This is a genomic window from Caballeronia sp. ATUFL_F1_KS4A (assembly GCF_023630905.1).
Lineage (GTDB): Bacteria > Pseudomonadota > Gammaproteobacteria > Burkholderiales > Burkholderiaceae > Caballeronia > Caballeronia zhejiangensis.
Genome location: NZ_JALQEB010000043.1, coordinates 1 through 51,476, shown reverse-complemented (window position 1 = coordinate 51,476; position 51,476 = coordinate 1). Strand labels below are relative to the sequence as shown.

The window sequence follows — 51,476 nt, the reverse complement described above, 5'->3', positions numbered from 1 at the left end:
TTCGTCACGAGCGGCGTGCGCCTCGGCTCGCCCGCGATGACCACGCGCGGCTTCGGCACGAAGGAAGCGGAGATCGTCGGCAACCTGATCGCCGATGTGCTCGAAAGCCCGGAAGACGCGGGCAACCTCGAACGCGTTCGTCAGCAGGTCGCGGAATTGACGAAGCGCTTCCCCGTGTACGGCTGATCTGAACCGGTTATAGGCGTGATCGGCGGGCTTCGCTGTCTTCGTGCAGCGAAGCCCGCTTTCGCTTGACATCGACGTCTAGTTTATTGGACACTCCGTCCACTATGCTAGATACCGCCGAGCCTTCCGCTGAAGCCGACATCAACCAGCGCATCGCGGATCGCGTCCGCGAGTTGCGTGCCGCGCGCGGCTACACGCTGGACGCGCTCGCGGCGCGCTGCGGCGTGAGCCGCTCGATGATCTCGATGATCGAGCGCGGCGCGGCCAGCCCGACCGCCGTCGTGCTCGACAAGCTCGCGGCGGGCCTGGGCGTATCGCTCGCGAGCCTTTTCGGCGGGGAAGCGGAAGGCGCGCCCGCGCAACCGCTCGCGCGGCGCCGCCAGCAATTGAAATGGCGCGATCCCGAATCCGGCTATACGCGCCGCAATCTATCGCCTGCGGGCTGGCCGTCGCCGTTTCAGCTCGTCGAAGTGGACTTTCCGCCGGGCGCGCGCGTCGCGTATGAAACCGGCGGACGCGAATCGAACATGCACCAGCAAGTCTGGGTGATGAGCGGACGCATCGACATCGTGATCGGCGACGAGCTTCACGCGCTTCAGCAAGGCGACTGCCTCGCGATGCGCCTCGACCGCCCGCTCATCTTCAGCAACCCGGCTTCGAAAGCGGCGCGCTACATTCTCGCCATCGGCGACGCGTCCGCGACCTGATTCATCTTCAGCCCTGAACGGATATCGAATGAACACCACCGATCCGCACGACGACGTGCGCCTCATCGATTGCAACGAGGCCGAACACGCGTCGGCCATCCTCGAGATACTGAACGAAGCCATCGTCAACTCGACCGCGCTGTACGACTACGTGCCGCGCCCAGCCGAAGCCATGTCGATGTGGTTCGCCGCGAAACGCGCGGGCGGGTTTCCGGTTGTCGGCGCCGTCGATGCGTCGGGCAAGCTCATGGGCTTTGCGAGCTGGGGCACGTTCCGCGCGTTTCCCGCCTACAAGTACACCGTGGAGCACAGCGTCTATGTGCATCGCGATTGCCGTGGCCTCGGGCTCGGCGAGCGGCTGCTGCGCGAACTGATCCGGCGCGCGCGCGAAGCACAAGTGCATGTGCTCGTCGGCTGCGTCGATGCGACGAATGCGGGCAGCATCCGCCTGCATACGCGGCTCGGCTTCACGCATTCGGGAACGATCACCGAAGCCGGGTTCAAATTCGGCCGCTGGCTGGATGCGGCGTTCTATCAGCTCAAGCTCGAAACGCCCGTCGCGCCGGTCGACGGCTGACGCATAACATCAAGTAATGGAACGCGGAAAATAAAGCGCGTTGACGGTGTTTATGGGCGATCCAATACTTCGCTCATCGCCAACGCACTCTTTTTCGCGCCATGAATTCAGTCGACAGATTTTTTGCTCCCGCGGTCGATCTCGACGATCGCCTCGCCGATGTCGTCACCTGGGAACATGGCGGCAAGCTATGGCCGAGCGGCGAGCAACAGACGCTGACGTGCTGCCGCGTCGTCGACGAAACGCACGATATCAAGAGCTTCGAATTCCGCACCGCCGACGGCCTGCCCGTGCGGTTCGAACCGGGCCAGTTCATGACGGTGTCGGCGAAGGTGCAAGGGCAATCGGTCGAGCGTTGCTACACGATCTCCTCCGCACCGACGCGCCCGTTTTTGCTCTCGATAACGGTGAAGCGCGTGCCGGGCGGAACGATGTCCAACTGGCTGCACGACAACATGAAGCCCGGCAGCGAACTGCGTGCATACGGTCCTTCCGGCGCTTTCACGCCGAGCGTCGCGCCCGCGAGGAAATCGCTGTTTCTGTCGGCGGGATCGGGCGTCACGCCGCTCATGTCGATGACGCGCGCGAGCATCGACCTTGGGCTGGATCGCGACATCGTGTTCATCCACAGCGCGCGTACGCCTGCGGATATCGTGTTCCGCGATGAACTCGCGCGATTCGCGAAGCTCTCGCCGCGCCTGCGCGTGTTCTTCGTGTGCGAAGGCATCGGCGACGAGACGCAGTGGCAAGGTCCGATCGGCCGTCTCAGCCTGCAATTGCTGTCGCAATGGGCGCCCGACTATCTGGAGCGCGAGGTCTTCACGTGCGGCCCGGCCGGCTACATGAGCGCGGTGCGGACGTTGCTTCGCGAAGGCGGTCACGATCCGGCGCGCTATCACCAGGAAAGCTTCGATATCGGTGCGGGCGTCGCGCCCGCGCCTTCGCCGAACGAAGCCGGCGTTGCGCAGGAAACCTTCACCGTGAAGCTGTCGCGCTCGTCGAAATCGTTCACGATGAACGCATCGCAAACGGTGCTGTCGGCGGCGAAGAAGGCGGGCGTCGCGGTGGCGTCATCGTGCAGTCAGGGCATATGCGGGACGTGCAAGACCAAGGTGCTCGAAGGCACCGTCGACATGAATCACAACGGCGGCATTCGCGAAAGGGAAGTCCAGAAGGGATTTCGCCTGTTGTGCTGCAGCCGTCCGACTTCGGACCTCGTACTGGAACTGTGAGGAGACGCGCACATGGCGGTCGAAGACCCGGTGCGGACGATGCGCGATGTCAGAACCTATCGGCTCGCGCGCGTGCTTGCGCAATTGAAGCGACACGAATGTCCCGCGATCCTGCTGTACGACCCCGTCAATATCCGCTATGCGACGGACACGTCCAACATGCAGATATGGACCGCGCGCAATCCGTCGCGCTACATCATGGTGTTCGCGGATGGCCGCATCGTCGCGTGGGAGTTTCATAGCTGCGAGCACGTTTGGGACGGCATCGAGTTGAACGTCGAAATGCGCGGCGCGGTGAGCTGGATTTATTTCAGCGCGGGCCACGAAGCGGAAAGCCGCGCCGAAGTGTGGGCGAACGAAATCGTCGATGTGTTTCGCGCGCACGCGCGCGGCGACAGCCGGCTCGCGGTCGACCGGCTCGATCCGATCGGCTCGGCGCTGCTCGTCAATCGCGGCCTTACCTTGCTCGACGGTCAGGCGATGATGGAAGACGCCCGCGCGATCAAGTCGGCGGGCGAACTCGTGCTGATCGGCGAATCGCTGCGCGCGTGCGAGGCCGGTATCGAACGGATGCGTCGCGAGCTTCGGCCCGGCATGACCGAGCAGGAGCTATGGGCGCATCTTCACTTCGAGAACATCCGTCACGGCGGCGAATGGATCGAGACGCGACTGCTCGCGTCCGGCGAGCGCACCAATCCGTGGATGCGCGAATGTTCGTCGCGCGTGCTGCAAAACGGCGAACTGCTTGCCTTCGATACCGACATGGTCGGCCCGCACGGCTACTGCTCCGACATTTCGCGCACCTGGACGGTGGGCGACACGCGTCCATCCGACGAGCAACGCAAGCTGTACGAACTGGCTTATTCTCAGGTGCATTTCAACATGGACCTGCTGCGTCCGGGCATGACCTATCGCGAGTTCTCCGAGAAGGCGTGGAAGATTCCCGCGCCGTACGTGAAGAACCGGTATAGCTGCATCGCGCATGGCATCGGCATGGTCGATGAAGCGCCGGCCATCGCCCATCAGGTCGATTGGGACAGCGCGGGCTATGACGGCGTCTTCGAAACGGGGATGACGCTGTGCATCGAAAGCTATATCGGCGCGGAAGGCGGATGTCAGGGCGTGAAACTGGAGGAACAAGTGGTGCTTACGGAGCACGGCTGCGTGCCGCTCACGGCATGCAGCTTCGAGACCGACTGGTTGTGACGGAGAGCGCTTCATGAATCGTCGTGCGCAGAACGTGGCGGCTTACATCGCCATCGCGGAGAAGCTGTTTCAATCGGAGAAGCTGCCGGAAGCGGGACGTCGCGTCGCGGCGCGCGTGTTCGAGCGATTGCGGACGCCATCCGACGATGGCGCGCGGCATCGCACGCGCTATCCCGCATGCGAATGGCTCGACGCGACGCTCGCGCCTTTCATCGACGATGACACCGGCTTCGGCACCGCCGCGCGCGCGATCAAGGCGCTCGAACCCGATCTCGGCTGGTCGCGCCGATCATCGGGCGTGAACGGTAGCGACGGCTATATCGATGCACACGTGCACGGCATGATCTGCGGTCCCGGCGGCGCGGAGAGCCGTTATGACGTGCAACTGGGCTTTTCGCTGATGCTGCCGCATACGCGTTATCCGGATCACAGTCATCCGCCCGAGGAAGCTTATGTGCTGTTCACGCCGGGCGAGTTTCGGCAGAACGGCGGAGAATGGCGCGATCCGGGCATCGGCGGCGGGATTCATAACGTGCGGAATAATCCGCACGCGATGCGGTCGGGTGATGTGCCGTTTTTCGCGATCTGGTGTCTGTTGACGAGGGAGGGGGATTAGGCGGCTTTCGAAGCCCCGCCCAGCGGGGCTTCGCTCACCTCACTTCCCCGGCGTCAACACAACCCTGAACCGCGCCTTGCCGCTCATCATCCGTTCATACGCCTCGCCCGCGCGCGACAGCGGATATTCCTCGATCATCGGCTTCACGCCCGACAGCGCGCTGAACGCGAGCGTTTCCTGCGAGTCCGCCGCCGTGCCCGACGGCCAGCCCTGCACCGAGTTGCGCCCCATGATGAACTGCGTGATCGGCACCTCGACCGGCTCTTCCGATATCCCGACCATGATGAGCTTGCCGTTCAGCCCCAGCCCGCCGATGGTCGCGCTCATCGCCTTGCCGCTCGTCGCCGTCGCGAGTATCACGCGCGCGCCGCCGAGCGCCTTGAGCGCGTCGGCCACGTTCTGCGATTCGCTGTCGATGTAATGATGCGCGCCGAGTTGCTTCGCGAGCGGCGCCTTGTCCTGTCCGCGCGCGATGGCCACCGTCTGGAAGCCCATCTTGCGCGCGAACTGCACGCCCAGATGACCGAGCCCGCCGATGCCGAGCACCGCGACGACATCGCCCGCGCGCGCGCCGCTGTTGCGCAGCGCATTGAACGTGGTGATGCCCGCGCAAAGAAGCGGCGCGGCATCGACGTCGGAGAGATCGTCGGGCATACGCGCGAGCGCTTCCTGCGGCGCCACCATGTATTCCGCGTAGCCGCCGTCATAGCTGATGCCCGGCACCAGCGCGCGCTGGCAAAGCACGAAGTCGCCGTGCCGGCAATGCTCGCAATGGCCGCAATGCCCGCCGTGCCAGCCCACGCCGACGCGCTGACCCTTTTCCCATCCTTCGACGTCCGCGCCGAGCTTCTCGATCACGCCTGCGATCTCGTGTCCCGGCACGCGCGGAAACTGCAGACCCGGCCAGAGTCCTTCGACGGTCAGCGAATCGCTGTGGCAGATCCCGCACGCCTGCACCTTGATGAGCACGTGTCCGGCGGGCGGTTCCGGCACATCGCGCTCGACAACTTCCAGCGGACCATTCGCTTTCGTTACCTGCACTGCCTGCATCGTTGGCATCGCTTGCTCCTTGTCATGGAGAAACACGCGCGGCGCACCTCGCGCGCCGCAATCGGATGAGACGGCCCGGTCAATTGCACTCCCGAGCGCATCGTCGAGCAACGTCGGAGATTGCGATTGTGACAGGGTTCCGCCAGATGCATCGGCCGCGCGTCCATGCGCGCGCTGACCGCGATGCGCCGCCTTTACGCCGAACGCAGCGGACGGAAGCCCGCGCGAACTTCATCCGTGAAGGCTTGCGGCTGCTCCCATGCCGCGAAATGCCCGCCTTTCGCCAGACGGTTATAGTGGATCAGCTTCGGATACGCCTTCTCCGTCCAGCTTTGCGGCGCGGCATAGATCTCGTCCGGAAACACGCTCACCGCCACCGGAATCGCAACATGCTTCGGCGCGAAGAAGTTGAGCTTGTTTTCCCAGTACAGCCGCGCCGATGAAACGCCCGTGTTCGTCAGCCAATAAAGCGTGATGTTGTCGAGGATGTCGTCGCGCGTGAGACCCTCCGCCTGTCCGTCGAACACACGCGCGATAAGCGCCTGGCTCGCCGCGTCGTGATCGATCATCCATGCCGCGAGACCGATCGGCGAATCCTCGATGCCATACAGCGTCTGCGGCCGATTCGCCATTTCCTGCGCGTAGCCGAGGCCGTGTTTGTAGAAGTAATCGAGTTGATCGGACGCGTGCTTTTCATCGCCGGCCAAACCCGCGGGCGCGGGATTGCCGTACTTCAGCGCGTTGGCGATATCGTCCGGCACCGTCGCCGGCATGTTCGTGTGCATGCCGATCAGTTCCGGCGGCGCGATAAGCGCCATCTGCTCGGTCACCGCGTTGCCCCAGTCGCCGCCCTGCGCGACATAGCGCGTGTAGCCGAGCCGCTGCATCAGCGCGATCCATGCGCGCGCGATGCGCTGCGGGTCCCAGCCGGTCGTCGTCGGCTTGCCGGAAAATCCGTAGCCGGGCAGCGACGGAATCACGACATCGAACGCATCCGATGCATTGCCGCCATGCGCGGTCGGATTCGTCAGCGGATCGATGATCTTCAGTTGCTCGATGATCGAGCCGGGCCAGCCGTGCGTGACGATCATCGGCAACGCGTTCGCATGTTTCGAGCGAACGTGGATGAAGTGGATGTCGAGTCCGTCGATCTCGGTGACGAAGTTCGGCACCGCGTTGATCCGCGCTTCGACCTTGCGCCAGTCGTAAGCGGTCGACCAATGGCGCGCGAGTTGCTGCATCGTCGCGAGTTGCACGCCTTGCGAGGCATCGGCGACGGTTTCGCGTTCGGGCCAGCGCGTCGACTGCACGCGCCGCTTCAGATCGGCGAGTTGCGCATCCGTTGCGTGGACGCGAAGCGGGCGAATCGCGGTCTTGTCGCCGCTCTTCACTTGCACGATGTCCGCCGTGCTCTGGATCGAATCGGCGAATGCGACGCGGCTCAATGCGCTCGCCGCGATGCTCGCCGCCGCGACGCCGATGAAATGACGGCGCGAAGCCGTCCGGAGAGGAAGATCGTTCGACATGACAAGCTCCTGAATGCGTGTGCGAGGAGGAGCGATGTGTGCCGCAACGAATCAGAATCACTGAACCGCACTTGCAGGCCGCCGTTCGGCAAGCCTGGGATCGTCACCGCCTCGATGCGCCGCGAAGGGGTTTTCGCAGCAGGTGACGCGATTATGTGCATGTGCACACTCGACGTAAATGCAGCCGGGGTTACAACAGAATTGTCGGGCGGGAAAGAGTCCCGCCCGACATCGCTTATGAATCACCGCGCCACATTCGACGCCACACGCGCACCGTTCTGTCTGCGCCGATAACTCGTATCGCGCGATGCAAGCCAGTAATAAACCGGCGACGTCAGCAGCAATCCGACGATCCACGACAGATCCGCGCCGTCGAGATACTTGGGCACCGCGCCCGCATACATCGGCGTGTTCATGAACGGAATCTGCACGACGATACCGATCGCATAAGCGATCAACGCCTGCGGATTGAATCGTCCATAGATGCCGCCGTCTACCTGAAAGATCGACTGGATGTCGTACTTGCCTTTGTGGATCACATAGAAGTCGATGAGATTGATCGCGGTCCACGGCACCAGTACGACGAGCAGCGCAAGCACGAGATCGACGAGATTCGCGACGAAGTTCGTCGATGCGCCGATCGCGCCATAGCAGCACGCGACGAGAATCACGACCGACAACACGGCGCGCGCTTTCGCCGTCGGAATCCAGCGATACGCGAACGTCTGCAATGACGTGATCACCGCGAGCACCGCGCCATACAGGTTCAACGCGTTGTGGCTGATGACGCTCAACAGGAACAACACGAGCATCGGCAGGCCGAGCGGTCCGGTGGCGAGCTTCACGGCATCCATCGCGTCGGCGCCGGGCGGCACCGCGAGCACCGCGACCGCGCCGAACACGAAGGCGAGCGTCGAACCGATCGTGCAGCCGAGATACGTCGCCCAGAACGTCGACGAGACGCGCACGGTCGCCGGCAAATAGCGCGAATAGTCGGACACGTAAGGCGCGAACGCGATCTGCCACAGCGCGGAAAGCGATACGGTCGCGAGCCAGCCGGCGAAGTTGAAGCCGCCGCGCGTGAGGAAATCGTCCGTCGAGACATGCGTGAGGATGTAGCCGAAGCCCACGCAAATGCCGATGCCGAGGACCCACGTCCCGATGCGGTTCAGGATATGAATGAACTTGTATCCGATGATGCCGATCAGTCCCGATCCCAGCGCGCCGATCACGATGCCCACGGGCACCGACACCGACGTCTCGATGCCATGCAGCGACTTCCCCGCGAGCACGATGTTCGACGCGAAGAAGCCCACGTACATCACGCCCGCGATGACGGTCACGAGCAACGCGCCCCACGATCCGAACTGCGCGCGGCTCTGGATCATCTGCGGAATGCCCATTTGCGGCCCTTGCGCGGAATGCAACGCCATCAGCACGCCGCCGACCGCCTGTCCGACGACGATCGCAACGATGCCCCACAGCAGGTTCAGATGAAAGATCTGCACGCCGAGCGCGCCCGTCACGATCGGCAAGGGCGCGATATTGCCGCCGAACCATAGCGTGAACAGGTCGCGCACTTTGCCGTGACGATCCTCGGGCGGCACATAGCCGATGGTGTGCTTCTCGATCAACGGAGAAGCGTTGCGTGATGCACTAGTCAAAGTTGTCTCCAGTTTGTGCGCGGCAAAGCGATGCCCTGACGCGCATCGCGCCCGTATCGCCTGCGGCGTGTGAGAAATCAGGCTGTGGTCGAAAGATGATCGGCGAGGCGTATCAGCATCGCGTCGCAATCGTGGAGTTGTTCGAGGGTTACGTACTCATCGGGCTTGTGTCCCTGATCCATGCTGCCGGGACCGCATACGACAGTCGGAATGCCTGCCTGATCGAAGAGTCCGCCTTCCGTGCCGAACGCCACCGTGCCGAATTCCGACGATCCGCTCAAGAGCGCGACGAGACGCGCCGCTTCGCTTTCGGGCGATGTCGCGAGTCCGGGATACGCGGATAGCGCTTCGAGGCGAACGTCCGTCTCGGGTTCAATGGCGCGCATCTTCGGCAGCAGTTCGGCTTGTGCGTACGCCTGCAAATCCTTGGCGACCGTGCTCGCTTCGAAGCCGGGAAGCGCGCGCACTTCGAAGTCGAATTCGCATTCGGCCGGCACGATGTTGAGCGCACGACCGCCCTTGATGACGCCCGTCTGCACGGTCGAATACGGCGGATCGAAGCGCTCGTCGTGATGCTCGGGCTGCGCCAGCCGTTCGCCGAGTTCTTCAAGCCGATTGATGAGGCGCGCTGCATATTGAATCGCGTTCACGCCATACGGCGCATAGGCGGAATGACAAGGCGCGCCTTTCACCTGACAACGCATCGCGAGCTTGCCCTTGTGACCGAGCACCGGCTTCAACGATGTCGGCTCGCCGATCAGACACAGAACGGGCTTGTGCGCGCGCTTCGCCAGTTGCGCGAGCATCGGCCGCACGCCGAGGCATCCGACTTCCTCGTCGTATGAAAACGCCAGATGCACGGGCAATCTCAGTCCGCGCTCGATCAACATCGGCACGGCGGCCAGCACCGACGCGAGAAAGCCCTTCATGTCGGCTGTGCCGCGGCCATAGAGCCGTCCATCTTTTTCCGTGAGACGGAATGGATCGACGGTCCACGGCTGGCCATCGACCGGCACGACATCCGTATGCCCCGAGAGCACGATGCCGCCGCGATCGCGCGGTCCGATCGTCGCGAACAGATTCGCCTTCGTGCGCTCCGCGTTGTAGAACAGCTCGCTTTCGATGTCGAACTGCGCGAGGTAATCGCGAACGAACTCGATCAGCGCGAGATTCGAATCGCGGCTGACGGTCGCGAAACTAATCAGCTTGTCGAGCAGATCGCGGCTCGTCGTGTCACTCATCGCCCGGCACTCCGTAGCTCGGCGCAGCGGTCGGGTTCAATGCGCGCGTCACGTAGTCCTGCATCTGCGGCTCGTACGCATGCCACAGGTCATCGAGCTTGCCGATGGGATCGTCATCGGCCCAGTCGACGCGCAGATCGACGAGCGGCCAGCTTTGCTCGCCCGCGATCTTCAGCGCCGCCGAATGCACCGGCCCCGCTTCGCCGCCCGCCGCGATCGCCGCATGCATCGCGGCAAGCAGACGATCCGCAAGCTGGCCCGATGCGTTCTCGAATGCGGGAATCATCGCTTCGATGACATGCACGCCCGCGAGCATGTTGCCCGCCGCGACGCATTGCCTGCCCGCGACCGCGTGATACGTGCCGAGCGCTTGCTTGCCGCTGAAGAACGCGGTGTGGCCTTGCGCATCGACGACCGTCACCTGCCGATACTCGCTCCATTCGTTCGCGCTCAACGCGCGTTCGAGTGCGGCGTTCGCATCGAGCTTGGCGCTTTCGATGTAATCGAGAATTTGCGGACCGAGCGCGGGCAGCGTGACGTTCTGCGTCGCGACGACGCCCACGCCCGCGCGCACCCACGGACAGCGCGCGCCCACCGCGATGCTCGACGAACTGATCGCGATGCCGAGCTGCCCGGTCTCTTCACATCGTCCGACGATCGAGAATGTCATGCGCGCTCCTGGGGCGGCGTCCATCCATCGGGGATGACGGCGATCACGTCGATCTCCATCAGCCATTCGGGTTGTCCGAGCGCGACGACGGTAAGGCCCGTCGAAATCGGAAACACGCCCTTCAGCCATTTGCCGACTTCGCGATACACCGGCTCGCGAAAGCGCACATCGGTGAGATAAGTCGTCGTCTTGACGATATGCGAGAGATCGCTGCCCGCTTCTTCGAGCAACTGCTTCACGTTCTTCATCGCCTGCTCGGCCTGCGCGCGCGGATCGCCGAGACCGACGAGATTGCCGTCGAAGTCCGTGCCGATCTGACCGCGCACATAAACGGTATTGCCCGCGCGAACGGCCTGGCAGAGATCGTTATCGAGGGTCTGATTCGGGTACGTATCCTTCGTGTTGAACATGCGGATACGGGTATGCGTAGGTTGGCTCATCGAATGCACCTTGATTCCGGATAGTTTCTGATCAGTTGACGCCCATCTCGCTGACCTTGTGGACGCGCGATGCATCGGTCACGCCTTCTTCGCGCTTCGTCTCGACAGCACGTTGCGGCGCGTCGTAATAAGCGAGGTATTTGCGCTGCGTGACGATGTGATCGGCGATATGTTTCGCGTCGTGCCACACGCCCCAGATGAACGCGGAGCCGCGCCGCGAAAGCCACGGCAAGCCGAGAAAATAGATGCCCGGTTCTTTGGCGACGCCACGTTGATGTTTCGGCTTGCCTTTGTCATCGAATGCATCGACTTGCAGCCAGTTGAAATCGACGGCATAACCGGTCGCCCAGATGATCGACGTAACACCCGCTTGCGCGAGATCGAGTTCGAGAAGCGGATGCGTCATGCATTCCGGGTCGGCGGGAATATGGCGCGCTTCGGGCTCCTCGGGCAGATCGAGCCCGTTGCGTTGCGCATAGGCATCGGCGGCATCGAGCAATGACAAATAGTTCTCGTCGCCGCGACGGATGTTATCCGCGAGATCGGCTTCGAAGCTCACGCGCGTATCGTCGAACGATTTCGTCAGACCGACGAGCGTGATGCCCTGATGCGCGAGGCGCCTGAAGTCCACCGTATGGCCGCCGCGCGCGCCGCTCACGGCAATGGTCACATGCTCGCGGCCCGGCTTCATCACTTCCGCGTCCCATTCGCCGAGCACGCCGAGCCACCAGCAGAAATCGCGTCCGCGATATCCGCGCGGCGGACGATCGTGCGCGCCGACCGACAGATACACGCGCCGGCCCGCGCGCTGCAATTCATCGGCGATCTGCACGCCCGACGATCCCGCGCCCACGACGAGCACGCCGCCTTCGGGCAGTTGCTGCGGATTGCGATAGTCGGCGGAATGGATCTGCGTGAGCTTTGCGGACGACGGCGCGATCGGCGGAATCACGGGGCGCTGAAACGGACCCGTCGCGACGACCACGCGATTCGCTTCGATGGTTCCGTCGGATGTATCGACGGTAAAGCCCGGCCGCCCCACATTGCGCACGACCTTCTTCACTTCGACGCCGGTGCGAATGGGCGCATCGAATTTCTTCGCGTACTCGACGAAGTATTCCGCGACCTGATCTTTCGATGCGAAACCATTGGGGTCGAAATCCGCGAACTCGAGATTAGGGAAACGATCGTGCCATGCGGGACCATTGGCGACGAGCGAATCCCACCTGCCCGTGCGCCAGCGTTCGGCGATGCGATCGCGTTCGAGCACGAGATGCGGCACGCCGAGCTTGCTCAGGTGTTCGCTCATCGCGACGCCAGCCTGGCCCGCGCCGACCACGAGCGTGTCGATAGACGTTGTTTCCACTGTCATGGCTATGTCCTTCTGAAAGGCCGTTGTATCCGTGATGTCTTCGTGAAAATCTACGCGTCCCGACCGAATCCGAAAAATATATTTAAAAAATGCACGGCATCGGATTTGGCTATGCAATGAATTTTGAGCACTTCACAATGCGGCTCATCGAAGCTCCATTTCCGGAATGTCATCGATGGAAAGCCATCCCTTGCGCTATTCGCTGCGGCAATTGCGCTACTTCGTGGTCGCTGCCGAAGCCTTGTCCTTCACCGCCGCCGCGAAAAAACTGCATATTTCGCAGCCGTCGATATCGACCGCCCTCGCCGATCTCGAAGCATCGTTCGGCGTGCAGCTATTCATTCGCCATCATGCGAGCGGTCTGTCGCTCACGCAGGCCGGCCGCGATCTGCTCGGGCAAGCGCGCAATCTGCTGAAGATCGCGGAAGAACTGCAAATGGCCGCGAAAGAAATGGATGGCGGCATGACCGGCTCCATCGCGCTCGGCTGTCTCGTGTCGCTCGCACCGCCGTTGATGCCGGGACTCATCAGCCGCTTCACGGCGGGGCACGCGGGCATTTCGTTTCGCACGGTCGAAGCGCATCAGGACGGCTTGTTGCGCGGCCTGCATGACGGTTCGCTCGATATCGCCCTCACCTATAGTCTGGACTTGACCGAAGACATCGCGTTCACGCCGCTGCTTTCGTTGCCGCCTTATGCGATCTTGCCGAAGACGCATCGGCTTGCGCGAGCGCGCAAGGTATCGCTCGCCGATTTGCAATCGGAGCCTTACGTGATGCTCGATCTGCCGCATAGCCGCGAGTATTTCGCCGCGCTCTTCGATGCGGTCGGCAGCCGTCCCGTGCCCGCGTTCCGGTCATCGCAACCGGAAGTCGTGCGCGGCATGGTGGCGAACGGCCTCGGCTATAGCATCCTCAACTTTCCGCTGAAGTCGAATCGCACGGTGGATGGCGAGGACTTCGTGATTAAGCGCTTCAAGGACAACGTCAACGCGACTACGTTAGGCATCGCGCAATCGCGCACGATGCGTCCGCGGCAAGTGGTGCATCGCTTCTCGTCGTTCTGCGAGAACTATATTAGGCGACTGCATATCGATACGTGAAGTTATCGGCGCTGCATAGATAAAAGCTTTGCTTTGTATCCGAAAACAATATTTTGGCTGGCAATTTGGCTTGATAGATTGATGTCCATGTCGAGCGCAATGCGGTCAAAGCCCGCGCCAGCGCGCTCTCACGAGTCGAGACAAGGAGGGCTTCATGATCGCAGTGGACACGCTCATCGACCAGTTACGGTCGAATTGCGAACGACCATTCAGCGATGCGCACGCCATGCCGCCTGGCGTCTATACATCGCCCGACTTCCTGTCACTCGAAGAGCGCGAGATCTTCGCGCATGAATGGCAATGCGTCGGCCGCGCGAGCGCGTTGAAGGAACCCGGCGATTACCTGACGGCGCAGATCGGCGCGCAGCCGATCGTCGTATTGCGCGACGAGCAGATGCAGCTCAAGGCGATGTCGAATGTGTGCCTGCATCGCATGTCGGTGCTGCTCGAAGGGCGCGGCAACAAGCGGCGCATCGTGTGCCCCTATCACGCGTGGAGTTATGGACTCGACGGCGAATTGAAGGGCGCGCCGCTCATGGACCGGCAAGAAGGCTTCTGCAAGGAAAGTTATAGGCTGCCCGCCGTGCGCTGCGAGGAATGGCAAGGCTGGATCTATGTGACGCTCGATGAAAGCGCGCCGCCCGTCGCAACGCAGCTAGCCGAACTGAGCGAATTGATCGGCGCGTATGGCATGACGGACTACATCGAAACTTTCTATGAAGAGCATGTGTGGGATACCAACTGGAAGATCCTCGCCGAAAACTTCATGGAAAGTTATCACTTGCCAATGCTGCATCGCGCGACCGTAGGGCCGCATTCGAAGCTCGAAGAGATGGAATGTCCACCGGGTTATCCCGCGTTCAACTATCACTGGATCACGAAGGAAGCGAGCTTGCCCATTGGCAATGCTCATCCGGATAACCCGCGTTTAACGGGTCATTGGCGCAAGACGACCGCACTGCTCGCGATCTATCCGACGCATCTCGTCACGCTTACGCCCGGCTATTTCTGGTATCTCGTGTTGCAGCCGCGCGGCGTCGGGCAAGTGCATATCCGCTTCGGCGGCGGTCTCGCGCCTGAATTCATCGCCGACGCGGAAGCGAACGCGCATATGTCGACATTGAAGAAGCTGCTCGACGAAGTGAACGCGGAAGACAGGCGCGGCGTGGAAGCGGTGTTTCGCGGCGTGCATGCGCCGCTCGCGAAGCCCGGAAATCTGAGCCACCTTGAACGGCCCAATTTCGACTTTGCGCGCTATATCGCGACGAAGCTCGCACAGCACTGAAAGACAGGACACGAACACGATGTCAGCCCCTTCCTTCATCTCCTTCTCCGGCGTGAGCAAATCGTATGACGGCGCCCATTACGTCGTGGAGGATTTGAACCTCGACGTGCGCAAGGGAGAATTTCTTTCGCTGCTCGGTCCGTCCGGCTCGGGTAAAACGACGACGCTGATGATGCTCGCGGGCTTCGAAACGCCGACGCAAGGCGAGATTCGTCTCGATGGCAGGCGTCTCGACGACAAGCCGCCGCATCAGCGCGACATCGGCATGGTCTTTCAGAACTACGCGCTCTTTCCGCATCTGACGATCGCGGAGAACGTCGCCTTTCCGCTTTCCGTGCGACGCGTGAGCCGCGCCGAGCAGAAGACGCGCGTGAAGCGCGCGCTGGAGATGATCGAGTTGCCCCATCTCGCGAACCGGCGACCCTCACAGCTTTCCGGCGGGCAGCAGCAGCGCGTCGCGCTCGCACGCGCGCTCGTGTTCGAACCGAGCGTCGTGCTGATGGACGAGCCGCTCGGCGCACTCGACAAGCGCCTGCGCGAAACGATGCAATACGAAATCATGCGGCTGCACCGCGAGCTTTCGCTGACGATCGTCTACGTGACGCACGATCAGGCCGAAGCGCTGACGATGTCGGACCGGGTCGCCGTCTTTTCCGATGGCCGCATCCAGCAGGCCGCGACGCCGAGCGAGCTTTACGAGAACGCGCAGAACGCGTTCGTTGCGAACTTCGTCGGCGAGAACAACGGTCTCACGGGGCGCGTCGCCAGTGCGAACGGCGAATGGGCGACGCTGGCGCTATCGGACGGCAGCGTCATTCGCGGACGCTGCGAGCACGGCCTGCGCGCCGGCGATGAAGCGATGCTCGCGCTGCGCCCCGAACGCGCGCACATTCCCGGCACGGAAGACGCGCACGCGGACGAGCACAGCAACGTCGTGCGCGCACGCGTCGAGGAACTCGTGTACTGCGGCGATCATCATCGCGTGCATCTGAAGCTCGGCTCGCGCGATTCCATCGTCGTCAAAGTGCCCAATACCCAGCGTCACGCATTGCCCTGCGCAGGCAGCACGATCGATATCGCGTGGCGTCACGACGACTGCAAGATTCTCGCGATGATGGCGCCAAAAAACGCGCCCGCGATTGCCCCGAGCACACCGCCCTCACCTTCTCTCATCCCGACCGCACCCGCAGGAGCCAACTGACATGCGCAATCACATCAAAGCACAATGCGCCGCACTCGCAGTATTTGCGTTTGCAACTATCTCGACACAGGCGGCGGAGACACTCTCCGTCGTGACGTTCGGCGGCGCGTTCGAAGCCGCCGCCAAGAAAGCCTGGTTCGAACCGTTCACGCAGGCAACGGGCGTGAACTTCTCGACCGAGTCGTATGACGGCGGCCTCGCCAAGCTCTCCGCGATGGAGCAGGCGAAGAACACGACGTGGGATCTCATCGATCTGGAAACCAACGACGCGATCACCGCATGCGATGAAGGCCTGCTGCAGAAGTTCGACAAGAAGATGCTCGGCAAGACGAGCGACTTCATCCCCGGCTCGATCAGCGATTGCGCGGTTGCGAGCATGGTGTGGTCCACGGTCTATGCCTACGACGCGAGCAAGCTGAAGACCGCGCCGACCACTGTCAACGACTTCTTCGATTTGCAGAAATACCCCGGCAAGCGCGGCCTGCGCAAGTCGCCGAAGGTGTCGATGGAATGGGCGCTGATCGCCGATGGCGTCGACCCGAAAGATGTCTACAAGGTGCTCGGCACGCCCGCCGGCGTCGATCGCGCGTTCAAGAAGCTCGACACGATCAAGAAGAACATCGTGTGGTGGGAGTCGGGCGCGCAGGCGCCGCAACTGCTCGCCGATGGCGCGGTCGTGATGGTGCAGGCCTACAACGGCCGCATCGACGACGCCGCGAAGAAGGACAACAAGCCGTTCAAGGCCGTGTGGGACGCGCAAGTCTACGACTTCGAGTGGTGGGCTATTCCGACGGGCGCGAAGCACGCCGATACCGCGGCGAAGTTCATCGTGTCGCAAGCGCAGCCGAAGGCATCGGCGGATCTCTCGAAGTACATCGCGTATGCGCCGCCGCGTAAGGATGCGGTCGCGCTCGTCGACAAGCAGCGACTCGCCGACATGCCGACCGCGCCGGATAACTTCAAGCGCGCGGTGCAGATCAACGCGAACTTTTGGGCCGACAACGCAGATCAGATCAACAAGCGCTTCCAGGTCTGGCTCACGCAATAACGCTGTTCATGGATGAGAGTAACGACATGCCTGCATCGATTCACGCGCACGCCGCCGGTTCTCCGACGAGAGCCGATGGCCGCGCCTCGTATCAAAGAGCGCGCCGCCGCGCATCGGTGCAGGCGTTGTTGCTTGCCTTGCCGCTGATCGTGTTTTTGCTGTCGACGTTCATCGCGCCAATCGCGATGCTGCTTGCGCGCAGTGTCGAGAACAAGGAGGTGCCGGACAGCATGCCGGCGCTCACTCGTGCTCTCGATGCCTGGGACGGCCGCGGCGTGCCCGATGAACATCTGTTCGCGCTGCTCGCCTCGGGCCTGAAGGATGCGCAACAGAACGGGCAACTCGGCACCGTCGCGCGCAGGCTCAACTTCGCGCAGCCCGAGTTTCGCAGCTTGCTGATGCGGACCGCGCGCAGCGTGCGCGAGGAGACGCCGCCCGCGTGGAAGCCGGTTTTGATCGACATGGATGAACGTTGGAATTCGCCGGAGATCTGGCGTCTGTTGAAACGCGCGGCCACGTCGCCGACGCCGGACTATCTGCTTGCCGCCGTCGATGCGCAAGTGACGCCGCAAGGCAACGTCGCGTTCGTGGCGGATAACTCGTCGGTGTATCGACAGGCGTTTCTGCGCACGATATCGATCAGCGCGTCCGTCACGCTGCTGTGCCTCGTGCTGGGTTATCCGGTCGCATGGCTGCTCGCGAATCTGCCGACGCAAAGCAGCAACCGCCTGATGCTTTTCGTGATCGTGCCGTTCTGGACGTCGCTGCTCGTACGCACGACTGCGTGGTATGTGTTGCTGCAGCCGGGCGGTGTCATCAATGGCCTCTTGATGGGACTCGGTCTCGCGACGCATCCGCTGCCGCTCATCTTCAATCGCACGGGCGTGTTGATCGGCATGACGCATGTGTTGCTGCCGTACATGATTCTGGCGATCTTCTCGGTGATGAAAGGCGTGTCGCCGGTCTATCTGCGCGCGGCGCAATCGCTCGGCGCGCATCCGTTCACCGCGTTCGTGCGCGTGTACATACCGCAGACGTTGCCGGGTGTCGGCGCGGGATGCTTTCTCGTTTTCGTGCTCGCGCTCGGCTACTACATCACGCCAGCGCTGCTCGGCGGCGCAGGCGATGAAATGATCAGTCAGCTCATCGCGCTGCAGACGAATACGCAGCTCAATTGGGGGCTTGCGGGCGCGCTCTCGGCGTACCTCGTGATCTTCACCGCGATCTTCTATTTCCTGTTCAACCGCATCGTCGGCATCGACCGGTTGCGCTTCGGTTAAGGGGCCATTCTTCCATGACGGAATCACGCAACCGGGTGCTGACCGAACGCATCGCTTCCCGATGGGTGCGCGTGCATACCGCGCTCGTGCTGTTCTTTCTCGTCGCGCCGATTCTGGCGATCATCCCTTTGTCGTTCAATTCGGGATCCTACTTTTCTTATCCGTTGCAGGGGTTTTCGTTGCGCTGGTATGAGCAGGCGCTCACGAGTCCCGACTGGCAGCGCTCGCTTTTGAACAGCATCGGCATTGGTGCGGCGTCGACGTTGATCGCGACGTGTCTCGGCACGCTTGCAGCGCTCGGCCTTTCGCGTTCGCAGTTTCCGCTGCGCTCGGTCATCATGCCGATCATCATTTCGCCGATGATCGTGCCGATTGTCGTTGTCGCGGCCGGCTTCTATCTGATCTTTGCGCCGCTCGGGCTCGTCAACTCTTATCCCGGTGTGATCTTCGCGCATGCGGCGCTTGGCACGCCCTTTGTCGTGATTACCGTGACGGCGTCGTTGTTGTCCTTCGATCAAAGTCTCTTGCGTGCGGCGTCGGGGCTCGGGGCGACGCCGTGGATCGCCTTCCGGCGCGTGACCTTGCCGCTCATTACGCCGGCTGTGGCTACCGGCAGCGTGTTCGCGTTTGCTACTTCGTTCGATGAAGTTATCGTCATTCTCTTTATCGGCGGGCCGGATCAGCGAACCGTGCCGCGGCAGATGTGGAGCGGTATTCGCGATTCCATCGATCCTTCCATTCTTGCTGTTGCTACGATGCTGATCGTGTTTGCTGTTCTGCTCTTTGCCAGCATCAATTGGTTGCGGGGGCGGGCTAGTCGGGCTCTTGTTTGAAGTTTGAATCGCCCTCTGTTCGCCGTGCTTTCGCTTTCGCCGGATCCCGCTTTCGCGTCGGTCTATTGGCACTGCCCCTGTGCGGGGCGGCACTCACTTTCTTTGCTGCTGCAAAGAAAGTAAGCAAAGAAAGCAGCTACTGATGCCCGCGGTCACACGCAATTTGGGTAGTTCTCTCGTCCTAGGCGGCACTCGCCTAAAGAGTGCCCTCATAGGCCCCATCGGGCTAGGCTCGCGCACGGTCTGCCACATCGCACCACATAACAAACGGGTTCAGCACCATATAGCTCCGGCCCGCTTCGCGGCCGACCGGTCAATCGGGTCCGCGCGTGCTTCTCTACTAACGTCTCCATCTCACTGCAATCGCCGCCCCCTTGGTTTCCCTTGCATACCCGGCGGCAGCGCGTAGCGCTGTGCCGAAGCTCTTTCGTGCTGAACCAGTGTCCTTGGAAAACTAGCTCGTCAGACCGTGCGCGATCCAAGCCGCGTTATTGTGATGAGGGCACTCTTTAGGCGAGTGCCATCCGCGACGAGAGAATTACCCAACGCGCGTGTGACCGCGGGCCTGAAAAGCTGCTTTCTTTGGTTGCTTTCTTTGCACAGGACCAGAGTAAGCACTAAAGCGCTAACTCTGGTCGACGGCAAAGAAGGTGACTGCCGCCCCGCACAGGGGCAGTGCCAATAGATCACTAAGAAAGCGGGATCCAGCGACAGAACCAAAAACAGCTTAAGCCAACGCCTCGGCCGCACGCCGCGGCAACATCCGATCAAACTCGCGCTTAACGATGCCATAGCACTCACAAGCCCGCTCCTCGAGTCCCGCACGATCGAGAATCTTGATACACCCACGGCTATGATGAATCAGCCCCGCATCGTGCAGCTTGCCAGCCGCCTCCGTCACACCTTCACGGCGCACGCCGAGCATATCGGCGATCATCTGCTGCGTCACACGCAGTTGATCCGACGGCGTGCGATCCGTCTGAATCAGCAACCAACGGCACAGTTGCTTCGACAGCGAGTGATGACGATTACACGCGGCCGTCTGCGCCACTTGCGTCAGCAGGGCTTGCATGTACAGCAACATCACGCGGCGCAGAAAGTCGGAACGGCCGAAGTGCTCACGCAACGCACCCGCGCTCATGCGATACGCAAAGCCCGCACATTGCACCTGCACGCGCGTCGGCATCGTGTCGCCGCCCGTCAGCACCGGAACCCCCGACATTCCCTCACGTCCCACCGCCGCGACTTCAACGGAACCGCCGTCTTCCATCGTATGCAGCAGCGAAATGATCGCCGTAGTCGGGAAATACACGTGGTGAATGCGCTGCCCGGAATCGCACAACAACTGCTCCGTGCGCAACTGGACCAGCTCGAGATGCGGTGCGATAGCCTGCCATTCCTGCGCCGGAAGCGCGCCCAACAGATGATTGCCGTGCAGATCGGATTGAAGTGTCAACATTTTTCTTAGTCTCGTGCGTTTGCGCTTCGCGCTTTTGATTTCTTCTGGCTCGCAACAGGATTCGCGCATGCATCTGATGGCATACATCGAACCTGTTGCGTCCAGCCCCGTAGTACGAACCCGCTGCTTCTTCTTGTTTTATACCGCAGCGATGTTCGTGCGTGGTCATACATTAGCGAGAGGTGTGCCAGCGAACGCCAATCCTTATACCAACAGGACTTTGCGCGATTCCCCACGCAAAGCGCGGAGAACGTGCGCTCAAGTACGAAGAAAATTGATTCACCCGTGAAAAGCGACCTTCAGACGGATCGCGGGAGATGGCGGCAGAACGCCAAACGTTTTCGTCTGGCGAATGTCTTGTCAGAGCAGGCTCCGCCGATGCGCTCATCTAGCGAAACGAAGCCAATCGGAGGCTCGAAAGCCTTGTCGTAGCAGAAACAGCCCGCACGCGAAAAATGTTGCAAAGGTGGTTAACGGCGATGCGCGTCGTTTTTAAAGCCCCGATGCCGAGTCGCGCGAAAGCCTTATGCGACGCGCGTCCGCGGGATTCTCAAAGGCTTGGCACAGGATGCGGACGTGAACCGTCGCGGTTTCGCGGCGCGGCGAAAAATGTTGCATCGCCTAAACCTCGGTGAATTTCGAATTCGGCAGCCGCTTCAAACCTTTGGCGCATGAATGTGACTCATGCCACGTTGAACAACCTTCGTTTGTGCGCAAGCATCGCTACCGGCACCATGCGTGACATACCCACTTCTATCCGCATGGAGCGAAAAGATGAGCGACGTCATGGAGACCCCCGCAAAGACCGCCGATCAGGCCATCGATCTCAAGGGCCGCGTATCGATCTATCAGCCGGAGCAGCAAGGCTTGATCTTCCCCGAGCTGCCCACGTTCGCGAGCCACGCGGAACATCGTCGGTACCTGAAGGAGCGCCTCGTCGCCGCGTGCCGCGCCTTCGCGCTGCAGGGCTTCGATTACGGGTTCGCGGGCCATCTCACCGTGCGCGATCCGGAGCATCCGTCGCTTTACTGGACCAATCCGATGGCCGTCCACTTCGCGCAAGTGAAGATGTCTAATCTGATCTGCGCGGATCATCAGGGCAACGTGGTCGAAGGCGATTACGCGGTCAATCGCGCGGGCTTCGTGCTGCACGCGGCCGTGCATGAGCAGCATCAGGACATCGTCGCGATGTGCCACGCGCATACCGTCTACGGCACCGCCTTCGCGGCGCTCGGCAAGCCGCTCATTCCGATGTCGCAGGACGCGTGCGCGTTCTTCGAAGACCACGTCGTGATCGGCGATGAAGCCGGCAAGGTCGCCGTCGAAGTGAAGGGCGGCAACAAGGTCGCGAATGCGTTCAAGGGCGTGAAGGCCGCGATCCATCAGAATCATGGCCTACTCACGGCAAGCCGTCACAGCATCGATTCGGCGGCGTTCTGGTTCATCGCGCTCGAGCGTTGCTGCCAGCAACAACTGATGATCGAAGCGACCGGCATCACGCCGAAGCTCGTGCCCGAAGACCGCGCGCGCTATAGCCGGGAGCATGTGGGCAGCGACTACATCGGCTGGCTGCACTTCCAGACGATCTGGAACGATCTCGTCGCCACGCAGCCCGACATGTTCGACTGATTCCATTATGTTGCAGCCCCTCGCCTTCGGAGAAAGGCGAGGCGATTCCCCATGACTACGTCGAGACAAGCGTTCCCGGCGTCGCCTGGGTATCAGCGCGCGGACACATCTGAAGATGCCGACCGATCTAGATCAATCGCATCGTCACAGCCGCCAAGACAAGGTAACGTCCGAGCTTCGCAACCGTGACCAACGCGACGAATGGCAGAAGAGGCTCACGCATCACCCCAGCCAGGAGAGTAAGAGGATCACCAATGACGGGCGCCCAACTAAGCAAGAGCGACCATTTCCCTAAACGTTGATACATGCGCTGCGCGCGGTCCAATTTCTCGTCTGACACTGGAAACCAGCGGCGGCTCTTGAAGCGCTCGATGTATCGCCCCAAAACCCAATTGACCAGTGAACCCAACACGTTGCCGATCGTCGCGACCAGTATCAACGTTGCAGTTGAATAGCTTTTACTCAGCAGCAAGCCCACAAGCACAGCCTCCGATTGAAGAGGCAGAAGGGTGGCTGCGCCGAATGCGGCAAGAAACAATCCTCCGTATGCCGACAGCGTCAGCATGTCTTGAAGGGCATGCCAGCGCCTCGAATCGCTATTGCCATGGGTCTGTCCGAACTAGCTATTGATCGGCGAATAAATAGATGAAGCGAAAGATCGCTAACGTTGCCAACGCGAGCAGAAGTTGGTTCGCGATTCTATCGTATCGGTTTTGGAACTCTGACAATCGCGGTTTATCCCTGAAACGCTCTCGCGACTGTCTTGCCTCCACATGCGGTTGCATTCGGTCCTGATGCCGAAACGGCTCGTGAATCGCTGATTGTTCCTGCTGGCTCGAAACAGGCGATGCGATGTGAGTCGCATCGCCTTTTTTGTATGATGGCGGACCATCCCTCGCAACCGTCCAAAGGACCATCATCATGACCGCCGCAACGCAATTCGATCAGGTTTCCGTCATCAAACGCGCCAATGTCTACTTCGACGGCAAGTGCGTGTCGCACACGGTTCTCTTCGCCGATGGCACCAGGAAAACGCTCGGCGTGATCCTGCCGGGCACGCTCAACTTCGGCACCGACGCGCCCGAACTCATGGAGGTGCAGGCAGGCCAGTGCCGTATTCGGCTCGACGGCAGCGATGAGTGGAAGACGTATAAGGCGGGCGAATCGTTCTCGGTGCCGGGCAAAAGCCGATTCGATATCGACGTGACGGAAACGCTGGATTACGTTTGTAGTTATCTTTGATTGGCGTGAAGGGGAAATGCGGTGTCGGGTAGGGATTCCGCACCTCATGATTCTTAGAGTGGATTTCGGCAAGACGAACTCCGTCTAACTTTTATGTCTGTCCACGTTTCGTGTACACTGACCAAAATTGGACGCCCAACCCGCCGATGCCATCCACCGACCAACTCGCCGAAGCCGCCGCAGCCGCCTTCACGGAGGCGACCGGCTTCGCCGCACGCAGCGTCAAACCACCCGCGCGCGGCGGCTACGACGCCGCCATCGAATTCCGCGTCGGCGGCGCGCGCTTCAAGCGCCCTGTCATCGTGCGGGAAAACATCGACCGGTTCAGCGCGTTATCCGCGTTCAGCGCCTCGGTCGCGCAGAACGGCGGCGCGAAACCCGCGCTCGTTACCGCGCATCTCTCCCCCGACATGATCCGCGCCTGCCGCGATCTGAACGTCGATGCCCTCGATCTCGCCGGCAACGCGAGCGTCATCGAAGGCGATGGCGTCGTCGTGATCGTGTCGGGCCGTCCGCGCGTCGCGCACGGCAAGGCGCGCCGCTCGAAAACCTGGACGAAGTCGACGTTGCGCGTCACGGCCGCCCTGCTCATCACGCCCGCGCTGCTGCAACGGGGCTATCGCGATATCGCGCAACACGCGGGCGTGAGCCACGGCACGGTGCAAAACGCGGTGCGGGCGCTCATCGATCATCGCGATGTATTCGAGCGGCCCGACGGCGCCGGCCTGCAAATCGCCGACAAGGAACGGCTCATCGACGAATGGGTGACGCTGTATCCGCGGCAATTGCGCGAATCGCTGCTGATCGGGCGTTATCGCGCGGAGTCGAACGACTGGTGGCGCGACGTGCCCGGCCTGCCGGGTCAATGCCAGTTCGGCGGCGAGCCGGCCGCAGCGATACTCACGGAATACCTGAAGCCCGCGACCGTCACCGCGTATTGCGCCGACGCCGCGCCGCGCGAATGGATCAAGGCGGCGCGGTTGCGGCCCGATCCCGCCGGAAACGTCGAATTCCTGCGCGCGCCCGTGGCGCTCGCGCCGGTCGATGGTCTTCCGCCGAACGTCGTCGCGCCGCTCATCGTCTATGCGGATCTCGTCGCGAGCGGCGACCCGCGCAATCTCGAAACCGCCAGGATGCTGCGTGAACGCTATCTTGCCGCTTGAACTGCTGCCGCATCGCCCGCTCGCCGGCGTCTTTTCCGCGATGCTGCGCGAAGTCGTCGCCGCGTCGCACGCGACGAACATCGCGTGGTTCGTCGGCGGCGCGAGCGCGCGCGACATCCTGCTCACGCACGTCCACGACATCGAGGCGACGCGCGCCACCGCCGACGTCGATATCGGCATCTCGATTCAAAGCTGGACCGGCCACGACGCGCTGCGGCAAGCGCTCGTCGCGTCGGGGCATTTCACCGCGCCGAAAGGCTCGGCGCATCGGCTGAATTTCAACGCGCCGCAGACTGGCGAGCGCACGTGGCTCGATATCGTGCCCTTCGGCGGCGTGCAGGACGCGCACGGCGAAATCGCGTGGCCGCCGGATGGTTCGGTGCGGATGAACGTCGCGGGTTTTCGCCAGGCGCTCGATGCGGCGCTCGCCGTGCGCGTCACGCGCGATCTCGTCGTGCCGGTCGCTTCGCTGCCCGCGCAGGCGATGCTGAAGATCGTCGCGTGGCAAGACCGGCACGCCGCCGACCGCAAGGACGCGATCGACCTGCTCTTTCTGATGGCGCGTTACGCCCAAGCCGGCAACCTCGATCGTCTTTATGCCGATGCCTTCGATCTCGTCGAGCGCCACGGACACGATCCGGATATCGCGGGCGCGGCGCTTCTCGGCCGCGACACGGCCGCGCTCGTCGATGAAAACCTCCGCGCGCAGATTCTCGCGATCCTGCGCCCCGGCGATCCCGCGCCGCCGATCCTCACGCACATGCTCGGCTCGCGCATGCCAGTCTTCGAAGCGGATACGTCGGAACGCGTCGCCGCATTGTTCGACGCATTCCGCAGCGCGTTCTAGCCGTTGCGAAACAGATAGCTGTACGCGTTGAGCGCGGGCACCCCGCCGAGATGCGCGTAGAGCACTTTCGAGCCTTCGGGGAATTCGCCGTTGCGCACCATCTGGATCATGCCGTCCATCGATTTGCCTTCGTAGACGGGATCGGTCAGCACGCCTTCGAGCCGCGCGCACAGACGGATCGCCTCGAGCGTGCCTTCGTTCGGCAGGCCGTATTCGGGGCCGCCGAAGCGCGTATCGAGAATCACGTCGTCGCGCGTGATGTCCTGGCCGAGATCGACGAGTTCCGCTGTGTGCTTCGCGATCCGCAGAATCTGCTCGTGCGTCTGCTCCGGTTTCGCCGATGCATCGATGCCGATCACGCGCCGCGCGCGCCCATCCGCCGCGAAGCCGACCACCATGCCCGCCTGCGTGCTGCCCGTCACCGAGCACACGACGATGTAGTCGAACTTGAAGCCCAGCTCCGCTTCCTGCGCGCGCACTTCCTCCGCGAAGCCGACGAAACCGAGGCCGCCCAGCGGATGCTCCGAGCAACCCGCCGGCACAGGGAACGGCTTGCCGCCCGCCGCGCGCACGCTTTCCATCGCGTCCTGCCAGCTTTTGCGGATGCCGATATCGAAGCCATCGGCGACGAGGCGCACGTCCGCGCCCATCATCCGCGACATCTGGATATTGCCAACGCGGTCATAGACGGCATCGGAGTAATTGACCCAGTTTTCCTGCACGAGCACGCACTTCATGCCGAGATGCGCCGCGACCGCCGCGACCTGGCGCGTCTGGTTCGACTGCACGCCGCCGATGGAAACCAGCGTGTCGCAGCCTTCGGCGATCGCCTCGGGAATCAGATATTCGAGCTTGCGCGTCTTGTTGCCGCCAAACGCGAGGCCGCTGTTGCAGTCCTCGCGCTTCGCGTACAACTCGACCTTGCCGCCGAGATGCGCGGACAGGCGCTTGAGCGGCTGAATGGGCGTCGGTCCGAACGTGAGCGGATAGCGGGGAAAACGTTGCAGATTCATGTCGGCATCCTCGTGATGGTGGGACTGCATGACAGAATCGTAGAGATTCTCGTGACGGATCGGGTTGCGAAAAAATGCCGTTCGGCCTAACGTTTTTGGACGCGAGACGCTGTTCGCTAACTTTTATTTCGTACAAGAGCCCATTGAAGCAATGAAAAAAACCGCATCCGCTCCAAACCCGCATCCGGCAAGCGTCCAGACCGATCGCGTCGATCGCGCGATCCTGCGTCAGTTGCAGCGCGATGCGTCGATCTCGAACGTCGCGCTCGCGGAGAAGGTCAATCTGAGTCCGCCCGCGTGTCTGCGGCGCGTCGAGCGGCTGCGCGAAGCGGGGCTGATCCGCGCGACCGTCGCGCTGCTCGATCCGAAAGCGCTCGATGCCGGCATGCTCGTCTTGATCGGCGTGATCCTCGACCGCTCGACGCCCGATTCCTTCGACGCCTTCGAGAAAGCCGCGCAGAAAGTGCCCGGCTGCATGGAATGCCACGTCGTGACCGGCGAATTCGACTTCTTCATGCTGATCCGCACGCGCGACAGCGAAAGCTTCAACCGGCTCCACGCCGAAAAGCTGCTCTATCTGCCGGGCGTGCGGCAGATCCGCACGTTCGTCGTGTTGCGTGAGGTGCTTTCGACGACGGCGTTTCCAATCGGCGAATCGGCGGGAACGCGGGCGGTGTAGCGTCGGCGACACTTTTGCGAAAGACCTGCTGAAAAATTACGCTACGATTCAGGGTTTTCCATGTCCGGGCATCCCGTTTCGTTGTGACCGCGTCTGATTTCAAAGCCTGGGCCAAGGCGATTCTGGCTCGCCTCGCGTCGCGGCTGCGTCCGCATCTGCGTGCGCGTTCGCTGCTCCTTCTGCCGGCGCTCTTTCTTATCTATGTGCTGGTGCTGATTCCGTTCACGCCCGGTATCCGCGATATCCGCCGTGCAAAAGTCGATCAGCCCGCGCAGATCTATTCCGCCGACGGCAAGCTCCTCGCCGAATTCAAGCCGACGCATCGCGAATGGGTGAGTCTCAAACAGATTTCGCCGCAGGTGATCGACGCGCTCATCTCGACCGAAGACCGGCGGTTCTATCAGCATCACGGCATCGACTTCCGGCGCACGGCGGGCGCGGCGCGGCGCACGTTCTCGGGCGACCGGCAAGGCGGCTCGACGCTCACGCAGCAGCTCGCGCGCAATCTGTATCCCGAGGAAATCGGCCGCTCGCAGACGCTCACGCGCAAGCTGAAGGAAGCGATCACGGCGTTCAAGATCGAAGCGCTCTATTCGAAGGACGAGATTCTCGAAACGTATCTGAACACGGTGCCGTTCCTGTACAACGCGTACGGCATCGAAATGGCCGCGCGCACTTACTTCGACAAATCCGCCGGCCAGCTCGACGTGCTCGAAAGCGCGACGCTCATCGGCATGTTGAAGGGCAACAGTTACTACAACCCGGTGATCAATCCGGAGCGCGCGCTCGACCGGCGCAACATCGTCCTCGGGCAGATGGTCAAGTTCGGCCACTTGCCGGCGACCAAACTCGACGCGCTGAAGAAACGTCCGCTGCGCATCGACTTCGAGCGGCAGACGGAAGAGCCCGGCCGCGCGCCGCACTTCGCGCAGCAGTTGCGCAAATGGCTGATCGGCTGGGCCGACGACAACGACTACAACATCTATTCCGATGGCCTCGTCGTGCGCACGACCATCGATTCGCGTCTGCAGGCGATGGCGACGAACGCGCTCGCGCTGCAGGGCAACCAGTTGCAATCGATCGCCAACGCGGCGTGGGGCGGCCGCGCCGGTTGCGCGAACGCGAACGCCGATCTCGGGCACGCGTTCATCCGCGAGACGGACGCATACCGCGCGCTGCGCACGGGCGGCGCGAACGACGCCGACGCCATCAAGAAACTCGGCTCGGACCGCGCCTTCATGCAGGCGCTGTGCGAGGACAAGACGCGCGTGCAGGCCGCGTTCGTCGCGCTCGATCCGCGCAATGGGCAGATCAAGGCGTGGGTCGGCAGCCGCGATTTCACGCAGGATCCGTTCGATCACGTCGCGCAGGCGCGCCGCCAGCCCGGCTCGACCTTCAAGCCTTTCGTCTACGGCGCGGCGTTCGAGCGCGGCGCGAAGCCGGCCGATACGATCGTCGATCAGACCGTCGAAATCCCGATTCGCGGCGACGAAATCTGGCGCCCGACCGACGACTCGCCGCCGTCGGGCCGTCCCGTGAGCCTGCGCGACGGCATCGCGTATTCGAAGAACCGCATCACCGCGCAGTTGATGGAACAAGTCGGTCCGGGACGCGTCGCGCGGCTCGCGCGTGACATGGGCGTGCGCGACAGTCATCTCGACGTGGTGCTGTCGCTCGCGCTTGGCACGAGCCCGGTGACGCTGAGGGAAATGGTGTCGGCGTACGGCACGATCGCGAACGACGGCAGTTATATGGAGCCGCTGCTCGTCACGCGCATCGAGAACAAGGACGGCGAAGTCCTCGCGCAGTTCGAGAGCACGCCCGAGCGCGCGCTGTCCGTCGATGCGACGCGCAAGCTCGTCGATGTGATGCGCGACGTCATCAACCGCGGCACCGGCACGACGATCCGCACGCGCTTCGGCATTCGCGCAGATGTCGCGGGCAAGACCGGCACTACGCAGGACAACGCCGACGGCTGGTTCATCCTGATGCATCCGCAACTCGTCGCGGGCGCGTGGGTCGGCTTCAACGACAGCCGCGTCACGCTGCGCAGCGATTACTGGGGCCAAGGCGCGCACAGCGCGTTGCCGATCGTCGGCGACTTCATGCAGCGTTCGCTGCGTTCGCATCTGATCGATGCCCGCGCGCGCTTCGATACGCAGGAAGCGCCGGGCATGTGGCAAACGATGCTCACGAACGCAAAAACCTGGTTCGACGAGACGTTCTCGAAAGCGCCGAAGCCGGGCAAGCCGAAAACCGCGCAGACGGCGGCGCAGCATCCGGTGCGTCCGAAGCGGCCGCCTTCGGAGCCCGCCGCCGAAGTGACCGAAGAGCCGCCGCAACCGCCAGTGTTTACGACGATGCCGCCGATCCTGCCCACGCCCGGCGAAACTGCAAGCTCTCCGGCGCCCGCTTCCGACGTGCAACCGTAAACGCTTACGCCGCCCGCGAACAAAGGCGGGGGCTTGCGTAGACAGTTAGTTGCGAGCTAGCGACGAAAGACTTGCCTATCGGCCGAAATGAGCGCGCGCGCACAGAGCACGCGCACAAATGGTGCTCCGATTCACCAAGGCGAAACAAACGCATTCAAAGATTTCGCCGCGCACCCCGGCGCGCTGTGGCCACATGCGCCCGCCAAAAGTCTCGCGCACTGCGAGACGTCTATCTCATTCCAGGCTGGTTTCGGAGAACAAGTTGAACAAGCGATTTCCTCGCCTCAAGCGAGCCCTCGTGGCCACCGCGCTCGCCTTGCCGCTTACGTCGTCGAGTTTTGCGCAGAACGTCAGCGCTACCCTGCCGTGGACCGGCACCTGGAGCACCGCGCCGATGATCGTCGGCGGCGGCGGCTTCAATAATCAGACGATCCGGCAGATCGTGCACACGAGCATCGGCGGGACGGCCGCCGGCGTCCAGTTTTCCAATCAGTACGGCAGCGAGCCGCTCGTGATCGGCGACGTGCGCGTCGCGTTGCGCGCCGACGGCAAACGCACCGTGCCGGGCAGCGACAGGGCCGTCACCTTCAACGGTCAGCCCTTCGTGACGATTCCGCCCGGCAAGACGGAGATGAGCGATCCGATCGCGATCGCGGTGCCGGCGATGTCGGACATCGTCGTCAGCGCCTATCTCCCGCAGCAGACGCCATCGGAAACCACCGGCCACGCCGAAGGCCTGCAGGACGTGTACGTCGCGCCCGGCGATGTCAGCGCCGACACCGAATTCGCGGGCGGCGTGGTCAACGCGCTCGGCGCGCAGTCGTATTACTTCCTCACCGACGTCGTCGTGCAGAACGCCAGTGCGACGGGCGCGGTGGTCGCGTTCGGCGCGTCGATCACGGACGGCATCGATTCGCCGCCGAACACGAACGGCCGCTGGCCCAACCTGCTCGCCGCGCGTCTGCAGCAGGCGGGCATGACGGTGGGCGTGCTGAATCAGGGTATCGCCGGCAACGATTTCTTCACGAACGACGCGGGCGATGCCGGCCTCACGCGCTTCCAGCGCGACGTGCTCGACAAGTACAACGTCAAGTGGGTCATCATTTCCGACGATGCCGTCAACAACCTGATCGGCGGATCGCCGCCGACGGCCGCGCGCCTGAACAGCGCGTTCGCGCAACTGACGCAGAGCGCGCACGCGGCGGGCGTCAAGGCGATCTGCTCGACGCTCACGCCGTTCGAGGGCGTGTCGCCGTGGACGGCCGACATCGAAGCGACGCGGCAAGCGGTGAACGCGTTCGTCGCGACGCCCGACAGCGGCTGCGACGCCGTGCTCGATCAGGCCGCCGCGCTCGGCGATCCGGCCAATCCGCCTGTCATGCTCGGTGCGTACGACAGCGGCGACCATCTGCATCCGAATCAGGCGGGGCTGCAGGCGATCGCCAATTCCGTCAATCTCAACTGGCTCAAGTAGGCGGCGCGGAAAAGCAAAAAACGCCATGCGGAAAATTCATCCGCATGGCGTTTTTCATTTCATCGCCGATTACGACTTGACGATCGTCGGGTTCTGCACGTTGATGCGCGGACCCGCGTTGTCCCACTGCTCGACGATCAGCGGGTACTTCCACTTCGGATTCGTGCTGCTGATCTGACCGTTGACGATGTAGCCGTCGAGCGACAGACCCTGAACCGCGAACGAACCGCCGGGGCTGGTCGTGTCGACGTGGTTGTTGATCGCGATCGTGACCGTCTTGCTGATCGGACCCGGCAGCGAGCCGAACCACACGTTGATGCCGCCGCCCTTGCAGTTCGCCGTCGTCGGGCTGTTGATCGTGATGCTCTTGAACACGGCCGAGTTGTCGTTCGGTTCGAAGTCGAGACCGCAAGCCGGCGCCGTGCCGGTGATGTTCTGCCAAATCGGGCTGTTGAACGTGATCGTGTCGCCCGAGATGATCGACACACCCTGACGGCGGCAGCCGTCGGCCTTGTGGTTGTCGACGACGAGGTTGTACGTCGGCGTGTTCTTCTTGCTCTGGCTGTCGTTGATGTAGATGCCGTCGCCCCACGTGTTGATCGTGGTCGGCGCGATCAGGTGCACGTTCTGTGCGCCGATGATCGAGAAGCCCATGCCGTGCTCGCCGCCCGAAGCCGAGTTCAGCTCCTTGCTGCCGTCGAGGTACGCGTTTTCGACGATGACGTTGCTCACGTCTTCGATGAGCATCATCTGGTAGATGTCGGCGTTGTGCGGGAGCAGCTTGATCGAAGCGCCCGACGCAAAGCGAATGTGCGTGTTCGTGCGCAGCTTGAGACCCGTCGTGTCGATGCGGACCTGGCCCGAGATCAGGAGAATCTGACCGACGGAACCGTCGATGGCGGCTTGCAGCGCGGCGCGGTCGTTGGTCGAGCCGTCGGCCTTCACGCCGAACGACGATGCGTTGATGGTGCCCGCGGTGTTCGTGCTGGCGGCGTTCGTCGAGCTTGCCGCGGCCGGCGCGCTGGCGGTCGTCGTGGCGCTTGCCGACGAAGCCGAGCTCGCGGGCGTCGCCGTCGAGGCGCCGCTGCCGGTGTTACGGCGTCTCCAGCGATCGGCGACCGAATCGGGGGCCGCGCTGTCGCTGCCGCCGCCGCATGCGGCGAGCACAAACGCGCCGCTACCCGCGATAAGCGAGGTCAGGAGTTTGCGACGGGTTGCGATACGCGTGTCGACGACGGTGTTGTCTGCCTGGGTGTCTGCCTGAGTGTTGTTCGAAAGCATTGTCTTTCCGAGTTGGTTGTGCGTTGTCGACGGGCGGACCCGTTCATGCGACTACGGCCGCACGCAACGTTTCTTTATGGGCGTGAGATGACCAACGCAAATTCAGCAGGCGCAAACGATTGCGCCGCTCAGCGCTCGACAGCCGCACACGGCGACTCCGAAAGGCATCTCGGCGAAAAACATGACGACTTCGGGATTGGACGAACCAGAGTCGGAAGAGCCAGATAATCCGGAAGTACCCACTCAACCCCGCGCTTGATTGGCCCGCGAACGGGCTGATGAAGCGCTGAAGTCTGACGGCAGTAATTACCGTCTTTTTTAAATCCTACAGATTGTTACGAGGCGTTTCTACCCGGCACTTGTTACAAAATGTACGCTTGTAACTTATTATTTTGCTTTTTCGCGTCTTTATTGCTGTGCATTTCCGCTTTTAATCGGCGGCGAGTAAATTAATCTACCGCTTTTTTAATGTTAATACCGTAGATGAATAACACCACTTCAAACCAGTTGAGGTACGATGACTATTAATCATCTGAAGAATCGATTATAACGACACGAACGTTCACCCGCCGAGAGCGCGACCTATCGCCTCGGAAGGCCCGGTGGGGCTTGCAGAGCGCCTTTCGTATGCCGAAACGAGCAACAATCCGCCGATTATTTCGCCTTATTGACCGGTCAATCCGCCGACGATTATCCAGACACGCACCAAAATTGCCGCTTCTGCACGGTTGCAGTCCCAACATTACATTCAAGTAAGCACCGTTTTAAACGATTTCATCCGACGAATCGGATTTTGTAAGTGCGGTCCAAAAACTTTTTTCATTCAAAAGACGAAAGACCCTACAGGGCATACCCTTATCGGGTTTTTACGAATCGGATCATTTTCCGCTGAATCCCGCGCGCAGCTTGGGATTCGACCGAAACGCTAATGATCTGATTAAAGAAAACTGGTTTATTCAACAGACAAAACAGGCGAAAGTTGGAATCGTTTCGATTGCCAGCCGGTCATATGTTCCGTTTCGCACTGATCCAGTTGGACAGAAAGACTAGTCTCGGATTTGGTGCGCTCAGCACAGTTGGGGGAACGGCCGATTCCGGCCGGAGGTATTACAAGAAATCACACGACCAGCGGATACACCGCGATGAAAACCTTTGATCTGATCAAAAGCGATCTCTATCGCTATACGGGCGAGTACAGCGTCATGCTCCTTCTCGAGCAACTGATGCTGAACGAAGGGTTCAACTACATGTTCTGGCTGCGCCTCGCGAGCGCCGCGTCGTCGCGGCCCATGCGCCTCGTGCTCAACCACATCGTGCGTCTGAAGCAGCGCCGCTTCGGATTCGTCATCAGTCCGCGCACGCGCATCGGGCCGGGCTTCTATATCAGTCATATCGGCACGATCGCGGTAAACCCGACGGCGGTCATCGGCGCGAACTGCAACATCTCGCAGGGCGTGACCATCGGATCGAATCACGGCAAGGCGGCGACCATCGGCAACAACGTGTATATCGGGCCGAACGTCTGCATCATCGAAGACGTGACCATCGGCGACAACGTGACGATCGGCGCGGGCAGCGTCGTGACGAAGGATATTCCGCCGAACGTCACGGTGGCCGGCTGCCCGGCGCGCATTCTGACCGACGACGCCACGCCCGAGCGGGCGGCGCGCTACATCATGCGTCCGTGGCAGACAGGCGCGGTATGAAGGGCCGGCTTCGGCATGGCGAGGTGCCTTAGCGAACAGTCACGCCGCCCGTTTTGGTGCACGCTCTCCTCTCTCACGCGAAAGCCGCGGGCCTTCGCGTGATTTCTGTCGCATGGCGCTTTCGTATCGACGTCAGGCCATGCGGCGAAAGGCTCCCACGCAGGAGGACCCGTGCTGAGCGCAGCAGTGCAATCGGTGAGACGACGTCTCGGCGGCGTGCATCAGGATCACAAGAGAATCGCAAGAAGCGCGGTCGTCCTGCTGATCTTCGTGATCGCCGGGAAGTGCATCGGCGCGTCGAAGGAAATGGCGATCGCGTATCGCTACGGGATCAGCGGCACGGTCGACGCCTATCAGTTCGCGCTCACGCTCGTCACCTGGCTGCCGACGATGCTCACGAACGTGCTCGCCGTGCTGCTCGTTCCCGCGCTCGTCTCGCTTCAGGAAGACAGGTCGCAGCGCAACGGTTTTCTCGGCGAGCTGGAAGGCGTGGGCCTCGTGCTCGGCCTCGGCTCGTCGCTTCTGCTATGGCTTTTCTGGCCTTATCTCGCCGATGTCATCGCGGGCAGTCTCGCCGAATCCACACGCGACATGTGCCGCGCGATGATCATCAGCATGACGCCGGTCGGCGTGCTGACCTTCACGATCTGCATTTCGTCGTCGCGGCTGCAGGCGTCGGGCAAGCACATCAACACCTTGCTCGAATGCGTGCCGGCCATCGGCCTGCTGGTCTTCGTGCTTGCCGCGCGCAACAACGAATCGATTTTTCCGCTCGTCATGGGGACGTCGCTCGGCTTCGTCGTGCAGGCCGCGTGGCTGCGCGTGCTCGCCAGGCGCGCCGACACGATGCCCGCCCGGCCGCGCGTTTCGATGCGCGCGAAGCAGTGGCCATCGACGATCCGCTCGATGGGCATGCTCACGATCGGCGCGGTCGTCGCGAGTCTGTGGCTTCCGATCGATCAGTACTTCATGGCGCAGCAAGGCGACGGCGCCATCGCGACGCTCGGCTACGCGAACCGGCTGCTCTCGCTCGTGCTCAGCATGGGCGCGCTTGCGATCACGCGCGCGACCTTGCCGATTCTCGCGGAGATTCTTCATCGCGGAGATCATGCGCGCGCACGCAGCACCGCGCTGAAGTGGTCCGGCATCATGACCGTACTGGGCCTGACCGGCAGCATCCTCGCGTATGCGCTCGCGCCGTACGTCGTGAAGCTGCTGTTTCAGAAAGGCGCGTTCACGGCCGACGACACCATCGCCGTCACCACGCTCTTTCGCTACGGGCTGCTGCAAGTGCCGTTCTACTTCGGCATGTGCGTGCTCGTGCAGCTGTTCGCGAGCGAGACACGCTATCGCGCGATCTCCGTCATTTCGCTGATCGGCTTCGCGACGAAGATCATCGGCAACGTCATTCTCGTGCGCTACTACGGCGCGCAGGGCGTGCTGCTCGCGACCGGCATCGGCGCGATCGCGGTGCTCGCGAGCTATATCTTCTGGACGCGCTATGCGCCGCCGTTCACCGGCAACGACGCGCAGCACGATACCGGCACGCCGCAATAAGCACCTGCTTTCAACCTTGTTCGAAGACGCGCCGGAACATCGGCACGAGGAAGCGGTTGCCGTATTCGCTCATGTGATGGAAGTCGGAATAAAGCGGCCGGCCATCGTGCGAGCCCATGCACTTGCCGTCCGGGCACAGGAACGGACGCGGGTCGAGCAGATGGATGCCGCATTGATCGTGTGCCTGATGCATCGCCTGCAGCAACGCGCCATTGCGCTGAACGTAATCCGACATGGTGATCGACAGATCGGGCGCCTTCGGATCCCGCATCTTCTCGCGCGCGAGCGTCAGCGGCACGTTGAAGTCGAACTCGGGAATCGGTTCGACGAGATAGACCGGGCGAATCTTCGAGATGCGGCAAACGGTCGATAGCAAGTGCTCGCGATACAACTCCGTCGTGAACGGCGTCGATGTCTGCGCCGGCTGCTCCGGATTGACGAACGCGAAGTCGTCCATCGTCGGACCGGACCAGTACTGCGACCAGTGATTCGCGATGATGACCGGCGTCTTCGCGCTCTGATCGCGGCTCAGGATATCGATGTACTTGCGGTCCTGATCGAAGCAATCGCCATTGCCGCGGCGAATGCCGTAGATCGTCGGGCAACCTTCTATCGTGATGAGCAGCACGTCATCGGGCTTGCCGTTCGGCACGGCGTCGACGACCGCTTCGGCGATCGCTTCCGCGTGACTGTCGCCGAGCACCACGACGCGGCTCTCCTTCTGCTTGTTCGCGACATCGCACGGATCGATCATCATGTGACACTTCGTGCGATGCGGATTGGTGTCGTAGGTCTCGCTATCGGCGATGAACACCGAACGGTCGAAGCGATTCGGCACGCCCTGGCTCGCATAGATGCTGCCGCCGCCGATTGCCAGCAGCAGCGTGAACGCGAGAATCGGACGCAGCGTGATGAAGCGCGGAAAGGCGCGCGCCTCGTCTCGCGCCGGCGGCTTTCTGGTCTTCGACTCGACGAGCGCATACGACAGATAGCCCATGACGAAGCCGCCCGCGATCGCGGCCGCGCGCCAGCGCAGCGAACCTTCCCTGTCGAAGTACGTGAGCGCGACGACGAACGGCCAGTGCCAGAGATAGACCGAGTACGAAATCTTGCCGATGAACTGCGCGAGCGGATTGCCCGTGAAGATCGAATGCCTGCGCGCCGCGAGAATCACGAACGCCGTGCCGAGCACCGGCACGAGCGCGAGGTAGCCCGGCCATTCGTTGTTCTCGTTGAACATGACCGCGCCGTACGCGATCATCGCGAGGCCGATGCATTCCAGCGTGCGGCGCACGGGCCTGCCCGCCGTCAACGGGAACAGATAGACGAGACCGCCCGCGATCATTTCCCATGCGCGCGTCGGCAGCAGGAAGAACGCGGCCGTCGGCCATTTCGTCGGATCGGAGAGATAGACGCACGCCGCGAACGAAACGAGCGCGGCGCCGACGAGCGCGATCTTCGTCCCGCGTCGCCCGAAGAGCTTGCGCACGAGCAGAATGCCGAGCGGATACAGCAGATAGAACTGCCACTCGACGGAAAGCGACCACGTATGCAGCAGCCATTTCAGATGCGAGCGCGTATCGAAGTAACCCGCTTCGCGCCAGTAAACGATGTTCGAAAAGAAGCCGAGGCTCGATCCCGCCGCCTTGCCGAACGCGCGAAACTCGGAAGGCAGGAATATCAGCCAGCCGAACACACCGAGCGCGAAGCAAAGAAACGCGAGCGCCGGAATGATGCGCCGCGCTCGATCGCCATAGAATTCGAGCACCGAGAACCTGTCCTTCGAAAGGCGTCTGAAGATGATGCTCGTCATCAGATAACCGGAGATCACGAAGAACACGTCGACGCCGAGAAAGCCGCCTTTGAAGCCGGGCACATCGAAGTGGAAAAGGACGACCGCGAGAACCGCGAACGCGCGCAGGCCGTTGATGTCGTTACGAAAGTTCATCGCGCTTCCCCCAAGAACTTCTTTTTTGCCGCGCACGCGCCAGCGCGATGCAATGGACATCGCCATTGCATCGCGCCCGCGGTGCGGGTTATTTTCTAGCGTCTTGCCTTTCCTGATTACTTCGTCATACGAACAAACCGAATTCCATCTCCGCAAGCCGGCTTTCTTCCGATTGCGTCGCCCGCGCGACTTCCGCCATGGTCGCGGGCTGCATGCCGTAGGTCTCTCTCAAGTACACGTGATGCTTCAGCACCGCTTCGAGGACGCCGAGGTTCTCGGCCAGATTCGCACCGAAGTTATGCGGATGCCACCACAAGTGGAACGAACGCCCCGTGCGCGCCGCCGACGTCATCGACTGCTTGATCCGATGGATGCGCAGCCATTCGAGCGCGCGCTTGTTGCGCGCATATGGACGCAGGAAGCGGCTCGAACGCACGTCGATGAGTCCGCGAGCCGGGCGCGGATCGAACGCGTGATCGCCTGAGATATTGATGTACGTATCGACGAGACGCGCCGCGCGGCGCATCGCCGCTTCATCGGCGCGCGAGGTTTCGCGATACATCCAGCTGCGCTCCGTGCCGCGATACGCGACGAGCCCTTGCTCCGCGCACACCGACAGATACGCGTTGTTCACCTGATTGCGCGGAAACACGATGCTCGCGGGCGGATCGGCGAGACGCCGGATCGATGCGACGGATGCTTCCATGTCGGCGGCGAACTGCGCCTTGTTTTGCCCTGCTTCGAGTGCGTAGTAATGGCAGAACGTATGGCTCGCGAGCTCGCTGCCTTCGGTATCGACGATCCGACGCGCGAGCGACAGACCATAGTGGTACGGATCGCTCTTTTCGTTATCGCCGATCGAATCGAGATAACCGTTGGCGTATGGACTCAGCTTCGTATCGGTATAAGTCGGCCGGACGTCGGGCAGATTCGCGAGCAGGTCCTTTTTGTTATCGAACAGCAGCATGCCGACCGTCGCCCACGTCGCCTTCACGCGATACTTCGTGAACATGTCGAGCATCGCCGGAATCGCCTCGCGCACGCCGAGAATGTTCTTTCCGTATGTGGCGATCGAGCGATGGTCGCGCACGCCCCACATCAGTTCGAAATCGAGCGAAATCAGGAAGTAGGACATCGTCGTCAGGGCATCAGGAAGTAGTGATAGACGCCTTCGAAATAACTCTTCGTGGCGTCGGCTGCGACGGCCACGAACACGCCGAAGGTGATGACGAGAACCATCGCGTTCTTGAACTTGATCTCGGGCGCGAGGAACGGCAGCAGCAGCGGCACGCAATACCAGACGCGGCCCTTCGCGAACGGAAACACGAAGAACGCAACGACGAGATACACGAAGAGTCCGACATGCATGATCGACAGCCGCGTGAATGCGCGCTGACGCTGCGTATCCTGCGCGCGCCACGTCGAGTAGAGCACCATGACCGATGCCATCGTGTAGAACAGCAGCAGCGACAGCAGCTTGATCGTGAAGTTTTCCTGATAGCCCGAGTACTCGTCGATACGACGGCCGCCGTAGGTCGCAAACAGAAACTTCGCCGCCGACGCAAGCACGATCGCCACCACGCTCACCGCGACGAGCGCGCGCGCTTTCCTTTGCTCGCCGATGAAACCGGCGGTCATCAGGAACGCTGTAGGCACCGCGAAGGTCGTGTGCACGAAGCTCGCGAGCCCCATGCCGATGGTCGGCTTATTGAAGCGCAGCGCGAAGAGCATCGCGATGGCCAGACCGAAGCCCTGGCGGATCTGGAACAGACCGACCGTAGCGAGCGCATACGGAATCACGAGCCACAGAACGAGACCGATGAGCGGCCTGCGCGTCTGCAACAGCGAATACATCACGACCAGGTTAAGCAGCACCACCGTAATGCGGATGCCGCCTTCGGGCGACACGCCGAACGCATTGAGGAGGATGACCCACGAGCGCCAGCCCAGTTCTTCCGTGATAAGGCTGATGAGAAAGCCCATATCCGACTCGCGGTTCTGATAGAACTGCACAAGCCAGTGCCAGTCGGTCGAGCGGAAGTACTGGATGTACGCTTCCTGGTCGAAGATCAGGCCGACGCTGCGCTCGCGGAACGCGACGATCGAGAGCGCCGTGGCCGCGAGCACAAGGAACGCCCAGCCGGATGGCGTCATGAAGTACGCGAATCCGGTCATGCGTCGTATCGGTTCGCTCTGCGCGCTCTGTGCGCTTTGCTGCGCCGTATTGTTCATTGTCGTTGCTTGCATCGTATTGGCCTTTTTTCCGCTTTAGTTATTGTGTGTGGGCGCGGCTTTCATGGCACGAGCCTCAGGTTGGTGACGATGATCTTCGGTCCCGCCTTGTCGTAATCGATGCTTTCCACTGTCGACATCTTCGGACTCACCCATGTCGGCGAATGACTCGCGATCTGCCCGGACACCTTGCGCCCATTCAGCTTGAGCGATGACACGGCGAACGCGGCATCGCTCGCGCCTTCGTCGCGATGATTCGTGATGCCGATATCGACATGCTTGGGCATCGGCCCGACGATCTCCTCCAGCCAGACGATGATCCCGTACCGGCAATTGCGCGTCGTCGGATTGACGATGCGAATGTTCTCGAGAATATCGGCGTTGCTGTTCGGCTCCGCGTCGAGCCCCGCTTCCGGCTGCGTGCCGCCGATGTTCTCCCACAGCGGATTCTCGAACACGATGTTGCGTCCGCTGATGATCGACACGCCTTGTCTGCGGCAGCGGTCCGCATGATGATTCACCACGCGAATACCGCTGCTGTACTTAAACGCGACGTTGTAGCTGTTGGCGATATAGATGCCATCGCCCCAGCAGCCGATCGTCTTCGGCGAGATGAGCGTCACCTCCGTGCTTCCCGCAATCGAAAAGCCCATGCCGTGACCGTTTTCACGCAGCGCCGGTTTCGCGGCGTTAAGCTCCTTGCTACCGTCGAGCACCGCGTTCTCGACGAGCACGTTGCTCACGTCCCAGATGCGGAAGATCGAATAGAACGACGTATCGTGCGGCAGCAGCTTGATCGACGCGCCCGGTGCGAAGCGCAGGTGACTATCGCGCCGCAGGTCGAGCCCTTTGTCGTCGATACGGCACTTGCCCGTGATGAGCAAGGTCGAATCGACGGATTGATCGATGGCCCGCTGCAGCGCGATGCGATCGTTCGTCTTGCCGTCGCCCTTCACGCCGAACGACTTGTCGGTGACGACATCGCGTTTCTGCGCCGCGCGCGCGTCGAAGCCGGCGACGCCCGCTCCACTGGCGACGGCGCCCATCAGCAGCGAGCGGATCACTTGTCGCCGGTCGACCATTACGCTTTCTCTCCCGTCACCGCACGCGCATAAGCCGTGCTCTTGCCTTCGCCGCCGCGCGAGCGTGCGCCGAGTTGCGCGAAGATCGCGTCCCACTGACGCAGGATCGCCGGCGACGAATAACGCTGCCGTACCGATGCCGCCGCCTTGCGTCCGAGCTCGGCGCGCAACGCTTCGTCCGACATCACGCGGCGCAGCGCATCGATCAGAGCGGCCTTGTCGCCGGCCGGCACGAGCAGACCGTCCTGGCCGTCGCGCGTGAGTTCGCGCGGGCCGCTCTTGCAGTCGAACGCGACCGTCGCGAGGCCAAGCGCCATGCCTTCGAGCATCGCCATCGGCAGACCTTCGTAGCGCGACGACAGCACGAACGCATCCGAGCGCGCCATCTCTTCCCAAGGCGTCGTCGTCTTGCCGGGCATCAGCACGCGCTCGTTCATCTTCAGTTGCGCGACCTGCGCTTCGAGCACCGCGCGCTCCGGGCCTTCGCCCCAGATCCACAGATCCCAGTCCGGAAACTCGGGCGCGAGCGTCGCGAATACATCTATCAGCATATCGAACTGTTTTTGCGTGTTGAGACGCCCGACCGCGACGAGCCGCTTGCGCGCGCTCTTCTCGATGGTTTCGGGCTGCAACAGCAACAACTCGTCCGGCAGCGGATTGGGCACCACTTCGATGCGCTTCACGCGCGGCACCATCTTCCTGAACGATGCCTCCATGTTGTCCGTGAGCAGCGTGAGCAGGTCCGCGCTCGGATAAACGAAGCGGCACATCTGGCTCATGAGCTGCGAACGGCCGTCGGCGGACGGATCGATGTGCTCGCTCGCGATCACCGGAATGCCGAGGCCGCGCGTCGCGAGAATCGTCGTGATGTTCACGTTCGAGAGGAACGACACGACCACATCGGGCGCGCTTTCGCGGATCAGCGCACGCAGCGCGCGAAAGCGCGCGGGATATTGCAGCATACGCGCGCCGGCCTTCACGCGATCGGCGAGGAAGACGCAGCGCACGTTCGGCGCGAGCGGATAAAAGCACGCGCCACGGCCGCTATACGTGATGACGAGCGTCACCGTATCGCCGCGTTGCGCCCACGCATTGACGAGCGAGGCCGCGACGCGCTCCGCGCCGCCGCTTCCCATCGAACTGACCACGAGCATGATCTTCATCGGTCGTGGCTCCTCATCGTCCGGCTGCGGGAACGTGGAGTTCCGCGCGACGCGGCACCTTCACGCCCGACTCTTCGAACACTTCCTGCCACAGCGCGATGGTCTTCGACAACGCGAACGTGTCGTTGACCGACGTCGCGCACAGCGCCATGCGATGACGTTCTGCGTCGTCCTTCATCAGCGATTCGAGCGACTTCGCGAGCGCGCTCGCATCGCCGACCGGGTTCACGAGCAGGCCGTTCATGCCGTGCGTGACGATCACGCGCGGACCCGAATCGCAGTCGTAGCTCACGGCCGCGCAGCCGCTCGCCATCGCTTCGACGAGCGTCATCGAGAAGCCCTCGAAGTGCGAACTCAGCACGTAGAGATCGGCGCGCTCGTACCAGTCCGCGACGTTGCCCGCGCGGCCAGGCAGAAACACGCGGCCGCGCAGCTTCGCCTCTTCGACACGGCGTTCGAGACTCGCACGCGCAAGCCCTTCGCCGACGATCACCAGATCCCATTGCGGCAGCGCGCCGGCAATCTTCCTGAACGCATCGATGAGGCTGTCGAAACCTTTTTCGGGTGAGAGCCGTCCGACCGCGAGCAACAACTTGCGCCCGTCCTTCACGACGCTTTTCGGCTCGATGATCGGATTCGTTCGCGCGATAGGCAGCGTGAACGGCGGCGGAATCACCTTGACGTCTGTCGCGCGGCAATGCGTTTCGATCCAGTCGCGGGTTTCGTCGGTGAGCGCGACGACCTTGTCCGCGAAGCGATACGTCAAGAGCCGCAGACGCTCCCAGAACGGCGTGAGCGGCGCGCGCGGCGGATGCGTGTGCTCGCTCGCGATGATCTTGTACGGCAGCCCGATGCCCGCAAGCACGGCGAGCACGTTGGCCGTCGCCATGACGCCGAGCGCGACAGTAGGCTTCGTCTCGCGCAACACCTTGCGGAACGCGCGCACGCGCTTCGCGTTCGACAGCAGCGTACGCACGAAGCCGCCGCCCTCGACGCCGCCCGCGAGCCCCAGCTCGATGCGCTTCACGCCCGGATGAAACGGATAGACATCGCCTTCACCGGCTGTCAGCGTGACGACGGTCACTTCCCAGCCGAGCGCCGCCCACTCGTTCGCGAGATTGGCAGTGACGCGTTCAGCGCCGCCGCCGTGCATCGAGTAGATGAAAACGACTATTTTCATGCGGGCCTCGTCGCGAGTTCGGCTTCGACCGGCACGCGGCGCTGCGACAGAAAGCGGATGTACCACGGCATCGCGATCGCGAGTCCGTCGGCGAGCGGAATGGCGCTCGCATAGCCGAGCAGTTGCGCGGCCTTATCGACGTTCGCTTGCGAATGACGCACATCGCCCGCGCGGAACGGCGCATACACCGGGCTGCCTTCGTTGATGACGCCGTTATCCGCGAGCACGCGCTTCAAGCCGTCATAGAGCTGATTGAGCGTCGTGCGATCGCCGACCGCGACGTTGTAGACCTGATTGCGCGCTTGCGGCTCGGAGAGCGCAGCGAGGATGTTCATCTGCACCACGTTGTCGATGAAGCAGAAATCGCGGCTCGTTTCGCCGTCACCGTTGATCGTCACCTGTTCGTCGTCGATGAGCGCGGCCGTCCACTTCGGGATCACGGCCGCATACGCGCCGTCCGGATCCTGGCGCTTGCCGAACACGTTGAAGTAACGCAGACCGATGGCGTTCAACCCGTACGTGCGCGCAAAGACCGAAGCGTACAGCTCGTTGGCGTACTTCGTCACCGCATACGGCGAAAGCGGCTGGCCGATGCGATCCTCGACTTTCGGCAGGCCCGGATGGTCGCCATACGTCGAGCTCGACGCGGCGTAAGTGAAGCTCTCGACTTTCGCGTCGCGCGCGGCGACGAGCATGTTCAGAAAGCCGCTGATGTTGACTTCGTGCGTCGTGATCGGATCGTTCACGGAGCGCGGCACCGAGCCGAGCGCCGCTTCGTGCAGAACGTGCGCGACGCCTGTCACCGCGGTGCGGCAATCGTCGAGATTGCGGATATCGCCTTCGATGAAGCGAAAGCGCGCCCATTGCGCGGGCGTCACGAGCGAGCGCACTTCATCGAGATTGCGCTGATGCCCGGTCGCGAAGTTGTCGAGCCCGACGACGTCCTGGTCGAGCTTCAGCAGCGCTTCGAGCAGATTCGAGCCGATGAACCCGGCGACGCCGGTAATGAGCCACTTCTGCGGCGTGCGCGTCAGTTGTTGACGGATCGATTCGTAACGATCAGACATGAAAGTCTCCAAATTTGCCGACGGGCGCGGCGTGTTCGCGGCGCTCGTCTTCGATCGCGATCGAGGGAACCAGCTCGCGATACACGGCGAGCGTCTTCTCGATGACGATGCGTTCGTCGAAATTCTTCAGTGCCTTCTCGCGCGCGGCGAGGCCCAGCTTTCTCGCGAGCGCGCGGTCGTCGTCGAGCTGGCGGATCGCATCGGCGAGCGCGCGTGCATCGCGCACCGGCACTTGCAAACCATCCACGCCCGACTCGCTGACCACTTCGCGGCAGCCCGGCGCGTCCGTCGTGATGAGCGGCAGCGCGCAGCCCGCGGCTTCGATCAGCGCTTTCGGCAAGCCTTCTCGATAGCTCGGCAGCACCATCACATCCACTTCCGTGAAGAGCTTCGGCATGTCGCTCACATGACCGAGCCATTCGACGAGCCCTTCCTTCACCCAGCCCTGCACCATCGCCGTGCTCACCGATGCCGGGTTGCCGTCGTCGGGCGAACCCGCGAGCAGGAAGCGCACGGTGCGATTCTCGCGGCGCAGCATGCGCGCCGCCTCCACATATTCTTCGATGCCCTTGTCCCACACGAGCCGCGCCGCCAGCAGAATGCGCAGCGGCTTGGCCGCATCGTCCGGCGACGCCTCGCGCACCTTGAAGCGCGTCAGATCGACGCCCGATCCCTTGATCAGACGAATCGACTGCTTCTCGACGATGCGCGCGGCTTCGAACAGCTTGATGTCGTCCGGATTCTGCAGGACGAGAATGCTGTCGCGGCCGTTCAGCGCCGAGCGCATCACCGTGCGCACGACCGGCTTCAAGATACGCGCTTTCAGATCGCGGCTCGTGAAGACGTAGCCCATCCCCGCGACCGCGTTCACGCGCGCCGGCACGCCTGCGAGCTTGCTCGCGAACGAGCCGTACACCGCGCTCTTGATCGTGAAGCCGTGCACCAGTTGCGGCTTTTCGCGCTGGAAGAAGCGCGCGAGCCAGAGCACGAGCGCCAGTTCGCGCAGCGGATTCAGACTGCGCCGGTTCATCGGCACCGCATGCCAGCGAAAACCCTGATCGCGCAGCTTCGGGCCGTATTCGCCGTCGGGTGACAACAGAATGACTTCGAAACCCGCGTCGCGCAGTTTGCGAGCGAACGAAAGCCGGAAATTAAACAGATACCAATCGGTGTTGGCGTACAGAACTACCTTGGGCATCTTCATTGCGAACTCCGAACGTCCGGTTGACATCGCCGCGGGCAACCCCCGAAATTCCGGGAGCCGAACCGCGGCGATGTTGTGCGACGGCCTGCACCGGTCAATGCCGATGCCACCGAACCTCAGAGACGCATGTCGCTCGCCTCGGGCGGCAGAACGTACTTGAGGTCGCACAGCACGTGCTGCGACTTGCCGTAGGCGTGAATGCCTTCCGCGCCTTCATCGGCGAACTGCTTGTGCGCCACCGCGAGCACGACCGCATCGTAGACGCCCTTGGCGGGCTGATCGATCGGATCGATGCCGTACTCGTGATGCGCCTCTTCCTTCGAGACCCACGGGTCGTACACGTCGACCTGGACGCCGTACTCCTTGAGATCGGCGATGATGTCGACCACGCGCGTGTTGCGCAGGTCCGGGCAGTTCTCCTTGAACGTGAGACCCATGATGAGCACGCGCGCGCCCGAAATGGCGATGTCGCGCTTGGTCATCGTCTTCACGAGCTGCGAGACGACATAGTTGCCCATGCTGTCGTTCAGGCGGCGCCCGGCGAGGATGATCTCCGGGTGATAGCCGATCGCCTGCGCCTTGTGCGTCAGGTAATACGGATCCACGCCGATGCAGTGGCCGCCGACGAGGCCCGGGCGGAACGGGATGAAGTTCCATTTCGTGCCGGCCGCGAGCAGCACGGATTCGGTGTCGATGTTCATCTTGTTGAAGATGATCGACAGTTCATTGATCAGCGCAATGTTCACGTCGCGCTGCGTGTTCTCGATCACCTTGGCCGCTTCGGCGACGCGGATGCTGCTCGCCTTGTGCGTGCCGGCCGTGATGATGCCGCGATAGAGCTCGTCGACGAAATCGGCCACTTCGGGCGTCGAGCCGGACGTGACCTTCTTGATGTCCGGCAGGCGGTGCGACTTGTCGCCCGGGTTGATGCGCTCGGGGCTGTAGCCGACGAAGAAGTCTTCGTTGAACTTCAGGCCCGACATCTTTTCGAGCACCGGGACGCACTCTTCTTCGGTCGCGCCGGGATAAACCGTCGATTCATAGATGACGACGTCGCCCTTCTTGAGCACGCTGCCGATGGTCGTCGATGCGCCGATCAGCGGCGACAGGTCCGGACGCTTGTAGTGATCGATCGGTGTCGGCACGGTCGCGATGAACACGGTGCAGCTGCGCAGGTCTTCTACATCGGCGCTGTACTGCATGAAGGTCGCGGAAGCCAGCTCGGCATCGTCGACTTCGAGCGTGACATCGCGCCCTTCGCGCAGCGCGTTGATGCGCGCACGATTGATATCGAAGCCCACGACGGGATGGCGCTTGCCAAATTCGACGGCGAGCGGCAGGCCAACGTAGCCCAATCCGACAATGCCGAGTTTCAACTCTTGCGGCGAGAACATATTCACTTCTCCTCGTTATGCAACTCAGGACGTTTATTTAGTACTGCTGTTCGATTCGGGGTCCAGCTGAAGCAAATGCCGGATGAGTCAGTCTCTAGTCTTCCTTGTCGGCCTTGTAGGCAGCGTAGGCGTAGCCGCCGTACTGGCGCGCCTGGGCATAGTTGCCGTAGTGCACCTTGAAGCCGTTGAGCAACACGCCGGTGACGCTTGCGCCCGATTGTTCGAGCCGCTTCACGGACTCCGAGATTTCCCCGGAACGCGTATCCCCATAACGCGCAACCAGGAAGATCGAGCCCGCGACGGGCGCCATGATCGCCGTGTCGGACACCGCCAGAATGGCCGGTGCGTCGAGCAGCACGATGTCGTATTCCGCCGATGCGCGATTCACCGATTCCGTGAATGCGTCCGACAAAAGCAGCTCGGCCGGGTCCGGCGGATAGAAGCCGCACTGGACGAAGTCGAGATTGTTCAGCACCGAGCGATGCACGGTCTCTTCGAGCGTGGCCGAACCGTTCACGACATCCACGAGACCCTTGCCGCGCGGCAGGCCGAAGTACTGGTTCAGGTGGCCACGGCGCAGGTCGCAGTCGACGAGCAGCACGCGCTTGCCGCCGGCGGCGAGCAGCGTCGCCAGGTTCGCGGAGACGAACGACTTGCCGATGCCGGGCAGCGGACCCGCGAGCATCACGACGTTGTTCGGCGCATCCATCAACGCGTACTGCAGGGACGAGCGCATCATGCGCAGGCCTTCCACAGCCGGATCGGTCGGGTAACGCGAGGCGAGCGCGAGCTGTTCCGGCTTCTTCTCGGCGATGCGCTTCGCGAGTTCCTTCTGACGCTCGCTGTCCGGAATCGTCGCGAATACCGAAAGACCCGTCTTCGATTCCAGTTCCTTCGGATCGAGCACGCCCTTGAACAGGAAGTCGCGAGCGAACGCCATCACGATGCCGAGGAACAGACCGATACCAGCCGCGATCACGAGCACCAGCGCCTTGACCGGCTTCACGGGACGCTCGGGCACTTCGGCGTGGTCGAGCAGCTCCACCGTCGGCGTGCGGCCGGCTTTGATGAGGCGCATCGTTTCAATGTTGTTGCGCAATGCCGAATAGACGTCGGTGCTCATGCGCACGTCGCGTTGCAAACGAAGCGCGCCCTGCTCGGCCTGCGGCATCGCCTTGACGCGCGCTGCCAGGTCGTTGATGTACTTCTCGGTCGCCGCGATCTGCTGGTCGATCACCACCACGCTCGGGTGCGAGGGCGAGAAGTGCACGGCCAGGTCGGCGCGACGGCGCTTCAGGTCGAGCAACTGCGCATCCGCTTGCGAAGCCTGCTGCATCACGATGCGGCCTTCTTCGTCCGGATTGAACAGCGTGCGGCTGTTGCGATACGCGTTGTAGTTGTCTTCGGCCGTTTCCATCTGACGCTTGGCGTCGGGAAGCTGCTGCTCGAGATATTCGAGCGACTTCTCGGCGTTGATCCCGCGACGATCGGCGTTCTGCTTCACGTACATGCGCGACAGTTCGTTGATCGTCGCCGCCACGAGCACCGGGTCCTTGCCTTCCAGTGTCGTGCTGATGACGCCCGACTTGTTGCCCTGCTCGGCGATCGCCAGCGAATTCTGCAGACGATCGATGGCGGACACGCGCGAGTTACGCGTCAGATCGAATTCGACGCCCTTCTCGCCGTGGATGAAGCCCACGAGCAGCGAGATGGGACCGGCGTCGGTGTCGAAACGCTGCACGCTGCCGACCTGGCCGCCGACGCCCGTTTCGACGCCCGGGCCGCGCACCTGATACTGGCCGTTGCCGAGATAGCGCAGCGTGTATTCCTTGCCTTCGTATTTCTTCGGCACGTCGAACGCGGACACGTCGATCGATTCGGCGCCCCATGCGTAACCGCCGCGGCCGAAGAGACCGGGAGTCGACGTTTCATCGTTCATGCGGGCGACCATGCCCCCGATGATCGGGAAGCGATGCGGCGCTGCCTGGATGTACAGCTTGAGCGCATCGACGACGGGACCGAGCACGAACTTCGATCCGATGACCTGGATCTCGCCTTCGGCCGTCGCACGCTGATCGAACAGCGTGGCCGCGGTCCGAACCATGTCGCGTGAGTCGGCCGGCTGTCCATTGCTCGAGTCGTCGACTCTGACGAGCATGCCGGCCTGATAAATCGGGGCCGAGAAATACGCGTACACCACCCCGATGCTGAAGACGACCGCCACGGTCGCCGCGATCATCTTCCAGTGACGGCCCAGCGTTTCGAGAATCGACGTCAGCTCGATCTCTTTCTCGCTCTCGGCCATTACGGCTGACGCCTGATTTTTAACTTTCATAGAACGTCTCGTTACAGGCTCTTATGGGACCGGCGCGGCAAGCGCACCGGATGCGGATCGAAACACCTGCGGCGCACCCCTAAGGGCGCAAACATCATTTCCTTATTCTTGAATTCAGGCCTGCATTCAGGGCCGTTAAAATCCCGCCCCGGCATTGCAGTCGTATTGAAACACACGACCCAAAAAAAGAGAAATTCCCACAGACGATTTTTGTTGTTTATCGAACCTTTCAGAGCGACCGAGTGTTCGCTTTCCCGCTTTTAAGAATTTAACGAGTATGCGGGCCATTTGAGCAAATCGAAAAGTAGCATAGGCCGCCTTGTTGTATGCGCGGCACCGCACATATAATCGCTATTAATCGAACTGCTAATTCTATGAAGAAAACCGGTTTAGCCTGGGTTCGATTTGCGGACATTTTTTCGCCTCCCGCGACGGGCTCGTCGGGCCTGTTGTGCCGGCAGCGCCGGCCCGCTGGGCTCTAACGCAGGGAAAAACGTACCGGCACTCACAAGAATATGCGCGCGAAGGTGGGCTTGCGTACGGACAAGGCGCGAATTTCAAAAGTGCGCATTAAGTCCTTTATATGAAATCCGTGTTTTAACGCGCTATTAATTTCGGGTTTGTATGAATAATCGGGGGAAGCCCCAATAAAATCGCAGTAGGCTCGGTTTCACACATTAAAGCGCCATAAATGCGTGGACAATGGCAGGGGTTGTACCTACCATAGGCTTTCGGGTATTGATATTCGAAAAGAGATGCGCCCTCTTCGTGAGTGAAAAAAATGTTAAACCTTGCGCTTGGCTTCATCAGTTCTTTCTGCATGACGCTACTTATAGTTCGATTCGCGGGACGCTACGGGGCGCTTTCCCTGGATCATGATTTGAACGGGGTTCAAAAGAACCATTCTCATCCGGTTCCGCGGGTCGGCGGCATCGCATTGATGGTCGCGGCCTGCGTGACGTTTCCCATCGCCGCGATCTTCGGCGGCAATCCGCGCGACGAGTCCCTTTTGCTGCTGCTTTGCGCAGCGCCCGCATTCGGAAGCGGCGTGATCGAAGACCTGACCAAGCGCGTGAGCGTGCGGGCGCGGCTCCTGAGCGCGATGCTGGCCGCGCTGCTCGGCGCGTTCATTCTCAACGGCGTCGTCGGCCGTGTGGATCTGCCGCTCGTCGATCCGATCCTCGCCGTCACGCCCATTGCGATGGGACTCACCGTGCTCGCGGTCGCCGGCCTCACCAACGCGGTCAATATCATCGACGGTTTCAACGGACTCGCCGCCGTCGTGGCGATTCTGATCTTCGGTTCGATAGGCTATGTCGCGCATGAAGTCGGCGATCTGCTCGTGATGAGCACCGCGCTCACGATGATCGGCGCGATCGGCGGCTTCGCGATCTGGAACTATCCGGCTGCGTCGATTTTTCTCGGTGACGGCGGTGCGTATTTCATCGGCTTCACGATCGCCGAATTGCTCGTGCTGCTGGTCGCGCGGCATCCGAACGTCTGTGCGTGGTATGCAATGGTCGTCGCGATTTATCCGCTTTTCGAAACGCTCTTCTCGATCTACCGCCGCCGGATCGTGCGCGGGCGTCCGGTCGGCGCGCCCGACGGCATCCATCTGCACACGCTCATCTTCAAGCGAGTCGTGCGCAAAGGGACGGACCCGCGTCAGCGTCAGCGCAGAAACGCGCGCACGTCGCCGTATCTGTGGGTGCTGAGCATGATCGGCATCGTGCCCGCGTCGCTCTTCTGGCACAACCCGGTGGTGCTCGCGGTGACGGCGGTCGTGTTCGCGGTGGCGTACGTCTGGCTCTACACGGCGATCGTGCGGTTCAAGACGCCGCGATGGCTCCTCGGCAGTCAGCGGCGGAGCGTCGTTGCCAGCGCGGTTGCCGAGCAGACGACACATCACAAGTGATCCTGAGCAGTTCGTAGGAACGTAATCACGAAAGGCCCCGGTCGAATCGACCGGGGCCTTTTAGTTTTAGCGATGCAGTCAAGCGGTGAAGCAGCGATGCACTGAAGCCTGAGCAGTGAGGCGCGTGCAATCGACGCATAAAAAAAGGCCTTGATCGCTTCTGATCTGCTCTAGAAATCCTGGACACAAATGAGTGTTAGTGTTTCGGAGGCAATTTTCCCAATAGGAACGGGAGGTT

Annotated in this window: 42 protein-coding genes and 1 pseudogene; 22 read left to right on the top strand and 21 right to left on the bottom strand. The window is 62.1% G+C overall.

Annotation, left to right across the window (positions count from 1 at the left end):
* From glyA to NCS03_RS28895, 6 genes and pseudogenes are all read left to right on the top strand, one after another.
* A pseudogene (glyA, locus tag NCS03_RS28920) lies at positions 1-186 on the top strand (serine hydroxymethyltransferase); the annotation flags it as partial.
* Between the two features lie 104 nt (positions 187-290).
* Positions 291-893, top strand: a complete 603-nt coding sequence (locus NCS03_RS28915; protein ID WP_250530326.1) for a helix-turn-helix domain-containing protein — start codon at positions 291-293, stop codon at positions 891-893.
* Positions 894-921: 28 nt separating this feature from the next.
* Positions 922-1,470 (top strand): GNAT family N-acetyltransferase, encoded by a 549-nt coding sequence (locus tag NCS03_RS28910; RefSeq protein WP_250530325.1) that lies wholly within the window; start codon positions 922-924, stop codon positions 1,468-1,470.
* A 101-nt stretch (positions 1,471-1,571) separates the two neighbouring features.
* Positions 1,572-2,702, top strand: a complete 1,131-nt coding sequence (locus NCS03_RS28905) for an FAD-binding oxidoreductase (protein WP_250530324.1) — start codon at positions 1,572-1,574, stop codon at positions 2,700-2,702.
* A 12-nt stretch (positions 2,703-2,714) separates the two neighbouring features.
* Entirely contained in the window at positions 2,715-3,908 is a 1,194-nt protein-coding gene (locus NCS03_RS28900; protein WP_250437557.1) for a M24 family metallopeptidase, read from the top strand.
* 13 nt (positions 3,909-3,921) lie between these two features.
* Positions 3,922-4,524, top strand: a complete 603-nt coding sequence (locus NCS03_RS28895; RefSeq protein WP_250530323.1) for a dimethylsulfoniopropionate lyase — start codon at positions 3,922-3,924, stop codon at positions 4,522-4,524.
* A 39-nt stretch (positions 4,525-4,563) separates the two neighbouring features.
* On the opposite strand, the gene NCS03_RS28890 is transcribed toward NCS03_RS28895, so the two are convergent.
* From NCS03_RS28890 to NCS03_RS28860, 7 genes are all read right to left on the bottom strand, one after another.
* Entirely contained in the window at positions 4,564-5,583 is a 1,020-nt protein-coding gene (locus tag NCS03_RS28890; protein WP_008346234.1) for an alcohol dehydrogenase, read from the bottom strand.
* A gap of 185 nt (positions 5,584-5,768) precedes the next feature.
* A complete protein-coding gene (locus NCS03_RS28885) occupies positions 5,769-7,100 on the bottom strand; it encodes an epoxide hydrolase family protein (RefSeq protein WP_250530322.1) in 1,332 nt (443 codons plus the stop codon).
* Between the two features lie 242 nt (positions 7,101-7,342).
* The gene (locus NCS03_RS28880) at positions 7,343-8,764 is read right to left on the bottom strand and encodes a purine-cytosine permease family protein (RefSeq protein WP_250479375.1); all 1,422 of its coding nucleotides are present in this window, start codon (positions 8,762-8,764) and stop codon (positions 7,343-7,345) included.
* A 77-nt stretch (positions 8,765-8,841) separates the two neighbouring features.
* On the bottom strand, positions 8,842-10,005 hold the full coding sequence (gene argE / locus NCS03_RS28875; protein WP_250530321.1) for an acetylornithine deacetylase: 1,164 nt from the start codon (positions 10,003-10,005) through the stop codon (positions 8,842-8,844).
* Positions 9,998-10,675, bottom strand: a complete 678-nt coding sequence (locus tag NCS03_RS28870; protein WP_008346226.1) for a DUF1028 domain-containing protein — start codon at positions 10,673-10,675, stop codon at positions 9,998-10,000. The genes argE and NCS03_RS28870 overlap by 8 nt, the downstream gene beginning before the upstream one ends.
* The gene (locus NCS03_RS28865) at positions 10,672-11,115 is read right to left on the bottom strand and encodes a RidA family protein (RefSeq protein WP_008346225.1); all 444 of its coding nucleotides are present in this window, start codon (positions 11,113-11,115) and stop codon (positions 10,672-10,674) included. Before NCS03_RS28865 ends, NCS03_RS28870 begins: the two co-directional genes overlap by 4 nt.
* 31 nt (positions 11,116-11,146) lie before the next feature.
* A complete protein-coding gene (locus tag NCS03_RS28860) occupies positions 11,147-12,487 on the bottom strand; it encodes a flavin-containing monooxygenase (protein WP_250530320.1) in 1,341 nt (446 codons plus the stop codon).
* Positions 12,488-12,662: 175 nt separating this feature from the next.
* Here NCS03_RS28860 and NCS03_RS28855 point away from each other — a divergent pair, with 175 nt between their 5' ends.
* The 6 genes from NCS03_RS28855 to NCS03_RS28830 all read left to right on the top strand — a co-directional run bounded on the left by NCS03_RS28855 (position 12,663) and on the right by NCS03_RS28830 (position 19,236).
* Positions 12,663-13,589, top strand: a complete 927-nt coding sequence (locus NCS03_RS28855) for a LysR family transcriptional regulator (RefSeq protein ID WP_008346221.1) — start codon at positions 12,663-12,665, stop codon at positions 13,587-13,589.
* Between the two features lie 154 nt (positions 13,590-13,743).
* Positions 13,744-14,874 carry an aromatic ring-hydroxylating oxygenase subunit alpha gene (locus NCS03_RS28850; RefSeq protein WP_008346220.1) on the top strand — a complete coding sequence of 377 codons (1,131 nt, stop codon included), beginning with the start codon at positions 13,744-13,746 and terminating at the stop codon, positions 14,872-14,874.
* Positions 14,875-14,893: 19 nt separating this feature from the next.
* Positions 14,894-16,075 (top strand): ABC transporter ATP-binding protein, encoded by a 1,182-nt coding sequence (locus NCS03_RS28845; RefSeq protein ID WP_250460496.1) that lies wholly within the window; start codon positions 14,894-14,896, stop codon positions 16,073-16,075.
* Between the two features lies 1 nt (position 16,076).
* Positions 16,077-17,123 carry an ABC transporter substrate-binding protein gene (locus NCS03_RS28840; protein WP_250441637.1) on the top strand — a complete coding sequence of 349 codons (1,047 nt, stop codon included), beginning with the start codon at positions 16,077-16,079 and terminating at the stop codon, positions 17,121-17,123.
* Positions 17,124-17,149: 26 nt separating this feature from the next.
* Positions 17,150-18,403 (top strand): ABC transporter permease, encoded by a 1,254-nt coding sequence (locus tag NCS03_RS28835; RefSeq protein WP_175980279.1) that lies wholly within the window; start codon positions 17,150-17,152, stop codon positions 18,401-18,403.
* A gap of 14 nt (positions 18,404-18,417) precedes the next feature.
* Positions 18,418-19,236: an ABC transporter permease gene (locus tag NCS03_RS28830; protein ID WP_008346213.1), complete on the top strand. Its 819-nt coding sequence runs from the start codon at positions 18,418-18,420 to the stop codon at positions 19,234-19,236.
* A 727-nt stretch (positions 19,237-19,963) separates the two neighbouring features.
* Here NCS03_RS28830 and NCS03_RS28825 read toward each other — a convergent pair.
* Complete coding sequence (locus NCS03_RS28825) at positions 19,964-20,695, bottom strand: Crp/Fnr family transcriptional regulator (protein ID WP_008346211.1); 732 nt, start codon at positions 20,693-20,695, stop codon at positions 19,964-19,966.
* Positions 20,696-21,469: 774 nt separating this feature from the next.
* Between NCS03_RS28825 and NCS03_RS28820 the strand changes: the two genes are divergently transcribed.
* Complete coding sequence (locus tag NCS03_RS28820; protein WP_250479370.1) at positions 21,470-22,324, top strand: class II aldolase/adducin family protein; 855 nt, start codon at positions 21,470-21,472, stop codon at positions 22,322-22,324.
* A gap of 127 nt (positions 22,325-22,451) precedes the next feature.
* Here NCS03_RS28820 and NCS03_RS28815 read toward each other — a convergent pair whose 3' ends face one another.
* Complete coding sequence (locus NCS03_RS28815; RefSeq protein WP_008346207.1) at positions 22,452-22,889, bottom strand: YqaA family protein; 438 nt, start codon at positions 22,887-22,889, stop codon at positions 22,452-22,454.
* 356 nt (positions 22,890-23,245) lie between these two features.
* Here NCS03_RS28815 and ppnP point away from each other — a divergent pair, with 356 nt between their 5' ends.
* The 3 genes from ppnP (at position 23,246) to NCS03_RS28800 (ending at position 25,576) form a co-directional block, all read left to right on the top strand.
* A complete protein-coding gene (gene ppnP, locus NCS03_RS28810; RefSeq protein WP_008346204.1) occupies positions 23,246-23,566 on the top strand; it encodes a pyrimidine/purine nucleoside phosphorylase in 321 nt (106 codons plus the stop codon).
* 146 nt (positions 23,567-23,712) lie between these two features.
* Complete coding sequence (locus NCS03_RS28805; protein ID WP_250530319.1) at positions 23,713-24,729, top strand: type IV toxin-antitoxin system AbiEi family antitoxin; 1,017 nt, start codon at positions 23,713-23,715, stop codon at positions 24,727-24,729.
* Complete coding sequence (locus NCS03_RS28800) at positions 24,707-25,576, top strand: nucleotidyl transferase AbiEii/AbiGii toxin family protein (protein WP_175980284.1); 870 nt, start codon at positions 24,707-24,709, stop codon at positions 25,574-25,576. Before NCS03_RS28805 ends, NCS03_RS28800 begins: the two co-directional genes overlap by 23 nt.
* On the opposite strand, the gene NCS03_RS28795 is transcribed toward NCS03_RS28800, so the two are convergent.
* Positions 25,573-26,589 carry a 1-aminocyclopropane-1-carboxylate deaminase gene (locus tag NCS03_RS28795; RefSeq protein ID WP_008346198.1) on the bottom strand — a complete coding sequence of 339 codons (1,017 nt, stop codon included), beginning with the start codon at positions 26,587-26,589 and terminating at the stop codon, positions 25,573-25,575. The genes NCS03_RS28800 and NCS03_RS28795 overlap by 4 nt on opposite strands.
* A 151-nt stretch (positions 26,590-26,740) precedes the next feature.
* On the opposite strand from NCS03_RS28795, the gene NCS03_RS28790 reads away from it, so the two are divergent.
* The 3 genes from NCS03_RS28790 (at position 26,741) to NCS03_RS28780 (ending at position 31,174) form a co-directional block, all read left to right on the top strand.
* Positions 26,741-27,268, top strand: a complete 528-nt coding sequence (locus tag NCS03_RS28790) for an Lrp/AsnC family transcriptional regulator (protein ID WP_008346196.1) — start codon at positions 26,741-26,743, stop codon at positions 27,266-27,268.
* 83 nt (positions 27,269-27,351) lie between these two features.
* Complete coding sequence (locus NCS03_RS28785; RefSeq protein ID WP_502801552.1) at positions 27,352-29,700, top strand: transglycosylase domain-containing protein; 2,349 nt, start codon at positions 27,352-27,354, stop codon at positions 29,698-29,700.
* 298 nt (positions 29,701-29,998) lie between these two features.
* Entirely contained in the window at positions 29,999-31,174 is a 1,176-nt protein-coding gene (locus NCS03_RS28780) for a GDSL-type esterase/lipase family protein (protein ID WP_175980287.1), read from the top strand.
* Between the two features lie 69 nt (positions 31,175-31,243).
* On the opposite strand, the gene NCS03_RS28775 is transcribed toward NCS03_RS28780, so the two are convergent.
* Positions 31,244-32,455, bottom strand: coding sequence for a glycoside hydrolase family protein (locus NCS03_RS28775; RefSeq protein WP_008346191.1), 1,212 nt, complete (start codon positions 32,453-32,455; stop codon positions 31,244-31,246).
* Between the two features lie 1,142 nt (positions 32,456-33,597).
* On the opposite strand from NCS03_RS28775, the gene NCS03_RS28770 reads away from it, so the two are divergent.
* Both NCS03_RS28770 and murJ read left to right on the top strand, forming a co-directional pair.
* A complete protein-coding gene (locus tag NCS03_RS28770; RefSeq protein WP_008346189.1) occupies positions 33,598-34,161 on the top strand; it encodes a serine O-acetyltransferase in 564 nt (187 codons plus the stop codon).
* A gap of 171 nt (positions 34,162-34,332) precedes the next feature.
* Positions 34,333-35,718: a murein biosynthesis integral membrane protein MurJ gene (murJ, locus tag NCS03_RS28765; RefSeq protein ID WP_250530318.1), complete on the top strand. Its 1,386-nt coding sequence runs from the start codon at positions 34,333-34,335 to the stop codon at positions 35,716-35,718.
* Positions 35,719-35,728: 10 nt separating this feature from the next.
* On the opposite strand, the gene NCS03_RS28760 is transcribed toward murJ, so the two are convergent.
* The 10 genes from NCS03_RS28760 to NCS03_RS28715 all read right to left on the bottom strand — a co-directional run bounded on the left by NCS03_RS28760 (position 35,729) and on the right by NCS03_RS28715 (position 49,323).
* Positions 35,729-37,666, bottom strand: a complete 1,938-nt coding sequence (locus NCS03_RS28760) for an acyltransferase family protein (RefSeq protein WP_250441634.1) — start codon at positions 37,664-37,666, stop codon at positions 35,729-35,731.
* A 124-nt stretch (positions 37,667-37,790) separates the two neighbouring features.
* A complete protein-coding gene (locus NCS03_RS28755) occupies positions 37,791-38,801 on the bottom strand; it encodes a polysaccharide deacetylase family protein (protein WP_250530317.1) in 1,011 nt (336 codons plus the stop codon).
* A 5-nt stretch (positions 38,802-38,806) separates the two neighbouring features.
* Positions 38,807-39,913 (bottom strand): EpsG family protein, encoded by a 1,107-nt coding sequence (locus NCS03_RS28750; protein ID WP_235366307.1) that lies wholly within the window; start codon positions 39,911-39,913, stop codon positions 38,807-38,809.
* Between the two features lie 47 nt (positions 39,914-39,960).
* Positions 39,961-40,980 carry a hypothetical protein gene (locus NCS03_RS28745; RefSeq protein ID WP_008346179.1) on the bottom strand — a complete coding sequence of 340 codons (1,020 nt, stop codon included), beginning with the start codon at positions 40,978-40,980 and terminating at the stop codon, positions 39,961-39,963.
* Positions 40,980-42,143, bottom strand: a complete 1,164-nt coding sequence (locus NCS03_RS28740) for a glycosyltransferase family 4 protein (RefSeq protein ID WP_250530316.1) — start codon at positions 42,141-42,143, stop codon at positions 40,980-40,982. Before NCS03_RS28740 ends, NCS03_RS28745 begins: the two co-directional genes overlap by 1 nt.
* A 13-nt stretch (positions 42,144-42,156) precedes the next feature.
* On the bottom strand, positions 42,157-43,323 hold the full coding sequence (locus NCS03_RS28735) for a glycosyltransferase family 4 protein (protein WP_175980292.1): 1,167 nt from the start codon (positions 43,321-43,323) through the stop codon (positions 42,157-42,159).
* Positions 43,320-44,390 (bottom strand): SDR family oxidoreductase, encoded by a 1,071-nt coding sequence (locus NCS03_RS28730; RefSeq protein ID WP_250441632.1) that lies wholly within the window; start codon positions 44,388-44,390, stop codon positions 43,320-43,322. Before NCS03_RS28730 ends, NCS03_RS28735 begins: the two co-directional genes overlap by 4 nt.
* Positions 44,383-45,588: a glycosyltransferase family 4 protein gene (locus NCS03_RS28725; protein ID WP_241484842.1), complete on the bottom strand. Its 1,206-nt coding sequence runs from the start codon at positions 45,586-45,588 to the stop codon at positions 44,383-44,385. The genes NCS03_RS28730 and NCS03_RS28725 overlap by 8 nt, the downstream gene beginning before the upstream one ends.
* A 122-nt stretch (positions 45,589-45,710) precedes the next feature.
* A complete protein-coding gene (tviB, locus tag NCS03_RS28720) occupies positions 45,711-46,988 on the bottom strand; it encodes a Vi polysaccharide biosynthesis UDP-N-acetylglucosamine C-6 dehydrogenase TviB (RefSeq protein WP_008346170.1) in 1,278 nt (425 codons plus the stop codon).
* A 94-nt stretch (positions 46,989-47,082) separates the two neighbouring features.
* Positions 47,083-49,323: a polysaccharide biosynthesis tyrosine autokinase gene (locus NCS03_RS28715; protein ID WP_033536895.1), complete on the bottom strand. Its 2,241-nt coding sequence runs from the start codon at positions 49,321-49,323 to the stop codon at positions 47,083-47,085.
* Positions 49,324-50,104: 781 nt separating this feature from the next.
* Between NCS03_RS28715 and NCS03_RS28710 the strand changes: the two genes are divergently transcribed.
* Positions 50,105-51,238 carry an MraY family glycosyltransferase gene (locus tag NCS03_RS28710; RefSeq protein ID WP_250530315.1) on the top strand — a complete coding sequence of 378 codons (1,134 nt, stop codon included), beginning with the start codon at positions 50,105-50,107 and terminating at the stop codon, positions 51,236-51,238.
* Positions 51,239-51,476: the final 238 nt, after the last annotated feature.

What these genes read in the sequence shown, in the direction of transcription:
- NCS03_RS28850 (WP_008346220.1), top strand. Translation starts at nt 13,744, where the DNA reads ATGATCGCAGTGGACACGCTCATCGACCAGTTACGGTCGAATTGCGAA.
- NCS03_RS28770 (WP_008346189.1), top strand. Translation starts at nt 33,598, where the DNA reads ATGAAAACCTTTGATCTGATCAAAAGCGATCTCTATCGCTATACGGGC.
- NCS03_RS28760 (WP_250441634.1), bottom strand. Translation starts at nt 37,666, where the DNA reads ATGAACTTTCGTAACGACATCAACGGCCTGCGCGCGTTCGCGGTTCTC.
- NCS03_RS28870 (WP_008346226.1), bottom strand. Translation starts at nt 10,675, where the DNA reads ATGACATTCTCGATCGTCGGACGATGTGAAGAGACCGGGCAGCTCGGC.
- NCS03_RS28835 (WP_175980279.1), top strand. Translation starts at nt 17,150, where the DNA reads ATGCCTGCATCGATTCACGCGCACGCCGCCGGTTCTCCGACGAGAGCC.
- NCS03_RS28740 (WP_250530316.1), bottom strand. Translation starts at nt 42,143, where the DNA reads ATGAAGATCATGCTCGTGGTCAGTTCGATGGGAAGCGGCGGCGCGGAG.
- NCS03_RS28890 (WP_008346234.1), bottom strand. Translation starts at nt 5,583, where the DNA reads ATGCCAACGATGCAGGCAGTGCAGGTAACGAAAGCGAATGGTCCGCTG.
- argE (WP_250530321.1), bottom strand. Translation starts at nt 10,005, where the DNA reads ATGAGTGACACGACGAGCCGCGATCTGCTCGACAAGCTGATTAGTTTC.
- NCS03_RS28710 (WP_250530315.1), top strand. Translation starts at nt 50,105, where the DNA reads ATGTTAAACCTTGCGCTTGGCTTCATCAGTTCTTTCTGCATGACGCTA.
- NCS03_RS28745 (WP_008346179.1), bottom strand. Translation starts at nt 40,980, where the DNA reads ATGGTCGACCGGCGACAAGTGATCCGCTCGCTGCTGATGGGCGCCGTC.
- NCS03_RS28830 (WP_008346213.1), top strand. Translation starts at nt 18,418, where the DNA reads ATGACGGAATCACGCAACCGGGTGCTGACCGAACGCATCGCTTCCCGA.
- NCS03_RS28805 (WP_250530319.1), top strand. Translation starts at nt 23,713, where the DNA reads ATGCCATCCACCGACCAACTCGCCGAAGCCGCCGCAGCCGCCTTCACG.
- NCS03_RS28750 (WP_235366307.1), bottom strand. Translation starts at nt 39,913, where the DNA reads ATGCAAGCAACGACAATGAACAATACGGCGCAGCAAAGCGCACAGAGC.
- NCS03_RS28825 (WP_008346211.1), bottom strand. Translation starts at nt 20,695, where the DNA reads ATGTTGACACTTCAATCCGATCTGCACGGCAATCATCTGTTGGGCGCG.
- NCS03_RS28865 (WP_008346225.1), bottom strand. Translation starts at nt 11,115, where the DNA reads ATGAGCCAACCTACGCATACCCGTATCCGCATGTTCAACACGAAGGAT.
- NCS03_RS28910 (WP_250530325.1), top strand. Translation starts at nt 922, where the DNA reads ATGAACACCACCGATCCGCACGACGACGTGCGCCTCATCGATTGCAAC.
- NCS03_RS28885 (WP_250530322.1), bottom strand. Translation starts at nt 7,100, where the DNA reads ATGTCGAACGATCTTCCTCTCCGGACGGCTTCGCGCCGTCATTTCATC.
- NCS03_RS28775 (WP_008346191.1), bottom strand. Translation starts at nt 32,455, where the DNA reads ATGCTTTCGAACAACACTCAGGCAGACACCCAGGCAGACAACACCGTC.
- NCS03_RS28860 (WP_250530320.1), bottom strand. Translation starts at nt 12,487, where the DNA reads ATGACAGTGGAAACAACGTCTATCGACACGCTCGTGGTCGGCGCGGGC.
- NCS03_RS28820 (WP_250479370.1), top strand. Translation starts at nt 21,470, where the DNA reads ATGAGCGACGTCATGGAGACCCCCGCAAAGACCGCCGATCAGGCCATC.
- NCS03_RS28855 (WP_008346221.1), top strand. Translation starts at nt 12,663, where the DNA reads ATGGAAAGCCATCCCTTGCGCTATTCGCTGCGGCAATTGCGCTACTTC.
- NCS03_RS28915 (WP_250530326.1), top strand. Translation starts at nt 291, where the DNA reads ATGCTAGATACCGCCGAGCCTTCCGCTGAAGCCGACATCAACCAGCGC.
- NCS03_RS28900 (WP_250437557.1), top strand. Translation starts at nt 2,715, where the DNA reads ATGGCGGTCGAAGACCCGGTGCGGACGATGCGCGATGTCAGAACCTAT.
- NCS03_RS28755 (WP_250530317.1), bottom strand. Translation starts at nt 38,801, where the DNA reads ATGTCCTACTTCCTGATTTCGCTCGATTTCGAACTGATGTGGGGCGTG.
- NCS03_RS28715 (WP_033536895.1), bottom strand. Translation starts at nt 49,323, where the DNA reads ATGAAAGTTAAAAATCAGGCGTCAGCCGTAATGGCCGAGAGCGAGAAA.
- NCS03_RS28845 (WP_250460496.1), top strand. Translation starts at nt 14,894, where the DNA reads ATGTCAGCCCCTTCCTTCATCTCCTTCTCCGGCGTGAGCAAATCGTAT.
- NCS03_RS28735 (WP_175980292.1), bottom strand. Translation starts at nt 43,323, where the DNA reads ATGAAAATAGTCGTTTTCATCTACTCGATGCACGGCGGCGGCGCTGAA.
- NCS03_RS28795 (WP_008346198.1), bottom strand. Translation starts at nt 26,589, where the DNA reads ATGAATCTGCAACGTTTTCCCCGCTATCCGCTCACGTTCGGACCGACG.
- NCS03_RS28905 (WP_250530324.1), top strand. Translation starts at nt 1,572, where the DNA reads ATGAATTCAGTCGACAGATTTTTTGCTCCCGCGGTCGATCTCGACGAT.
- NCS03_RS28895 (WP_250530323.1), top strand. Translation starts at nt 3,922, where the DNA reads ATGAATCGTCGTGCGCAGAACGTGGCGGCTTACATCGCCATCGCGGAG.
- NCS03_RS28730 (WP_250441632.1), bottom strand. Translation starts at nt 44,390, where the DNA reads ATGTCTGATCGTTACGAATCGATCCGTCAACAACTGACGCGCACGCCG.
- ppnP (WP_008346204.1), top strand. Translation starts at nt 23,246, where the DNA reads ATGACCGCCGCAACGCAATTCGATCAGGTTTCCGTCATCAAACGCGCC.
- NCS03_RS28790 (WP_008346196.1), top strand. Translation starts at nt 26,741, where the DNA reads ATGAAAAAAACCGCATCCGCTCCAAACCCGCATCCGGCAAGCGTCCAG.
- NCS03_RS28840 (WP_250441637.1), top strand. Translation starts at nt 16,077, where the DNA reads ATGCGCAATCACATCAAAGCACAATGCGCCGCACTCGCAGTATTTGCG.
- NCS03_RS28815 (WP_008346207.1), bottom strand. Translation starts at nt 22,889, where the DNA reads ATGCTGACGCTGTCGGCATACGGAGGATTGTTTCTTGCCGCATTCGGC.
- NCS03_RS28725 (WP_241484842.1), bottom strand. Translation starts at nt 45,588, where the DNA reads ATGCCCAAGGTAGTTCTGTACGCCAACACCGATTGGTATCTGTTTAAT.
- tviB (WP_008346170.1), bottom strand. Translation starts at nt 46,988, where the DNA reads ATGTTCTCGCCGCAAGAGTTGAAACTCGGCATTGTCGGATTGGGCTAC.